Genomic DNA, 56,540 nt, shown 5'->3' with positions numbered 1-56,540 from the left:
TCCAGGAACAGCTGGAACAGGTCAAGCACCAAGTCCTTGATCCATGTCACCACGGCGGTGACCAGGTCAATCAACCAGGTCAGCACCGCATTGATGATCGAGTAGAGCCAATCCATTAACTCTTGCACGTTAACCTCCATTACCTACGGCTATGCGCCATGCGAGAAAGCCGAACACCATCATCACGACGGCTCTGATGTACGGCATCATGTTGAGCACTGCAGGCGAGCAGAACGCCTCCAGCTGAAACGCTGTGGTGGCACCAAACAGCGAGAATGATCCCGAGTAAGTCGGGCAGGTGCTGCCCCCGAAGTTGGCAGTGAAGAAGCTGGACGGGGCCGAGAAGATAGGCAGCGCCTTGAACCGGTTGGCGTTGGACTCAAGGACGGTACCGAAGTTGCGGGTGCCCCAGTCATTGGCCTTGTGAATGTCCTTGGCGCTGGGCTCGATAGACGTCCCGGGCTTAACCGGCGGCTTAGGGTCTTCCTTCTGTTCGTCCAGCTTGTCGGAGATCTCCTGCAGGGTCTTGTTAGTGTCCTTGATGGCGTTGGTGGTCTGCAGCTGGGCAGCAGACGCACCAGCGCCGCTACCGTGGGCAGAGTCCTTGATCGCCCCTTGGATATCCTTGCCCACGTTCTCAATGACCTTGCCCATGGCGGCGTTCTGCTCGCTCATGGCCTTGATCTCTTTGTTGCTGGTCTCGGCAACCTTGTTCACCACATCGTTGAGCGTGGCGGTGCCGGTGGCGCCGGAGGTGGGGTTATTTGTGGCATTGTTGGCCGCGTCCTGCAGGTTGCCCTGGGCGTTGTTGGTAGCGTCAGAGGAGGTAGGCGGGTTGTTGGGCTCAATGGTCTGTCCCTCGCCTTCTGCAGGGAACTTAACGGGGCACTCGGCGCCGGTAAACTGGATAGTCCCGAACTGTTCAAACGTGTTCGGGTTGCCGACAGTTACGCCGGTAGATACGACAGAACAGAGGCCGTAACAGAGCACAGTTGCACTCGGGAGGAATGCCTGGTTGTACGCCATGTTCTCGTGAACCTGACCGGCCACGCTGGCGCAGTTTGGCTTGCAGGTCTCAGCGCCGGTTGTCGAATCCATGAATAGCTGCTCGCCAATCTTGCAGCTAATGGGTTTCTTCTCACAGACTTGCTGACCGTTGACAGTCTTAGGGCCCACAGAGAAATCAGGCTTACCAGCAGGGGGGCAAGTATAGGAATCCTTAGCGGGGACATACGTAAACTTGATTACGTTATTTTCCCAATAAGAGGAGTTTTTTAGCTTAAAGCCGATGTAGATATAGGTAGCAGTGCCACCAGAGGTTGAGTACTCACCGGTGTATTTGGACTGCCCCCAAGGAGACGCCATCATGGCATCAACACACCCCTTAAGCGTGGACGCAGTTCCAAAAGATATACCGACGTTGGACCAACAGGTGCCGCCTTGAACTTTTTCAGCAGAGGTAAACTCGGCCGCGAACGCGGAGATCCCCCACCCCAGCACGAACAGCCAGAACAGGGCAACAAGGCCCCACCGGATGGTTTTCTTGAGGATCAAAAAAGGGTTCCTGACGACGAACCAGAGAACCCTTCCAGATTTACGAGCAAGCCAGCTGGCATGCGGTCTAATGTCCACTATCTAGCCCCCTGATGATGGCGGAGGCTGTAGCGATGCCAAACACGAAAAACAGTGGTATCCACACCATACAGCCCCCGAGGTAGAGGGGGGAGAACTGGCCTCCCCCTGGTTGTCATCAACGGCCAAACATCGCCATGACTTTACGGAAGGCCCACTTGCCCGCAGTCGGGGCAATCTGGATACCGACCACAGCGGCCACACCGGCCAACACTGCTTCACCGGTAACGAAGCCGGTGATGGCGGAGAAATCCAGACCTGCAGCGTTAGCAGAGCCAGAGGACAGGGCCACAGCGACAGCTGCGGGGGCAAACTTAACCAGGTTACGGATTTTCATGATTAGCTTCCTTTCAGTTTCTGAACATCGACAGAACCACTCCAAAGGCCCACCCGATGGCGTACCCGAGAAGCGGAGTTGTAATACCAACCCCGAAGGCCATGGTGATTTCATGCGCCCAGGGAGAAGGATCCAGCAGCAAAGCCGCCCATGCGTTGTCGGCAGCTTGCACGAGGTACAAACCAGTGCTGCAGGTCGTGCCATCGGCTGACGCGATGACCTGGATACTTCCATCTTCCAGAACCTGCACACACTGCATATCAGGAGGCCTTAGCCTGCGGGGCTGACTGACTGACCGGCTTCCAGCCGACCACAACGAGCTTCGTCTGCTTCATGCTGAACTGCGGGGCCATAGTGACTTCGATAAAGCCAGGGAGCACACCACCGGCACGAGCTGCAGCGTGCAGATCCTTGGCAAGCTTGTTGCCGTTCTGGGTATCCAGCGGCAGCTTACCGATGTTCACACCGGCGAAGCCGGAATCAATCTGCAGTTCGTCTTCGACAACGTGCATGTTTGCCCACTCGAAGCCTTCTTGCCCTTGCTCATCCATGCGACCGAAGCGCACCTGCAGGGCGTTAACAACCATGGTCATTCCTGACATATCATTTCCTCGCTTTTGATAGTGCGGCCCCGTGAGTCGGTGGCCTGATGTGCCCAGTACCAGAGCCGGTCAAGCCGTGCCTTGGTGTGGCGAATACGTTCGCGCAGCGCGATAGCCTGCGGGATTTTCTCGTGGTCGAGTTCGGCGTCGGCCAGTTCGGAGCGGAGCGAATCGAGCACAATGGACAACTTGCGATGTTCCACATCGGCATGTGACCGGACATCAAATTCAGTGGACTTTGGAGCCCCCAGGTAGTCGGCAAAATCAGCGGCCAACTGTTCATCGTCATACTCGACAACCTGCTCAGGTTCGGGGAGCTTGTTGTCTGCGCGGTACTCATTGACGTTGCCGCGAACGAGTTCGAACGTGCCATCTTCGAAGACGGCCAGGTGCAGCTGCTCGCCCCCCATGCCGCCGAGTTTCGCCATTGAGGCGGATTGGCCGACCGGCGACCAGATGGGAAACGCAGTAACCGGCAGCATCCAGCGGCAGGCCAGCAACCTTGCTCACCTCTTTGGCTATCAGCTGTTCGCGGGATTCGCCGAGTGCCTGGACAAAGCCCTTGCCGAACATGGAGCCGATACTCGCCATATCGCGGGCGGTATCCATGACCGTACCAACGGGCTCCACGTAACCGGCGGGGCGTTGAGCGGTGAAGTCCATTTTGATCAGGTGCAGGAGCTTGGCAGTCTTCTTGTTGCGAAGGTTCTGCAGCTGCGCCTTAGTGATGCCGACATCCAGCAGAGCCTTCACAGAGTCATAGAACGAGCTGGACGCAGTGAGGCGCTTGGTCTTAGCCCAACCTTCGGTAGCCAAGGAGCGATAGAACATCATGAGCCGGTCGGCTCTGGTGTAGTTCCATTTGTCAGTGAAAGACCCGTCAGGGTTTGAAATCTGTTTACATCTTCCATAAGTTTCGCGCAGAAGCTTCTGCACTTTGACGTCTTGGGTCAGCTGTACCTTGCTATCACCGAGGGCGGTCATCATGTCGCTGAACATGTCACGCCATGCCCACTCACAGAACGTCATGCCCTCTTTCTTCTCGAACTCGGCCACCCAGGCGAGGAACTGCCACACGTTGCGCGGGATCTGCTTTTGCTCAAACCAGCGGGTGAGCCCACGGCCTTCAAAGCGCAGGCGATTGGTAGCGAAGTCCTGCAGTTCTGGCGAGGCCAGCGCGGCGATGACCGAGTTATACCGGCTGGTCTTCTCTTTACGTGCTGCAGCCTGCAGACGCTCAAGCTGATGGATCATCTCGTTGTGCTTGGCGTACACCACCAGAACCTTGCTACGGCCTGCATCCTGCTGGTCTTGGGAGCGGCGGTTGAAGTAGATGGTGCTCTCGTAGTCCGCCTCTTTGGCGGCGCGGAGGTGGCGGTGGGACAGCTGGCCAATGGCGCTCAAGCAGTTGGCCATGGTCTCAGCGTCAGGGAGCTTGATGGAGTAGGTAACGTCTACGCGGCGAATGTGAGCGGAGCCGAAGTCGAGCATATCGGCAACAGCGGGCAGGGCTCGACGAAATGCCGCGAGTAGTTCGAGGATGCCAGTAGCAGCACAGTCTGGCCCGTAGACGTTGTGACCCTGCAGCAGCTTAGCCGGTGATGCTTTGATAGCAATGCAAGGCCAACTGCGCTTGAGGTGAGCTTGGTGGAGCTTACAGGCAACGTCAGTGAAGCTTGAAGGGAGAGACTCCCAGGGATGGTACAGGTCATGGAGCGTTCCCTCTCCGTCTATTGCAAATTCGACTCGTCTAGAGCCCAGCTGTAAGCCTCGGCGCCCGCACTCTTCAAGATCCACCATTCCAACGATATCGGATGCACCAGCGCCAACGCGCTGCACAGTGCAGAACCGGTCGTGAAAAGGAATATGGATTTCCCAGAAGTCGTACATTTTTTGGCGTCCCGTGCCGATTATCGTTTTTGCCTAATTTTCTAAGAAATTAGGATTACACGGAACATTAGGTTCTCAGAGCTTAGATGTCAAGAAACTATGAATCTCAGATTCAAAGACGGTTAGACTGTATGGATACACATGGTTGAAATTGAAAGGGTTGATATGCCTACCAAACACATAGATGACGCGACGTGGAGACGGGTTGAATCTGAGACTGTAAAGGCAGTGATCGCCACAAAGACGAGCCTGAAGGACACAGAGGTGCTGAAGATCCTGATACAGAAGGGGCTCCAGGAGATCAGGGAGGAGGACTACCTGAACTACCTGCGGAAGAAGAAGGAGAAGTAGCTGATGGCCGTGATCTAGGTGTAATGAATCACGAGGCCTGCGGGGCTACGCCCCCCCGCGGGACCCCCGAACCCCCGAGTAACTCCCCTACCCTCATTTTATGCGCTAACCATCTGAAAAGACTAAAGACTTAGCCCCAGTGTGCGTCCGGCTCTCGGAGTCAAAGCCACAGTTAGAGTTCGTGGCTTCCGCCTGACCGGCCGAGGCTGACACCCCGCAAGCGGGGCCCCGTCAGGCTCGGTCGGTCAGGGTTCGGGAGGCTGGAACTCACTAGAGGGCTCGACCACGGAAGCGCGGGCGTACCTGGAGGGCATTCTCAGGGGGTTTTCATGCGGTTGCGCATAATGCGGTTTATATTCAACGCCCCTGCGGGCGTCCTGCTGCTGCGCAGGTTAGCAGGACGGCAGCGCTAAACATAAACACAGGACATTATGCGCAATGACGGGTGCAGGAGGACGGAATGAAGAGAACTGAACAATGGAGCCGCTTTGATGTGGCTGACGTCTTGGCCACTGAGGCCGACATGGTTGCCTATCTGCTGGCAGCTCTTGAAGATGGTGATCCGGCGCTGCTGACTGCGGTGCTTGATGATGTGGAGCGTGCTCGCGCCAAACTGCGCGATGATGGCAAGCCGAGCTACACACTGGAAGAACTGTTGGCTCAGTGTGACCCCAATACCACGTTACCAGGTGAGATAATTTAACCTCCAAGTTTGAGTGAGCCGACACGCTTGACGAACAGCTGTCTAAAGTTGCCGATTATGGCAAGCCATTGAAATGTACACAATTGTTCCGGATCCCTGGTGATGCATAATTGACACCGGTGAAGTATCACCGAGTAACTACAGAGGATCTTCCATGACGATCAGCAACACCTATGCCTATGAGAAGCTGCTTAGCGCGCTGACCTATATTCATAGCTCAGTCGCTCAATGAGACTTATGGGCAGATGTTAGCTCACATCTCAGCAGAGAACGATTCACCAGTAGAGCTGCAACCAAAGTTCGAAAACTTGTGTGCTTTAATTGAAGGCTTGCCGGACTCGCTTTACAAAGAACGAGATTTGGAAGTGATCAGAGATACCATGTCTGCTCGATATGGCCTTCTGTTCCAATTCCCTGGCTATACACCTCATAAGTGATAGGGATAGCATTCAGATAAGCAAATGCCGATAACCCTGTTTATCGGCATCATTGTGAGAGATAACTAGGCTTGTTGAAAGCAGTAGCCCGCAGCCTTTCCTTAGCTTAAAGGTTCGGAAATCGATCAGGATCGAGGCTACACACAGACCTCCAGCGATCTGACTGCCCAAAGCAGAAGGACAATATCTGGTTGATTCCTCCTGCAGATGCTCTTGCAGCGACAACAGAATAACACAGTCAACCGCCCTGCCCCACATCACCGAAATGTCCCATTTTGAGACAAGAGTCAACTATTAAATTAGTACCCCTCACCAATGGAACGTTAAGTTTGATTGGCACCGTTATAACTAACGTCATTACCGTGAATATTCTTGGAAATATCTGTCCCCTACTTGAGAGGTCTCTCTCTGGAAATATTGATACTCCCTGTAGTGGTCTAATCATCCCGGACACCATTTTAGATGGTACAGTCGCCACCATGACCTGAGGTGTTCAATGACAAGATTACGTCGTTCATTTACTGCCGAATTCAAACTCGAAGCCGCATCCCTGGTGCTCGACCAAGGATATTTTGTCCCTGAAGCCAGCCGTTCACTGGATGTCGGTGAAACCGTACTGCGCCGCTGGGTTCAGCAACTGCAATCCGAACGAGGAGCTGGAAGCCCGCATCAATCGGCTCGAGCGCGAAAAGGACATTCTAAAAAAGGCTACGGCTCTCTTGATGACGGACGAGTTCACACGTACGCGCTGATAGACCGATTAATAGCCGCTAACAAAACTAAGTTGATTCGAACGATACCAGTCCCCACATAGCCGGCATGACACGAAAAATCATCAGTAACCAGCTATGGAAGTCCTTGCAGCCACTTCTGCCACCTCACCAGCCTTCGCCACGGGGTGGCCGTCCACGCCTCGATGACTATGCCGTTCTCAACGGTATTCTGTTTGTCCTTACTACCGGGATCCCGTGGGAGGACTTACCCCAGTCTTTGGGTTTTGGCAGCGGAATGACGTGCTGGCGTCGCCTACGTGATTGGCAAGCTCAAGGCATCTGGCAGCGACTTCACGTGGCGCTCCTGAGCCAGCTACATCAAGCTGGCCACATCGACTGGAGTAGAACAAGCCTCGATGGCGCGAGCGTAGCCAGCCCCCGGGGGGCCAGGAAACAGGACGTAACCCGACAGACAGAGGCAAGCTGGGCAGTAAACGACACATAGTGGTGGACCGTCAGGGCATACCGCTCGCAGTGCTTGTATCAGGCGCCAATCGCCATGACTCGATAATGTTTGAGCCCTTGTTGGATGCACTTCCGGCGTTAGCAGGTAAGAGAGGGCGACCACGATGTCGACCTGACAAGCTACACGCAGACAAAGGGTATGATTTTCGCCGTTGTCGAGATTATCTGAGGCGACGGGGTATCAAGGTTCGTATTGCCCGGCGAGGCATCGATAGCAATGAGCGATTGGGTTGTCATCGCTGGGTTGTAGAACGCACTCATGGTTGGCTAGCAGGCTTTGGGAAGCTACGAATACGTTTCGAGCGACGGTTGGATATCCATCTCGCCTTGTTGACGCTGGCTTGCGCCGTTATCTGCCTACGCTTTGTTGAACGGTTTTGTTAGCGGCTCTAAGAGAGCAAGCCCTCATCACCCTGGTCTGGTGCGCTTTCGATGTGCCCACTTCCTGCTGGGATAATGCCCCGATGGAGCGACTGTTCAGAAGCCTGGAGTCAGAGTGGCTCCCGGCTATGGGATATATGAGCGTGCGGGAGGCGACGCGGGATATCAGTTATTACCTGATGGATGACTACAACTGGCGGCGTCCACATGACCACAATGACGGGATACCGTCAGCAAAAGCCGAGGTTCGGCCTAACCAAGTGTCCGGATTTAGTTGACCACTACACCCCCTTGTAATACAGCTATTAAAATGCCGACTATCGCGATAGATTCCCCTCCCCTTAATCCTCACGGCTTATTGTTGTGGCTGGCATGATTGCGACTTTTTTGGAAGTCGGGTCAATTCATATTCAAGACACGTTTGGCGATGGCCAATGTGGGTGGCTGGCAGGTCAAGTAGAGGTTGCTGTTGAACTGCTGCAATATGCGTTTGAGCTCATTCATATCATCGGGATGGAGAGTTAAGGACCAGAGTGCTCGGGGCTGGCCGTAATGGAGGCCATTGGTATAGATAATGGTGCAATCTTCGATACGCAACTCTTTGCAGTGGGCCTCCATCTGCAGGCCCACATCCGGAAACCAGATATGCAGCGTGCCTGAAGAGATAAAGGTGAACTGGGCTATGAGAGACCCTTTGCCAACGATCCTGAAGGTCTTTTCCACCACTGCCACTTGCATACCCGCTCCTTGGTATCTCGTTAATATTGATATCAATATCACCAATGATGACTGGATATGCAAGTGTGATAACAAGGCGCTGTTCAACCGAATATGATTGCTTTCGGCATCGAGTGTTCTCGGTGTTTCAGCAAGCAATTCCGTTTTTTGCTTCTCTGCTACGGGATAAATATGTATGCCGCAGATGGCAAGGGGCCTGTTCTGAATCATCCATGTGAGCCAAAAATATTTCCTGAACCGATTGCCATCCAGAGAAGTACAACATTGCCGCGCCAACTTCTATGACACCCCAAACAAGCCATTCTGTGTTCTAAGAGCAGTCAATACAAATCAGGGGTCATGTCACGTTGTTCGTTAGCTTTTGTGAACGTTATCTCTCACTTGTTGGTTCAATCGGTCCAGCGGCTTTTGCTGGGCGCTCTCATGTCGTTCACTGTTGCTGGTGTGCAGGTATTTCGAAGTGGTATCGATGCTGTCATGTCCTGCATCGGCCTGTACGTGGGAGAGCGGCCGCCCGTGCAGATTGATATCATGGGTGATTCCGGTATGGCGGATCGCATGGGGAGAGAGTTTCCGCATTTCGGCTGCATCCTGGGCAAATCCATCCTGCTCTGCCAATTCTGCGCCTTTACCGATGATCACCATGATCAAATCCCGTAGCTGGCGAATTCCCAGGTTGGCGTTTAGCTCACCCTGCTCGCGGCCGTGGGCTGCCGCTTTATGGCGAACGAACAGTGGCGTCTGTTCATCCGGTGTTGGCAAGGGAGAGAGACCGAGGAAACGGCGGTAGCGTTCGAGTGCCGCCAACAGCGCTTGGGATACCGCTACGGTACGCCGTTTGCCCCCTTTGCTTTGCGGAATAAAGTAGCCCCAGACGCCGGTTTTGCGATCCCGCCTGAACTGCCCCATCACAGGGGTAAAGCCCGGCCGGGCTGCAACCTCAGAGATCCGCAGATAGCAGGCGTACATCAGAATGGTGAGAAAACGGCTGCGCTCGTGCTGCTCCGGATGGTCGTTGGCAAGGGTGTCGGCGGCCTGCATCACGTATGACCACTGCAACTCGCTGAAGGCCTGCACCTGATCATCGGCCTCCAGCTGCTGCGGCCGTTTGACCCGCTGCAGCAGCAGAGCGGGATTCCTTTCCATGTACTCCTCCTGGATCAGAAACTGGAAGAAGGCCGACAAGATGGCCAGCTTGGTCTTCATCGCCTGCTCGCTCAGGCGATAGGGCAAGGTGCGGCCCAGCTCCCGCTTGCCGAGAAACGGTCGCCATTGCGGATTGGGCAACCGCTCTCCCCACTCCTTGTCGAGGACAAATTGCGCCACGTTGCGATAGGCGATCAACTCGTCAGGGGGGGACTGACAGTAGTCGAGATAGCGGATCATGATGCGGCGAGTGAGATCTTTCGGGCTGATGGCCGCCTCGCGAAAGCACCAGTGCAAAAAAGTGGTTAGTTCGCTGCGATAGGTTTTGTAGTTGTTTTCGCTGTTGCGCTGCTCTAGCAGCCAATCGACCGCCAGTTCGTAAACCAGCCCGGCATCGGGCACATCATTGAGGCTGAGGTTGGCAAGGTACTGATTGACCTGCGGATTGCCAGCTTCCAGATAGATAAGGCTGTCAAACAGCGGCATGGCGGGCGGCAAGGATAATGGTTGTTGAGTCATGGTGTTGCTTGTTGATGATGAGATGAGTCGAGTCGATATGAGCCTGTGAGCCGAGTTGCTAGAAAAGGGCTCGTGATAGATGAATGCGGCTTCTCTTGGGATTGGTACTGCCTCTTGTTGCTGATTAAGGTCACCGGGAGCGATCTGGATAACGTTCTCTCCACCGTTTGCTCATTATTTCCTCATAGACCTGGCTGATGTCGCTCAGTGGTGCACGCTATTCAGTTATGCATTGTATATGCACCGTTGTTAGAAAACTCTCGGGGTAAATAGTCGTAAGAATGGTTTTAAATGCAAATAAAGTGAATGCGGTGAGCTGTTTATCCCGAGAAATAGCAGGCTTGGGCAATCAGGCCACCTGTTTGAGTGGCTTCTCCTTGCGCTTGGCTGCTGGAGTCTCTTCCTCTTTCGTGCCAGCCTGAACCTTGCCGCCACGCAGCAGGGTTTGCAGCACATCGCGCTGCTCTGCCAGGTAGAATGCCAGACTCTCTTGCTGCTCTGGCGCCAGCTCGATCGGGGCGCCAGCCAACAGGGTCATCAACTCATCGGCCGTATCCAGCAGCTTGTCATAGGCATCGGCCTCTTTTTTGCTGGCAAAGGTCATTTTTTCCACTCCCCCACGGACAACCACATATTTGATCTCGACAGCCATGATGGCCTCCTCTTGGTGATGATGGATAGAGTATATGTATGGATATACAGTATTGCAAATAACCTCACCGGAAAAGAGTTCGCCGGGGTTTAGCGACAAAAGCCGCGCTGGATCAAGCTGTCTCAAAGTGTCGTTTGACTTCCACGTCAGACTGGTCGGATCATGGCCTTATGACGATCGTACGACACCTGTTTATTCTGCTGATGGTAGAGGTGCTGCTCCTCGGGAGTATCGCCCATTTGGTCGTGGGACTCCCCTGGTTACTGACCCTGCTGTTTGTCGTGTTTGCCCTGCTTGGATTGCGCTGTCTGGTGGTGCTCGGCAGCTGGCTGTTTACCCGTTTCTACCCCTCCCCAGCTATCGGCCCCTGGCGCAGGGTGAAGATGATGGCGCAGGAGATGTTGGCCTACCTTTACACCTTCACCTTGTTGCTACCGTTCGAGCCTTTGCTAATGGCACCCGATCGGCTGCGTCCGTGCCAGCGCCCCGTATTGCTGGTGCATGGTTACGGTTGCAGTCGCGGGATCTGGCGTACCCAGCGCACCCGACTGGAGACCGCAGGCCATGTGGTCGCCACCATTACCTTGATGCCACCATTTGGTCATATCGATGAGATGGTGCCTCTACTGGCCAAGCGAATTGACGATGTGCTCGCGCACACTGGGGCTGACAAGCTGGTGCTGGTCGGTCACAGTATGGGCGGGCTGGTCTGCCGCGACTATCTGGCTCTCCATGGTGGTGACAAGGTAGAGTGCCTGATCACCCTGGCCACCCCTCATCAGGGCAGTCAGCTTGCCGCCCTTGGGCTTGGGGCCAATGCCCGTGAGATGGAGCCCGGTTCCGGCTGGTTGCAGCGTTTTGCTTCGGTGCCGCTTTGCGTACCCGGCATCTCGGTGCGCACCAGTCACGACAATGTGGTGATGCCGCAGGAGCGGCAACGATTGGCGGGAATGGAAGATATCGAGTTGCCTGCCATTGGCCATCTATCTCTGCTCTACTCCCGTCGCACGACTGATCTGCTGCTTGATCTGTTGTCCCGAGTCTGACCCTCCTTATTCGTCCTTCAACTGTTATTCCAAATAAAACAGGGGCCTGATTGCTCAGGCCCCTGTTGATCTCTTTATCCCATCACCCGGTTAGAAGTGTATCCCCTTGATCAGGGTCGAGACGGCAACCTGATCGGCGGTGGCCTTGGACTTGTCGCCATCCTTGGGATCGGCAAAGGTACGAAAGCTGGTGTTCATGATGACCTGTGCCACCCGAGGTGCCAGAGCGTGAACCACCTGACCAAATACCCCGAGGCGAGTGGCCAGACGAACGTGCTTGTTGATGATGGTATCGCATACCAGATCGGCCGCCTCTTCCGGCGTCATCATCGGTACCTGCTCATAGACCTTGGTCGGTGCGACCATCGGCGTTTTCACCAGCGGCATATTGATGATGGAGAAGCTCACCCCTTTATCGGCAAACTCGGAGGCGGCGGTACGCACCCAGGCATCGAGGGCAGATTTGGAGGCAACATAGGCGGAGAAGCGCGGTGCATTGGTCAACACCCCGATGGAGGAAATGTTGATGATGTGGCCTTTCTTCTTCTCGATCATGGTGGGCAGCACCCCCATGATCACCTTGAGCGCGCCGAAGTAGTTGAGCTGCATGGTGCGTTCCAGATCGTGGAAGCGATCGAAGGAGTCCTCGATGGAGCGACGGATGGAGCGGCCGGCATTGTTGACCAGAATATCGACGCCGCCGTGATCGGCCACGATACGAGCGGTGATCTCCTCGGCCTGCGCCAGATTGGAGAGATCCCCCTGATAGATCTCGATGGTCAGCCCCAGCTCGGCGAACTCGGCTTTAGTTTCGGCAATCTTCTGCTCGTCGCGGGCGATGGTAACGACGTTGGCCCCCGCCCCCGCCAGCTTGCGTGCGGTTGCACGGCCAATGCCGGAGGTGGCCCCGGTCACCAGCACCACCTTGCCCTCGACCCGACCACGCAGAGATCGATCGATGAAGAGTTCGGGGTCGAGGTGACGCTCCCAGTAATCCCACAGCCGCCAGGCGTAGCTGTGCAGCGGCGGTACTTCGATGCCTGTCCCTTTCAGTACTCGCTGGGTTTCGCGACTGTCGAAACGGGTGGGATAGCTGATAAGGCGGAACACATCCTTGGGCAGACCCAGATCGGCGATGGCGGCATCGCGAATGCGGCGCACCGGTGCCATGGTCATCAGCATGGCGGTCAGGTGGCGGGGAATGAAGTTAAAGAGAGAGGCGTTGATGCGGATAGCAGGCTCCGGCGCATGGGCGGCGCGAGAGAAGGTGCTCAGCATATCGCCGACCCGCATCGGGTTGGGGTCGGTCAGATGGAAGGTTTTGTTTTCCTCTCCCTCCTGATGGGCGATATGTACCATGGCATCGACCACAAAGTTGACCGGCACTATGTTGATGCGTCCGCCCTCAACCCCGATGGCCGGCATCCATGGCGGCAGCAGACGACGCAGCTTCTGGATGGTCTTGAAGAAGTAGTAAGGGCCGTCGATCTTGTCCATCTCACCGGTATTGGAGTCACCGACAACGATGCCCGGGCGGTAGACCCGCCATGGAATAGTGCACTCGTTTCGCACAATCCCTTCCGCTTCGTGCTTGGTCTGGAAGTAAGGCATGTCGAGGTGTTCGGCCTCATCGAACATGTCCTCGCGAAACAGACCGTCGAACAGACCCGCTGCAGCGATGGAGCTGCAGTGGTGGAACTGTCCAGCCCCCAGCCGCTCGGCAAGTTGAACAGCCTGACGGGTCCCTTCGGTGTTGACCTGCTGCTGGATCCCCGCCTTGGCGTTGAGATCATAGATCGCAGCCAGATGGAAGAAGTGGTCTATCTTGCCGATCAACTGCTCCTGCATCTTGACCGATACCCCCAGCAGCGGTTGTGTCATGTCGCCAAAAACCGGGACTGCGCGCGATTCATCCACATTCCAGAATGAGAACAACTCTGACAATTTCTCCTGATGAGAGGCGCGCATCAGAAAATAGACGGTACAGTCGGGATGCTGTTGGAATAACTTTTTGATCAATCGACGCCCGATAAAACCACTACCGCCAGTAATGAAATAGTTCATAAAGAGAATCCTGCTACTGATTAGGGTGTTACTAGGTTGTTAGATATATCACGATTCATATGGGAATCCGCAATTTGATTGTCGGTTCGTGAGCAAACCCTAATTTCGGTGGTGTGCCTGTTCCGTTATTAGGTAGAACCCTCTATTTTTTGTCCCTAGACTGAAGTTGAAAAATCAGTAATGCCACAACCCGATTGCAGTTTCGTTGTCGCCATTACATTTAACAGTCGTTATTCAAGGAGAAGATCATGGCTAAGAAATTGAAAGCGCTGGCAGGGTCAGTGACCGACAACCAACTCACCTCCACCATCAAGGAGTCCACCCAGCAGATCTGGTTGGCGGGTCTGGGTGCCTATGCCAAAGCACAGGAAGAGGGTGGCAAGATCTTTGAAGCCCTGGTGCAAGAAGGTGAAGCACTGCAAGCAAAAACCCGTCAGAGCGCAGATGAGAAGATTGCCGCTGTGACCGACAAGACCGCCAATACCTGGGGCCGTCTGGAGCAGGTGTTTGAAGATCGCGTGGCCCGCGCTGTGGCCAGCCTCGGCATCCCGACCCGCAAGGATATCGACAAGCTTTCCAAGCGCATGGCCGAGCTGACCGACGTGGTCCAGCAACTGCTGGATGCGCAGGAAGAGGAGGCCCCTGCCGCTGAAGCCAAACCGGCTGCCGCCAAAAAGCCCGCGGCCCGCAAGCCTCCGGTAAAGAAGGTACCGGTAGCCAAGGCCAAAGAGGCCGTGGTTGAGCAGGCCGCCGATCTCCTCTCCGCCGCTGAAGATGCGGTGAAAGAGGTGAAAGCCAAAGCAGAGAGTGTTCTGCCCTGATCCCTCGCGGTGACGGAAGGTGATTGATACCGGCCCATGCCCTGCGCTGGGCCGGTCTTGTCATGGAGAATGTCATGGATAGAGAGGCGACGCTATGAGTACCATCGCAATTGCCCTTGCTGGCGGCGGGCCGCTCGGCGGCATCTACGAGATCGGTGCCTGCGCAGCCCTCTCTGACAGCATCAACGGCTTGCGCCTTGACCATGCCGATATCTATGTTGGCGTCAGTTCGGGGGCCGTGGTGGCGTCGGCGCTGGCCAACGGCATCTCGCCGGCTAAGCTGGTGCGGATCCTGCTCAGCGATGATTCAGGGGAGATGTTTGACCCGGCCACCTTGCTGCGACCCGCTTTTCGTGAATATGCCGACCGCCTGACCTCGATCCCGCCACTGGCGTGGCAGAGCCTGACCTACTATTTGGCGGCGCCCTGGAAGCGCAGCCTGTTTGAATCGCTGCAGGGGCTCTCCAAGGCCATTCCGACCGGACTGTTCGACAACCGCGGGGTGGATCGCACCCTGACCCAGTTTTTCTCTCGTCCCGGCCGCAGCAATGATTTCCGCCAGCTGCGCAGTCGACTGTTTGTGGTCGCTACCGAACTCGATACCGGCCATCCGGTCGCCTTCGGCAGCCCGGGGCTCGATGACGTGCCCATCTCGGCGGCGGTACAGGCGTCAGCCGCCCTGCCCGGCCTCTTTCCCCCTTCATTGATCAACGGTCGTTACTATGTGGACGGGGCGCTGATCAAGACTCTGCACGCTTCGGTAGCGCTGGAAGAGGGGGCGGATCTGGTGTTCTGCATCAATCCGCTGGTGCCCTATGATGCGGACATGGCCGCCGGCACCCCGACCAATCTGGTGGACAGCGGTCTGCCGGTGGTGCTGGCCCAGACTTTTCGCGCCATCATCCACTCCCGCATGCATGTGGGGATGGATCGCTACAAGCACCAATATCCCGACGCCGACGCCCTGCTGTTTGAGCCCTCTTCTGCCGATGGCGAGATGTTCTTCACCAATGTGTTCAGTTACCGGGATCGTCGCCGCCTCTGCGAGCACGCTTACCAGCATACCCGCCGCGATCTCTGGCTGCGTCGTGACGAGCTGGCGCCGGTGCTTGCCAAGCATGGCCTCGAGCTCAATCTGGCCGCGCTGGCCGATGAAGATCGCACCCTGCTGGCCCCCGGCATTGGCTCGGTTGCCGCCCTCGACAAGTCGCTGGAGCAGTTGCAGCACTGGCTTGCCAAACGCTATCGCCACGGCGTGCGCCGTTCATCACCAAAGGAGTAGCATGGATCGCAAACCCAAACGTCGTACCCGGGAGCGGATCCTGACCACTGCCCTCGCCTGCTTCAATCGACAAGGGGAACCCAGCGTCACCACCTCGGCCATTGCGGCCGAAATGGAGATCAGCCAGGGCAATCTCTACTACCACTTCCACAACAAGGAGGAGATCGTCAACGCCCTGTTCTGCGAATTTGAACAGCAGATGGATCGCCTGCTGGAGGCGGTCAGCACCCCGTCCGATGAGCCCGAAGATATCTGGCTCTTTCTCCACCTGATGTTTGAAGCCATCTGGCAGTACCGTTTCCTCTACTACGATATCGCGACCCTGATGAGTGGTTATCATCAGGTGGAACAGCGCTTTTCCGCCCTGCTGCGCCGCAAGGAGCAGACCGCCATCGCCATTTGCAACCATCTGCAAACGGTCGGGCTGATGGAGGGCACAGCGCAACAGATGCGCACGCTGGCGGCCAATGTTGCGCTGGTGGGCACATTCTGGATCTCTTACCAGCGGGCACTGCACCCCAAGGCGGACGCCGATATTGCCCTCGGCGTCTTTCAGGTGATGCAGCTGGTCGCACCCTATTTGCGGGCCGATGCCCGTGCTCATCTGGGCGCCCTCGCCCACCACTACACCGACAAGGTTTGATTCACATGCTACAGGGAGAACAAGCATGACCACTTCACAACTCGAATTTGTCCCCTTCCCCTACGCGGATGCGGCCTATGACTATGCCGGCCAGAAGCTGGCGGACAACTGGGATCGACTCCATCAGGGGGATGCCGAACCCTGGCCCGAGGATGAACAGGTACAGGATGCCTGGCGGGCCTATCATGCCGGGGATTTTGCCCGGGCCGTCGCTCTTGGTGAAGCGGCCGGTGAGGCGGGCCTCAATGTGGCAAACAAGGCGCTGGTGATCCACGCCAGCTATCTGCTGGAGGACAAGTATGCCAAACGAGCCGCCTTCGAGCGGGCGGCCAGTCATGCCGAGAAGCTGCAAAAGCGCCAGCCCAGGAACGCCAACGCCTGGTATTTCCACGCGCTGGCACTCGGTCGCTACAGTCAAGTGATTTCCATCTCCAAGGCCCTCTCGCAAGGAATTGGCGACAAGATCAAGGCAAGCCTTGAGAAGGCGCTGGAGCTGGCGCCAGACCACGCCGAGGCCCATATCGCCTTTGGCGCCTGGCATGCGGAGATCGTCGACAAGTTGGGGGCCATGATCGGCGGCCTCACCTATGGCGCCAAGAAGGAGGAGTCCGAGCGTCACTTCAAGGAGGCGCTGGCGCTGATCCCCGACTCGGCTATCGCCCGCATGGAGTACGCCAACGCTCAGGTGATGCTGCACGGCAAGAGCCGCCTGAAAGCCGCCGAAGCCCTCTATGCCGAAGCGGCCGAGTGCGAACCCATGGATGCCATGGAGCGCCTCGATGTGGAGGCGGCGCGCGAAGAGCTGGAGGATTAACCGTCACTCCTGCCACTAAGAGGTAGCAAAACAAGAGGCCAACCCACGGGTTGGCCTCTTTTATGATGGGAGCTGACCGGTTGGCTACGCCGCCACCGGTCTATCAAATGCACGATCAACCGAGCAGCGCATCCAGTCCGTTGGGGTCAAACAACAGCTCCGGCTCCATCAGCACCAGCAACAACAGTTGCTCGAACTCCACCGCAAACCGCTCGACCACCCGATCCGGATCCGGTACCAGCTTCTTGTCGGTGATAAGGCCCAGCTGCACCTTGTGATCGTAAGAGAGGATGGAGACGCCGACGCCGATATCCCCCGATTGCGGCACCCAGAACAGCGGTTGACGCAATTTTGCTCCAGCCAGATAGAGGGTCTGCTGCGGGCCGGGCACATTGGTGATCACCGCGCTGGCCTTGGCCGTGAGCAGCTCGACTGCCTGTTGCTGCACCGCATTGGGGGCCATGCCAAGGGCATGTAACAGGTTGAGCACCACCACGGGTTGCAGCGAGGTGCGCAGCGCCTGCATCCGGTCACGTACGGTATAGAGCCGCTGCAACGGGTGCTCAACATTCAGTGGCAAGTCCAGGGCCACCAGCCCGAAGCGGTTGCCAAGTGCCCCCTCATCATCCGGTGCTCGCATATTGACCGGCACCAGGGCGCGGATCTTGACCTTGTTGGCATCATCCCCTTTCTCCTGCAGGTAGTGGCGAAACGCCCCTGCGGTGGCTGCGATCAGCAGATCGTTTACCGAGCAGCCCAGTACCTTGCCCACTGCCTTGATATCCGGCAGATCAATTTGCTCCGACCAGGCCACCCGCTTGGTGCTGGTGGTCTTGCCACGCAGGCGGCAGGGTGAATCATCACCGAGGGTGGCGATATTGCACAGCTCGCTCGCCACATCCCGCCCGGTCTTGAGGTAATCCACCGCCTTGGTGGGATGGGTGACCACTTCGACATATTTGGACCAGAGGCTACCGGTCAGCTTGAGACCGGCCCGCACCAGACGGCTGCCCTGGTGGCAATCCTCCTCATCCTCGTCATCGCTGTCATCCAGTGGCTCCGGTGACGGTGGTCGCGGCGCCCCTTCCGGTGTGTTATCCATCATGGTCAGCATGGCTCGCACCAGCGAGAAGCCATCGCCCATGGCGTGGTGAATGCGCACCACCAGCGCTTGCCCACCCAGCGAAGTGTCGGTGAGGTGCATATCCCACAGGGGGCGTTGGTGGTTGAGCGGCGTCGAGGCGAGATCGGCCACCAGCTTCTCCAGCTCCAGCTTGCCTGCTTCACCCGGCAGGATCACTCGCTTGAGGTGCTGATCGAGATCGAAATCGGGATCATGACGCCAGTAGTAGGAGCCCCCCTCCAGCACGGCCCGCTGGTGAAAGCGGGGTTGCACCGAAATGGTGTGGCGCAATCCGGCCCGCAGACGCGTTTCATCAAGTTCTCCTTCAAACATCAGGACACCGATGATCTGCATCAGGTTGTTGGGTCTGTCCATGCGTAACCAGGCGGTATCGACGCAGGAGATAAATTCACTCAGTGGCATGGTTGTTTCCCTACAAAATGAATTTACCGAGACGGCAAATTGCTCCTGTCCTCATATCCGGATGAAGACTTGATGCAATCAGAATGACTTTAATGAGTGCCGACTCGAAATATGAAATAAAGATGAAAGATTACTGACAAATAGAATCAAGACCTCGCTGGATAATAAATCTGACAAACCATATGGCTTGCCAACTTATTTCAAACAGCCATCGTTTACAGCTGGTTTATTTAAAACCAGTGCAACGAAGAGTTTCAAACACGTTTGGGGCAAGGTAACCTATTGTCGACATAATCGAGGATCTCTTGCTCCAGTACGCTGCGTACTGGCAACAGCATCAAACCAAGATGCACTTCCAGTTGCAAAGTTTCATCGTCCAGGGTGAGAGTGCCATGTACCCCTGAGCCGCGAAAGCGTAGCTCGGTCTCCTCTTCATCTACCCATTCGCAATCGAGTTGATAGCTCTCGCCCATGTCCGCAGCGATGGCTGCGGCCGCGATCCGGGCGGCGGCCAATCCCAGCGGATGCTGACGGCTGATCTGGATGGTAGAGAGTGCGCTGCTGCCAGCGAGCGAGTTGAAGAACATGGTCGTTACTCTGGGTCATAAGTTAGTTATTGATATTAAACACATGTTCACAACAAATGAAAGGATGGTTCACATAAATGGGACTCACTTAACAGAGTCGAGAGGGGTGCAGGCCATCAACGGGGCATGGCATTTATTCCCTCCCCCGTGCGCGCTACACTTGTCACGGAACAGTCAGCAAAAGCTGCTTGTTTTTCATTCACTTGTATCTTCGTATCACCCAATCCCCATCAATGGGCCCAAGGCCAGAGAGCTGTAGATGACGCATCAAGAACATGCCCACGACGACGATAGCACCCTGGGTCGGCTCTACCGCCAGCTCAAGCGGGTTGCAGCCTTGCGCGAGCAGATGCGTGCCCATCCAGAAGATCAGCAGGATCGGGATCGGCTACGCCAGTGGCAGGCCGACCGGTTGGGGCGTACCCATCGTGATCTGCTGGAGAGTGACCGCTACGGCCCGGCGGCCGAGTTTTTCCTGACCGATCTCTATGGTCCCGGGGATTGCGCCCGCCGCGATGCGGACGTGATGCGGGTGATGCCGACCGCCGAGCGGCTGTTGCCGGAGTCCGGTCTCAAGGTGCTGGCGCAGGCGATCGAGCTTGATGCCCTCTCCGAAGAGTTGGACTATCTGATGGTGGTGGCGCTGCGGCGCATTGATGGCATTGATCCCATCACGCCGGACCATTACACCATCGCCTATCGTGCCGTGGGTGAACAGGCGCGCCGGGAACATCAGATTGCGTTGGTGAGCGAGCTTGGCATGACGCTGGACAGACTGGCGAGAAAGCCGCTGCTGGGGACGACCCTCAAGCTGGTGTCAGGGCCCGCCCATCTTGCGGGGCTTGGCGAGCTCTTCTCCTTTGTCGAGCGCGGCTATCAGGTGTGTCATCAGATGGGGCGTGCCAACGAGTTTCTCGAGACCATCGCCAGTCGCGAGACGGCCATCATGACGGCGCTCTTTAACGGCGACAGCAGTGCGCTTGAGTAAGGCTTATCGAGGGATAAGCCGCCAGAATAACAAAGCGGGCCGATGGGCCCGCTTTTCGTTTATCACTGTTTGCCGATATGTTGGCCAATGCAAGAGCGATCAGATCACCAGCAGATCCATAAAGGCGTGCACCGGGGTGGCGGCAAGGCGCGGCCCATCCTGACAGAGGGCCAGAATGTCGCTGACCCGTTTGGCCGGGAAGCGGGTGGCCAGATTGTGCTGGAATTTATCCACCAGCAGCGGGATCCCCTCCTCCCGACGGCGACGATGGCCGACCGGATACTCCACCTCCACCTTGGCGGTGTGAGTACCGTCCTTGAAGAAGATCTGGATGGCGTTGGCAATGGAGCGCTTGTCTGCCTCCAGATACTCGCGGCTGTAGCGTTTATCCTCCTGTACCACCATCTTGCCGCGTAGCGCGTCGATGCGGGGATCGGCCGCCACGTCATCCTCGTAATCCTCGGCGATCAGGCGACCGAAGATGAGCGGTACCGCCACCATGTACTGCAGGCAGTGATCCCGATCGGCCGGGTTGTTGAGGGCACCGACCTTGCTGATGATACGAATGGCCGACTCATGGGTGGTGAGCTCGATACGGTCGATCTCCTCCAGCCGTCCCTTCACCTGCCCATGCAGCTTCATGGCGCACTCCACAGCAGTCTGGGCGTGGAACTCGGCGGGATAGGAGATCTTGAACAGCACGTTCTCCATCACATAGCTGCCGTACCCCTGATGCAGGGCGAACTGATTGCCCTTGAACAGCACATCGTAGAAACCCCACTTGGGCGCGCTCAGTACGCCTGGATAGCCCATCTCGCCGCTCATGGTGATAAGGGCGAGGCGCACCGCGCGCGAGGTTGCATCCCCCGCTGCCCAGCTCTTGCGCGACCCCGCATTGGGGGCATGACGGTAGGTACGCAGGCTCTGGCCATCGACCCAGGCCTGGGAGACCGCATCAATCACCTGATCGCGGGTGCCACCCAGCATGTGAGTCACCACGGCGGTGCTGGCGACCTTGACCAACACCACGTGATCGAGACCCACCCGGTTGAAGGAGTTCTCCAGCGCCAGCACACCCTGAATTTCGTGGGCTTTGACCATGGCCACCAGCACATCTGCCATGGTGAGCGGCGCCTTGCCCTCGGCGACGCGAGTACGGGAGAGCCAGTCGGCAGTGGCCAGAATGCCCCCCAGATTATCGGATGGGTGACCCCACTCGGCGGCCAGCCAGGTGTCGTTGTAATCGAGCCAGCGGATGATGGCGCCGATATCCCAGGCCGCCTTGACCGGATCGAGGCAGAGCTGGGTACCGGGCACCCGGGCGCCGTGGGGTACCAGTGTACCGGGGACTATGGGGCCAAGGTGTTTGGTACACTCGGGAAAGCGCAGGGCCAAGAGGCCACAGCCGAGCGTATCCATCAGGCAGTAGCGGGCGGTGTCGAGGGCCGCCTGGCTGTTAATGGGGTGGTTGCAGACATAATCGGCAATATCGATCAGCACCTGATCGGGGTCTGGTCTGTGGTTGACGTCGACGTTGGAGGACATCGTGACTTCCTTATCGTTGTTGTAGAGAGACAAAGTGACGGGGGGCCGGGCCGACATAATCGGCGCTCGGGCGGATGATCCGGTTGTGCTCGCGCTGCTCCATCACGTGGGCGCACCAGCCGGTGACCCGCGAGCAGACGAAGATAGGCGTGAACAGCTTGGTCGGGATCCCCATGTAGTGATAGGCGCTGGCGTGGAAGAAGTCGGCGTTGGGAAAGAGCTCTTTCTCCTCCCACATCACCTTCTCCGCCTCGCAGGAGACGCGATAGAGGCGATCATCGCCCACCGCCTCGGCAAGCTTGGCCGACCACTCCTTGATGATGACGTTGCGTGGATCAGAAGTGCGGTAGATGGCGTGGCCAAAGCCCATGATCTTCTCCTTGGCCGCAAGCTTGGCCAGCAGTTCGCGCCTTGCCTGCGTTTCATCCTGCCAGTGTTCGATCATCGCCATGGCTGCCTCGTTGGCTCCGCCGTGGAGCGGGCCGCGCAAGGTGCCGATGGCCGCTGTGATACAGGAGAACATATCGGAAAGAGTTGAGGCGCAAACTCGCGCCGCAAAGGTGGAGGCATTGAACTCATGCTCGGCGTAGAGGATGAGGGAGACATGCATCACCCGGCGCTCCAGCTCGCTCGGCGCTTTTTGGTGCAGCAGTGCGAGGAAATGGCCACCGATACACTCCTCGTCGCTGTCGAGGGCGATACGAATACCTTCATGGCTGAACTTGTACCAGTAGATCAAAATGCCCGGAAAGGCGGCCAGCAGCCGATCCGCCACTTCATGCTCATGCTCGAAGCCATCTTCCGGTTCCAGATCGCCGAGCATGGAACAGCCGGTGCGCAGTACATCCATGGGATGAGCATCGGCGGGAATGCGCTCCAGTACCTCCAGCAGCGGCTGGGGCAAGGCGCGCAGGCGGCGCAGCTCGCGCTTGTAGGCGTCAAGCTGCTGCTCACCGGGCAACTCCCCCTTGAGCAGCAGATAGGCGACCTCTTCAAACTGGGCACTATCGGCCAGCTCCTTGATGTCGTAGCCGCGATAGGTAAGACCGGTGCCACTTTTGCCCACGGTGCAGATACTGGTCTCCCCCGCACTCTGCCCGCGCAGACCTGCCCCACCCAACGGTTTTTGCTGTCCCATAAGCTGCCTCCTATTCCTTGGCTGTAAACAGACGATCCAGTGTCTGCTCGTAGTGGTGATATCCGAGGAAGTCGTAGAGCGACTCCCGGGTCTGCATGATCTCCACGACGGCGCGTTGATGGCCATCCTGGCGAATATGGTGATAGACGTTGAGGGCGGCCTGATTGGCTGCGCGGTTGGCGCTTAACGGGTAGAGCACCATATCGACCCCGTGGGCGGCCAGTTGCTCTTTGTCAAACAACTCGGTTTTGCCGAACTCGGTCATGTTGGCGAGGATCGGCACTTTGGCCGCCAGCTTGAACTGGTCGTACTGGGCAAGCTCGGTCACCGCCTCGGCGAAGATCATGTCGGCACCGGCGGCCACATAGGCAGCGGTGCGTTCAAGAGCCGACTCCATCCCCTCCACCGCCAGTGCATCGGTGCGGGCCATGATGACGAACTCGCTATTCTCGCGGGCATCCACTGCGGCCTTGATGCGATCACACATCTCTTCCAGCGGCACCACCGCCTTGTTAGGACGGTGGCCGCAGCGCTTCTGGGCAACCTGATCTTCCATGTGCACGGCTGCCACTCCGGCGCGCTCGAACGCGCGAATGGTGCGGGCGATATTAAACGCCCCCCCCCAGCCGGTATCGATATCGACCAACAGCGGCACACGGGTTGCGGCGGTGATCCGCTCGGCATCGATCAGCACGTCGTTGAGGGAGGTCATGCCGAGATCCGGCAAGCCGTAGGAGGCATTGGCTACTCCGGCGCCGGAGAGATAGAGGGCTTGAAAACCGCTGCGCTCGGCCATCAGCGCCATATAGGCATTGATGGTGCCGACGATCTGTAGTGGCTTTTCGTTGGCAAGGGCGGTGCGAAAGCGCAGGCCTGCCGAGGGGGACAAACTGGACATCATGACTCCTTTCACCTGTCTAGTCTGGCTATCTAATATCACGTTTACGTTAACGTCAATTATACTTTCGTAACATTCCGGCCGCAGGCAAGACAGGAAACCGGTTTTAGGGTAAATTTCACCAATTCCTTCAACAGGTTGAATTGTATGATGGAGCCCGGTTCCGTGATTGTCTGTCCGGCGTGCGACTTGCTGATCCAGCGCAAAGCACTGCCGCTGCGTCGCCATGCCCACTGCCCGAGATGTCATCAACATCTCTATGGCCGTTATGCCTTTCGTCCCTCCCAGTTGATGGCCCTGACCATCACCGGATTTCTGCTGCTGCCCTCCGCATTTTTTGAGCCGCTGATCTATCTGCGGCTGGCTGGGGTCAATACCGACGCCGACCTGCTGCGCGGTATTCTGGTGCTGTTTGGCGAGGGCGAATGGTGGGTGGCCAGCCTGGTGCTCTGGTGCGCCGTGTTGGCGCCGGTGGGATTATTGGCGGGGATCTTTGTGCTGGCTTCGGGTCTGGCCAAACGTTGGCACATTCTTCCCGTCACCTTGAAGCTGGTTGAGGTGTTTCGCCACTGGGCCATGCTGGAGGTCTATATCGTCAGCCTGCTGGTTGCCCTGTTCAAACTGATCGACATCGCCGATGTGCGCCTCGGTGGCGGCTTGCTCAGTCTCGGTATTCTGATGCTGCTCAACATGACCCTGCTGATCCTGTTTGACCCCGCCCCCTACTGGGCGCGGATCCCGTTAAAGGAGCCGGAACATGACCAGCGCCCGTGAGATGGGGCTCTGCCGCTGCCATACCTGCGGTCTGCTGGTGCGTTATCAAGCCGGGGCAGTCTGCCCCCGTTGCAGCAGCAAATTACAGGTGCGCATCCCCCGCTCCCTCGCCTGGTCGTGGGGCTTGCTGGCGCTCGCCACCTTTATGTTGTTGCCTGCCAATCTGTTGCCCATAACCCATTTTTACAACAAGGGGTTGCTGCAGTCAGATACCATCTTCAGCGGTATCATGATGCTCTATCGCAGCAAAATGAGCGGGATTGCCACCATAGTCCTCACCGCCAGCATACTGGTACCCGTGGGCAAGATATTGGGGTTGGGCTGGATCTGCTGGCAGTTGCAGCGAGCCAAACCGGTGCGGCGCAAGCGCCAGCTGGTGATGTATCGGGTGATCGATTTTATCGGTCGCTGGTCGATGCTGGACTTGTTCGTGATTTCGCTGATGGTGGCGCTGGTCGATCGGGGTGTGCTGCTGAGTGTTCGCGCAGGCCCGGGGGCCACCGCCTTTGCCGGTGTGGTGGTGCTGACCATGATGTCGGCCCGCATGCTTGATACCCGTTTACTGTGGGACAAGGCGGCCCGTTGATGATTTCTCTGTTTTTGTCTGATGTGCTGTTTAATCCAGCCAATAAGGAGTCACTATGATCGGGGCTGAACCCGTCATCGAAAAGCGTCGCTGGTTATCGCCGGTCTGGCTGTTACCCCTGATAGCCCTGCTGCTGGCAGGTGGCTTTCTCTATCAGCAGGTATTGAGCCGTGGCCAGCTTATCCAGATCAACTTCGCCCAGGGCAACGGCATCTTGCCGGGTAAAACCCAGGTTCGTTATCAGGGGGTGGCCATCGGTGTGGTGCAGGAGCTGGAGCTGGCTGAAGATGGCCGCAAGATTGCGGTGATGGCCAAGATTGACAGCCGTGCCAGACCGCTGATCCGCAAGGGATCCGACTTCTGGCTGGTGAGCCCCAAGGCGTCGCTCACCGAGATCTCCGGCCTCGATACCCTGGTCTCCGGCAACTACATCAACCTGCAACCGGGGCGTGAAAGCAATCCGCTGGAGGAGACCTTCGATGCACTGGAGGGCCCTCCCCCCGGCTATCAGGCTCAGGGGCGGATGCTGCACCTGACCGCCGATTCGCTGGGTTCGGTGGGGATTGGCGCCAAGCTCTATTTCCGCGGTATCGAGGTGGGCAGCGTCATCAATACCCGCCTGGGTCAGGACAACCAGAACGTCATTCTGGATCTGGTGATCGAGCCGCGTTTCGAACATCTGGTCAAAGCCGATACCCGCTTCTGGAACATCAGTGGCATCAAGGGCTCCTTCAGTCTGGCCGGGGTGAGCGTGGAGGCAGGCAGCCTCACCTCCATTCTGAGCGGCGGCATTGCCTTTGACTCGCCCAAAGATTCACCGGAGCCTGAGAAGGGACAGACCTTCGTCCTCTATAAAGGGCTTGCGGAAGCGGCGCGTGGCGAGCGTATCGACATTGCGGCTGGCGATCTTCCGGTCAAGGAGGGGATGCCCATCCTCTATGAGGGGATCGAGATTGGTCGTATCGACCCCATTCGCCTCACCGACAAAGGCCGTGTGGTCACAGCGCTGATCAACCCGGAGCAGGCCTATCGCATTACCGACAAGAGTCAACTGGTGTGGGAGAGCGTCTCCCTCTCCGCGACCGGCGTGCAGCATGCAGATCGCCTGCTCTCCGGCCCGGCCATTCGCCTCGACTATGTAGCGGGCAAACCGGTACAGAAGATGACCCTGACCGATCGCGCCCCCCAGAGCGGTACCAAGGTGACGCTGCAGGCTGACGATCTGGCGGGGCTCAATCAGGATGCACCTGTCTGGTACAAGGGATTGCAGGTGGGCCGCATCAGCCAGCTCACCCTGGATGCGCGCGGCAATGCCAGCGTTGAGCTGGTGATGGCGCCGAACTATGGCCATCTGCTCAATCGTGCCCGCTTCTATCGCGCTGCCCCGCTGCAGATTGATGCCGATCTGAGCGGCATCAAAGTAGAAACCAGTCCGGCCAGTGCCTGGTTGGGGGGCGGGATCAAGCTGGTACAAGCCAGCAGTGGCGAGCGGATTAACCGTCTCTACCCCAGTCAGGAGCTGGCACTGCTCGGTACCCGTGATGCCAAGCCGCAGCGCTGGTTGCTCAAAGCAGGTCAGGCCGATGGCATCGGCATTGGCTCGCCTGTGCTCTATCTGGGGTTGGAAGCGGGCAAGGTCAAACAGCTGCGCGCCGCCAAAGAGGGGGTCGAGATCGAACTCGAGATTGATGGAGTCTATGCTCCCCTCCTCGCCCAGCAACCCCAATTCTGGAAAAAACCGGCCATCGACACCAAGGTGCGGGTCGATGGGGTGCAGGTCAAGGTGGGCAACCTCGGTACCCTGCTGCGCGGTGCCATTGAGTTTGATCGGTTGGCCAATGGCCGCAGCAGCCATCAACTGTTCGATTCCAGGGAGCAAGCCAAGGCCAAGGTGCGCCAGCTGTCACTGGTGGCAGAGAGTAACCCGGGGCTCGGGATTGGCAGCCCGATCCGCTATCGTGGGGTCGATATCGGCAAAATTGAAGAGATCGAGCTGGAGCCGTCTCTGGGTCAGGTGATCTTCAAGGCCGAACTCGATGGCCACTATGCCGAGCGTTTCCTGCAGTCCGGCGCCCGCTTTACTCTGGTGCAGGCCAAGCTGGGGCTGGGCGGTGTCGCTCACCTCGATACCCTGATCAAGGGGGCGTTTGTAGAGGCACAACCCGGTAAAGGCGCTGGCAAAGATCGCTTCCCCTTGAGTCAGGTTGGCCCAGTGGGTCTGGCCCTGACCCTCAAGAGCCCCTCCGTCAATGGCCTGAGCGTCGGCAGTCCGCTACTGTTTCGCAAGATGGTGGTGGGCAGTGTCACCAAGGTGGCGCTGGCTCGGGATGGCAGCGAGGTGGTAATCGACGTTAACGTGGATCAGGAGTATGCCCATCTGGTGCGAGCCAACTCCCGTTTCTGGAATGTCTCCGGGGTCAAGGCGGATATCGGCCTGACTGGCGGCACCATCGAAGTGGAGACGGTGCAGAGCCTGCTGGCCGGCGGCATTGCTTTCAATACGCCGGAGAAAGAGATGGGTCCAACCGTCAAGGCTGGCCACAGCTATCCGCTTTACGGCAAGGCCGAGAAAGAGTGGTTAGAGTGGAGCCCTCGTATCCAGCCCTGATCTCTTCCCTTTGTATCTCATCCAAGCCCGGCACAGTGCCGGGCTTTTTTATATTCCGGTGCCTGTTGATAGGGTTCAGATTCAGAATATTCTTAGCCTTGTGGTAGGATATCGCCCCTCTTTTTCGGTCAACGAGACGGCACAGTGCACGACAACACCTTCCTTCCCGATTACTTTTTACGCCACATTGCGGCCATCATGCCGGCCCATCTCTCGATGGATGACTTTGTGGCCAGTTGTCGACGTCCGCTGCGCCGCAGCATTCGGGTCAATACCTTGAAGATAGCCGTCTCGGATTTCGTCGCCCTGATGGAGCCACAGGGTTGGCAGCTCGACCCTGTGCCCTGGTGTGATACCGGCTTCTGGCTGACCCGCAGCGATGAAACCGTCCCCCTTGGCAACACCGCCGAGCACTTGAGCGGGCTCTTCTACATTCAGGAAGCGAGCTCCATGCTGCCGGTAACGGCGCTCTTTGCCAGTGACAAGATCAAAGCGGATGGTATGTTGCTGGATGCGGCGGCGGCCCCCGGCTCCAAGACCACCCAGATAGCCGCCTTGATGAACAATCAGGGGATGTTGGTTGCCAACGAATTTTCCAGCAGCCGGTTGAAAGTGCTCAGCGCCAATATCCAGCGCTGCGGCGTGACCAATGTGGGCATGACCCATTTTGATGCCAAGGTATTTGGCCAGTGGCTGCCGGAGACCTTCGATGCCATCCTGCTCGATGCCCCCTGCTCCGGTGAAGGTACGGTGCGCAAGGATGAAGATGCATTGCGCAACTGGAGCATCGAGAGCATCGACGAGATTGCGACGGTGCAACAAGGGTTGCTGGAGAGCGCCTTCCATGCCTTGAAACCGGGTGGTGTGCTGGTCTACTCCACCTGTACCTTGAGTGAGCAGGAGAATCAGGCGGTCTGCCAATCCCTGCTGGACAAGTTTGGCGATGCCTTGAGTTTTGATTCGTTGGCAGACCTGTTCCCCCATGCAGAGCAGGCCTGTACATCCGAAGGATACCTGCACGTTTGGCCCCAGATCTTCGACAGTGAAGGCTTTTTCGTCGCCAGACTGCGCAAGCATCACTCGGTGCCCAACACCATGTTCAAGCCGGGCAAGCTCGGTAAATTCCCCTTTGCGCCGCTTCCTGCCAAAGAGGCTGAACCCATATTGCGCGAGATTGAAGCCAACTTCGGGGTGGCACCGCAGGGTCAGCTGTTTGGCCGCAATGACGAGATCTGGCTCTTCCCACAGAGCTTTGATCAGGTGCAGGGCAAGCTGCGCTTCGATCGCATTGGCATCAAGTTGGCAGAAACCTTCAAGAAAGGCTATCGCCTCACTCATGAGTGGGCTCTGGCCTATGGCGATAAAGCGAGCAAGGGGTTAGTCGAACTGGATAGCGCCAATGCGCGGGAATTCATGATGGGGCGGGACGTCTGGCCAGAACAGGATGCTGGCACTGGCGAGGTGATCGTCCGCTATCAGGGGCATACCCTGGGCATGGGGAAATGGGTAGGGAGTCGGGTCAAGAATGCCCTCCCCCGTGAGCTGGTGCGTGACAACAATCTGTTCAATGCGTAGTGGGCCGCTCGGTGCATCAGCACTTGAACGAGTCTGAAATACCCACACTCTGGTTGAACTTTTATTCGGATCTTGAAAAGCCTTGAGCCTTGTCTAAGCTTAAGGCAATCCGAACACCAGTTAGCGCACGGCTCTGCAAGGAGCCAATTCCCCTATGCCAGGTACAAGGAATTCGTACCTGGCTTTTTTTATCTCTTCACGTATCGCTGTTACTTCACTCTTGTGTCTATTCGACGGTCTCTTCGACCAGTGTGGCGACTCTGTTTTCAAAAAGAGGTTCTCGACCCAGCTCATGTTGGTAGAGCAGATCGATCGCCTGCTCGATAAGTGACGCCTGACTGTCTTCGAGATGGATACCCAGAGCAGCCAATCGCTCGGCGTGGCGATTGCTGATCCAGCATTGCAGCCGGGTATGAGTCTCCTGCTTGCGTTTTACATGTTGGCGCTGCCGCTCGGCATTGTTTTGGGCCCCCGCCTCTTGCACTTCACGCCCTGTCATTTCTTGGCTCATATGTCCTTGCGATGTTCCATTTCCGGATTTGTTATCTCTCATCACATGCCATTATCCATAGGATGATGGCCCTTCCCCTTTGGGCTGCTGGCTGTACGACAAATATATCATCAGATCAACAGGATATCATTTAACATAAAAAATGAAGTGACGCAGTTGTGTCAAAGCAAGCCATCAAGGGCATGATCGGAGAATTTGTGGGCGTCATCGAAGTACTCCTGCAGGGTTCGCATATCCTTGTGGCGAGTTACTTCAATGATCTTGTTCATCGGCTTTCCGGCAGTTACAGCAGAGGTGATAAATCCACGGCGCAGGCTATGGCCACTGACATAGAGATCATCGATGGTTTGGCCGGTTCGCCGCTTTATCATCAGATTTATACCCTGGGGACCGAGTGGTTCGGCCATCAGTTGACCCCAGCGGTTCATGCGCCGAAATAGCGGCCCCTCGCTGATCCGACTTTTGTGTAGCCACTTTTGCAGTGCCGAGACGGGACAGTAGTGCTTGCCCGGAATCAAGGCTATCTCGGTTTCATGCAGCTGATGTTTGCTCGGTTTGAGGCGAAGGCGGATCCCCTGCCCCATAAAATCGAGATCGCTAACCTCAATTCGGGCCGCTTCCGAACGGCGCAAGGCGCCACTGAACATCAGCAGTATCAGGGTGTGATCACGCAAACCCGCGAGGTCATTGGTGTCGATGCCATCCAGCACCTGGGTCAAAGGTTGCAGCGTCAGGGCACCGGTTTTGCGCTTGCGGTTATCCCCCAACCTGACAATACCACGCATCATCTCCTTGATTTCGGGATGTTCGGTGGGCATGGGGTGAATGCCTTTCTGCTTGAAGGCATAACGGATCCCAGCAAGCCGTCTCACCAAGGTTGCCGGTTTACGAGGTTCACCATTGCGCAACTCCCCTTTTCCTTCCTCTTTATCCAGCCATATCCAGTCGGCCAATACGCCGTCAGCCTGATCAGCGAGAAAATTCATAATGTCGTGATGAGTGGTTTGTAGTGGATCCAGCCCGTGTAATTGGCACCAGAAGACAAAAATACGGGTATCAGCCTGATAGGCATTGAGGGTGGAATCCGCTTTGGCACTGCGCAAAAAGCGGCGTGCCCGACTATTAAGCTGTGCATCGAAAACAGTCTGCAGTGACTGATGAGCTTGATTGGACAAGGATGGGTATGCCACGGAACACTATGATTCATATGAAGTTTGAGAGGATCTTACAGGATCCTTCCCATACATCAAGTATCGATAATGAATATTATCGATACTTATAGCCTGATGTTTTTATACCGTTTGGCCACATGAGATAAACGAAAGATCGGAATATGATTCGACTCGGGTTTGTATGGATGAGCAGGTTACATTGGCTGGGAAATGTTAGAGATAACACAGTTCGGTATTGATATTCAGGTGGGTAATCAGCTTGGTATGTGAAATATAAAAAGCCCCGAGCAACGGGGCTTTGAGGTTATTTCTTAGCCAGCTTGAAGAGTTCAAAGAAATTCCGGCTGGTGGCTTCTGCCAATTCGTTAAGCGGAATCTGACGCAGGTCAGCAATAAACTGCGCAACGTCTCGCACAAAGGCGGGTTCGTTCTCCCTCCCCCGATGCGGTACGGGGGCAAGATAGGGCGAGTCGGTTTCGACCAGCAATCTGTCGAGGGGAAGTGCCTTGACCACCTCTTGCAGTGCAGACGCATTTTTGAAGGTGACGATCCCGGAGATGGAGATATAGAACCCCATCGCCATCGCAGCTTGCGACATTTCGAGGGATTCGGTGAAGCAGTGCAGCACACCGCCAACCTGATCAGCGCCCTCTTCGCGCATGATCTGCAAGGTATCTTGCTGGGCATCGCGGGTATGGATGATCAGCGGCTTGTTCAACGCGCGCGCAACCCGGATATGTTCGCGGAAAGAGGCTTGCTGAACTTCCTTGTTCTCGGGCGAGTAAAAGTAATCGAGACCGGTCTCACCGATGGCCACCACACGTGGATCGGTAGCTTGCTTGAGCAGCAACTCGGCATCGACACCGGGTTCCTGATTGAGCGGGTGTACCCCGCAAGAGGCAAACACCTGGGGATAGGGCGCGATCGCCTCGAGCATGGTCGGGAACTGTGCCTGAGTCACACTGACACAGAGAAAATATCCCACGTCCAGTTTCGCGGCCTTGGCAAGTACATCAGACATGCTGGTCTGCTTGCTGCCATAGCTGAGGCGATCGAGATGACAGTGGGAATCAACGAGTAACATATAAAACCTTTCTGCTTGTCGGTACTTATAACCAGCGACTGAGCCAGTTCATCAGATGGATGGTGGGATTGGAGAGCTGACCCGGCTGACAGGCCGCTTTCAGGGCAACCAGATCTTGTTCTGCCTCCAGCAGTTTTTCGCTGGAGTGCTGCTCCGCCAACCGCTGGCTCAAGATGGCCAGATCAGGCATGGCCAGCTGATGGTGACCACATCCGGCCTGGGTTTTCAGGGCATCACACAAGAAGAGCTGCAACCAGTGCAACCTGACCTGCGTCTCCTGACCAAGCTGGCTGCACAGTGCCGTCGCCTTGACCGGACTTTGACTCAGGGCGACAAACTGTTCCAGCAGTTCGCGGCGAGTACCGTCCTGTTGCAGCTCGATATAGTCGAGTACCCGCAGCGGTGCCCCCTGACAGATCCGCACCTGAGCCAGAGTGGCCTGATGACCCTGCTCGGCCAACCAGCGTACTGTTTCCCCTTCCGCAGGCAACTGACAGACATGTTTGTGACAGCGACTGAGAATGGTGGGAAGCAACCGGGAAACCTGGGAGGCAATCAGCAACAGCAAGCTGTCGCCGGCCGGCTCTTCCAAGGTTTTCAACAGGGCATTGGCTGCCGATTCGGTCATCCGCTCCGCATCAGGAATGATCACCACCTTGCCACGGCCGAGCTGGGCAGAGCCCTGCAGCCGGGTGCAGATCTCGCGAATGGCCTCGACCCCGATGGTCTTGCTGTCGCGCGTTATGGTGCCGAGATCCGGGTGGTTGCCCTTGTCAAACAGCTGGCAGGAGTGGCACTGACCACACGGTTCTCCACGATCCGGTTGTTGGCAAAGGTGCAAACGCGCCAGCCGCTCAGCCAGTTGCTCCTTACCAAGACCGGGATCGCCCAGCAACAACCAGGCGTGGCCGAGACGACCGGACTGGGCCGTCTGGCTCAGGGCATGCCAGTCAGGGATCAGCCAGGGATACATAGCGGCTCGTTCGACAGATAGTGATCCAATGCACACTCGATGGCCGCTTTGACCTGTTCCGGCGTTTGCGCCGCATCGATCACCACAATGGAATCATCCTGGGCGGCCAGTTCGAGATAACGAGTTCGGGTACGCTCGAAGAAGCTCAGTTGCTCCAGTTCGATGCGATCCAGCTCGCCGCGATGGCGTGCGCGCTGCAAGCCAAGGGCAGGATCGATATCGAGATAGAGGGTGAGATCCGGCTTGAAGTTGCCGAGCACCGCCTGCTTGATGGCTCCGATAAGCTGGGCATCGATACCACGGCCGCCCCCCTGATAGGCCTGGGAGGAGAGATCGTGGCGATCCCCCACCACCCAGATACCATCGGCCAGTGCCGGCTTGATGCGGGTCTCCACCAGTTGTACCCGGGAGGCATACATCAGCAGCAATTCCGCCTCGATGGTGAGGCGCTCGTCGTGCACCTCTTTGACGATAGCCCGCATCCGCTCGGCCAGTGGCGTACCACCCGGCTCGCGGGTGCACTCGATCCGGTTGATGCCGTGGCGCTGCAGATAGTCGGTCACATAACGAACGGCCGAGCTCTTCCCTGCCCCTTCCAATCCTTCGATCACAATAAATTTAGACATTAGGGTTTCTTCAATATGTATTCACGAACCGCCCGATTGTGTTCATCGAGAGTCTTGGAGAAATAGTGGGCACCGCCCCCCTTGGCGACAAAATAGAGATAATCAGTCGACTTGGGGTTAAGCGCAGCTTCGATGGAGGCCTTTCCTGGCATGGCAATAGGCGTGGGCGGCAGACCGTCGATCACATAGGTGTTGTAGGGATTCTTGTCGGTCAGATCGCTGCGGCGAATATTGCCATCGTAGCGATCTTTCACCCCGTAAATGACGGTGGGATCGGTTTGCAACTTCATGCCCAGACGCAGTCGATTGACAAACACCGAGGCGATCTGCGCCCGCTCGTCCGGCTGGCCGGTCTCTTTCTCGATGATGGAGGCCATGATCAACGCCTCATAGGGGGTCTTGTAAGGCAGGTTGGCCTGACGTTTCTCCCAGCTCTGCTGCAGGAAAGTCTCCATATCCTGATGGGCACGACGCAGGATCGAGAGATCGCTGGCATGGGTGGTATAGGCGTAGGTTTCCGGCAGGAACCACCCCTCCAGCTTGCCATTCTCGATGCCGAGCTCCTGCGCCAGGTCGGCTTCTGATTGCTCGACGGTCAACCGCTCAAGATATGGGGCGCTGGAGAGCTGCTTCTGCCAATCCTCGAAACGTGAACCTTCGACGAAGGTGAGGCTGAAGTGAAACTCCTTGCCCGATGCAAACAGAGAGAGGGTCTCCTTGAGAGGGGCCCCTTCCTTGATTTCATAGGTGCCCGATTTGATGGCCACCAGTTCGGGATGGCTGCGCAGCCAGAGCCGCACCGCCCAGGGGCTGGTTTCCCCCTCCCCCAGTTCGGCGATCAGGCGCGCCGCATGGGCGCCCTTCTCCACCGTAAAGAGCCGTGTCGGCCCCTTGTTGGTGAGCGTCTCTACCTGTTGCCATTTGTAATGTACATAGCCCCCGGCAGCGGCTACCGTCAGTGCCGCCCCCGCGAGCATGGTGTAAAGCCGATTAAACTTCAATGACCAAACGCTCCTGTAAACGGCGACTCAATACCGCTGGGGGATAATGGATATCCTCGATGCCATTGACCGGCACGACCCCCATCAGGGTATTGGTGAGCCACACCTCTTCCGCCTGCCATAGTGACTCCAGCGGAGCCTCTACCACACGCAACTCAATACTCATCTGTTTCAGCATCGCCATCACCTGGCGGCGCATGATGCCATCGACACCACCGCGGGCGAGATCGGGCGTAAACACCGTCTTGCCCCGACGCCAAAACAGATTGGCACTGACCCCTTCAATGAGAAAACCGCGACTGTTAAGCACTATCCCTTCGACTGCATTTCGGCTGACAAGTTCGCTTTTCAGCAATACCTGCTCCAGACGATTCAAGGTTTTAAGCCCGGCCAGCATGGGGGCATCACCGATCCGCTGGCGGCACACCACCATCTCGATCCCCTCCTGTTGCCACTGGCCATAGTGAGTGGGAAATGGCGCCAGACTAACTATCCGGGTTGTGTGCTGACATCCGCTGCCGTCATAGCCCCGCCCCCCCTCGCCGCGGGTCAGGATCACCTTGGCCACGCAGTGTGGCTGCTCGGCCACCATCTCTTCAACCTCCCGGGTCAGGAGATCCCAGTCCGGTTCAACCAATCCCAGCCGGTTGTTCGCCTGCTGCAACCGTGCCAAATGGGCAGGCCACTGCAACACGCGACCCTCCCTGACCGCCATGGTGGTGAAATGACCGTCACCATAAGCCAGCCCCCGATCATAGGCCGAGATGGTATCAAGCTTCATGCCATTGATAAGCAAAGGGATCCCTCCGATAAAAAAGGCCCGATACCGGCAGTATCGGGCCTGTGTCTTTGCCCTGCGGCAAATTATACGCGTTTGAAGATCAGTGAGCCATTGGTGCCGCCAAAACCAAACGAGTTGGAAAGGGCGTACTCGAAGCTGCCTGGCTTGGCCACATGGGGTACCAGATCCAGATCGCACTCATCATCCGGGTTGTCCAGGTTGATGGTGGGCGGAGCCACCTGATCACGCAGGGCCAACACAGTGATGATCGCCTCGATGGCACCGGCGGCGCCCAACAGGTGACCGGTCATGGACTTGGTGGAGCTGACCATCAGGGATTTGGCGTGCTCACCAAACACCGACTTCATGCCACGCAGTTCAGCCACATCACCCAGCGGGGTGGAGGTACCGTGCGCGTTGATGTAACCAATCTGCTCGGGGGCAATGCCCGCATCCTTGATGGCATTTTTCATGGCACGAGCGCCACCGTTGCCATCTGCAGGAGGCGCAGTCATGTGGTACGCGTCACCGCTCATGCCAAAACCGACCAGCTCGGCGTAGATCTTGGCGCCACGGGCCTTGGCGTGTTCGTACTCTTCCAGTACCAATACACCGGCACCGTCACCCAGCACGAAACCATCGCGATCTTTATCCCACGGACGGCTCGCTTTTTGCGGCTCGTCGTTGCGGTTGGAGAGTGCCTTGGCGGCAGCAAAACCACCCATCCCCATCGCGGTGGAGGCTTTCTCGGCACCGCCAGCGACCATCACGTCGGCATCACCGTAAGCGATCATCCGACCCGCCATGCCGATGGCATGGGTACCAGTGGTACAGGCGGTAGTCACGGCGATGTTCGGCCCTTGCAGACCTTTCATGATGGAAAGATGACCGGACACCATATTGATGATGGTGGACGGAACGAAGAAGGGACTGATCTTGCGCGGGCCGCCGTTGACCAAGCTTTCGTGGTTCTGTTCAATCAGACCCAGACCGCCGATACCGGAGCCAATCGCCACGCCGACACGTTCGGCATTCTCTTCATTGATGGTCAGGCCGGAATCATCCAGCGCCTGCATACCGGCCGCGATGCCGTATTGAATGAAGAGATCCATCTTGCGAGCGTCTTTACGGTTGATACCGTACTGCTCGGGATCGAAATCCTTGACCAGACCTGCGAAGCGGGTTGCAAACTCGCTGGCATCAAAGTGTTCGATAAGGGAAATGCCGCTCTGCCCGTTGAGCAGTGCTTGCCAGCTGGATTCGGCAGTGTTACCCACCGGGGAAAGCATCCCCAAGCCGGTCACCACGACTCTGCGTTTTGACACTGAGGTAGTCTCCGAGAGGTGTTTTGAAAAGGAACAAATACAAAAGAAGCGGCCCTTGGGCCGCTTCTTTCAGAACAGGAACTTATTCCTGATTAGCGGTGATGTAGTCGATAGCCGCTTGAACAGTGGTGATCTTCTCGGCTTCTTCATCAGGAATTTCGGTATCGAATTCTTCTTCCAGCGCCATTACCAGTTCAACGGTATCCAAAGAGTCAGCGCCCAGGTCGTCGACGAAGGAGGCAGCGTTCTTAACGTCTTCCTCTTTAACACCCAGTTGTTCGATGATGATTTTCTTTACGCGTTCTTCGATGTTGCTCATGACCTGAATTTTCCTTTAAAAATACGCTATTTGCGTCTGGTTGGGGTAGTTTATTCAATTGACGTGAGTTTGCAAGTAGCTTGCCGCTGGTCAAACCACGAAATGTGCCAAACTTCGGCGTACTATCGCAAATTTGAACAGATCTCACGACAAATTGATTACACCATGTACATCCCGCCATTAACATGCAGGGTTTCGCCGGTGATATAGGCTGCTTCATCAGAAGCCAAGAATACCACAGCTGCGGCAATTTCTTTTGGATCACCCAAACGGGCGGCAGGCACCTGACTCATGATGCCGGCACGTTGATCGTCATTCAGGGCACGGGTCATGTCGGTTTCGATGAAACCGGGGGCAACCGCGTTCACTGTGATACCACGGGATGCCACTTCCCGCGCCAACGATTTGGTAAAACCAACCAGACCGGCCTTGGCGGCAGCATAGTTGACCTGACCGGCATTGCCCATGGTTCCCACCACGGAGCCAATGCTGATGATGCGACCGTGACGTTTCTTCATCATGGCACGCAACACCGGTTTGCTCAGACGGTAAAGCGAGGTCAGATTGGTATCGATGATCTCGTTCCACTCGTCATCTTTCATCCGCATCAACAGGTTGTCACGGGTGATCCCCGCGTTGTTGATCAGGATGTCGATGTCGCCAAAGCGCGCCTTGATGGCGGCGAAGACGGCTTCGATGGATTCCTGGCTGGTCACGTTCAGTGCCATGCCGCAACCATTGTCGCCCAGATAGGCGCTGATCGCCTCGGCACCGCTCTCGCTGGTCGCCGTACCGACCACTTTCGCGCCACGGGCCACGAATGTTTCGGCAATCGCACGGCCGATGCCACGACTGGCACCGGTCACCAACACAACCTTATCGGTAAAACTCATCACTTGCTCCTGTTTACTTGATCTGGGCCAGCGCCTGCTCGAAAGAGGCGGCATCGTTGGCGTGAATACCTTCCACCCGCTTGTCGATGCGCTTGGCGAGCCCGGTCAACACTTTGCCCGGTCCCATCTCGATCTCGAGGGTAATCCCCTCATTGGCCATCCGCTCGACAGTCTCGGTCCAACGAACCGGGCTGAACAGTTGACGTACCAGTGCTTGCTTGATGGCGGCCGGATCCTGTTCACAGGATACGTCGACATTATTGATGACCGCGATGGTTGGAACCTTGATCTCGATCCCGTCCAGCGCAGCTGCCAGTTTTTCTGCGGCAGGTTTCATCAGCGCACAGTGAGACGGCACGGAGACCGGCAGCGGCAGCGCACGCTTGGCGCCCGACTCTTTCATCAGCACGTTGGCGCGCTCAACGGCCTCTTTGTGACCGGCGATAACCACTTGGCCTGGGGAGTTGAAGTTGACCGGAGAGACCACCTGCCCTTGTGCCGCTTTTTCGCAGTTGGCGGCGATGGATTCGTTATCCAGACCGATGATGGCCGCCATGGCGCCGGTGCCTTCCGGTACCGCTTCCTGCATGGCCAGACCACGCAGCTCGACCAGTTTGACCGCATCGGCAAAATCGAGTGCGCCGCTGCAAACCAGCGCGGAGTACTCACCCAGGCTGTGACCCGCCATCATGGCAGGCGTTGCCCCACCCTGCTGTTGCCACAGGCGCCACAGGGCGACAGAGGCAGTCAGCAGCGCAGGCTGGGTGCGCCAGGTTTTGTTCAGATCTTCAACCGGACCATCCATCACCAGGGCAAACAGGTCATAACCCAGCACCTGGCTCGCCTCGGCGAAGGTCTCCTTGATCACGGCATGTTGTTCGGCCAGCTCGGCCAGCATGCCAACGGACTGGGAACCTTGTCCCGGGAAGGCAATGGCAAATTGGGTCATCATTGATTCCTTTTAGATAAGACAAAAATGAAATCGGTGACGGAATGATGGAGACACCATCCCGCCGAAGATCAGAGGCGAACCAGCGCCGAGCCCCAGGCGAAACCGCCACCAAAGGCTTCCAGCAGTACCAGCTGACCCGGTTTGATCCGGCCATCCCGCACCCCTTCATCGAAGGCGACAGGGACGGACGCAGCAGAAGTGTTGCCGTGCTTGTCGAGGGTCAGCACCACTTTATCGAGGCTCATACCCAACTTCTTGGCTGTGGCGCTGATGATGCGGAAGTTGGCTTGATGCGGCACCAGCCAGTCCAGCTCGCTCGGCTCGATGCCAGCAGCGGCCAAGGTTTCGGTTACGATCTCGCTCAAACGGGTGACCGCGACCTTGAAGACATCGTTGCCCTTCATATACATGTAGGCTTCGAGCTCGGCACCCGGCATGCCGCGACGGGGATGAGGCAGCTTGAGCAGCTCGCCATAACGGCCATCGGCATGGAGATGGGTAGAGAGAATGCCCGGCGTCTCGCTGGCACCGACAATCACAGCCCCTGCCCCATCGCCAAACAGGATGATGGTGCCGCGATCTTGCGGATCGCACATGCGGGAGAGCACATCGGCCCCGACGACCAGCACATGGCGGGCGGCGCCGGATTTGACGAACTGATCGGCAATGGAGAGCGCATAAGTGAAGCCTGCGCAGGCAGCTGCCACGTCAAAGGCAGGGATGCCCGGTACGCCGAGCAGCCCCTGCAGCTCGCAGGCGGCAGCCGGGAAAGCATTTTCAGCACTGGTAGTGGCCAGCACTATCATATCGAGATCGGCAGCGGTCAAACCGGCTGCATCCAGGGCGCGCAGGGCGGCCTGGTAAGAGAGGGTGGCAACGGTCTCGTCAGCCCCGGCAATACGGCGCTCACGGATACCGGTGCGTTCCACGATCCACTCATCACTGGTCTCAACCATCTGCTCGAGATCGGCGTTGGTACGCACTGAACTCGGCAGGTAGCTGCCAGTACCCAGAATTTTGCTATGCATAGAGTTCTTATAGATCCCTGTCAGAGAAGACAGCTTCAAGGCGATCTGCTATTTGCAGTGGAAGTTGATGTTTGGCCTCTTGTGCGGCCAGCAGGATCGCATTACACAGAGCGCGCCGTTCGGCCCGCCCATGACTTTTTACCACAATGCCGCGCAATCCTAACAGACTTGCTCCGTTATACTGGTCGGGGTTCAGGTAAGAAAAACGCCGTTTGAACATAAATCCGGCGATCCGGCCAAGAAAAGTGCGTTTCTTGCGGGGATATCCGGCCAGCTGGGCCATCATCCGCACCACCCCCTCGGCCGTTTTGAGGGCGACATTGCCGACAAAACCGTCGCAGACGATCACGTCGCTGTCGCCGCTGAAGATGCGATCCCCTTCGACGAACCCGACATAATTGAGCGCGTGGCACTGACGCAACAATTCGGCGCTGTGGCGCACCAGATCGTTGCCCTTGATCTCCTCCTCGCCGATGTTGAGCAAGGCAACACGGGGGGATGCAATGCCTTCTACCTTTTCGGCCACGACGGAGCCCATCACTGCAAACTGCAGCAAGGTATCGGCATCGCAACTGACGTTAGCGCCAAGATCCAGCATCACGGTGCGTTTGCCACTCAATGTCGGCAACGCCTTGATGAGGGCGGGTCTGTCTACCCCTGGCAAGGATTTGAGCACGCACTTGGCCATCGCCATCAACGCACCGGTATTGCCGGCACTGACGCAGGCATCGGCCTCACCGGCTTTCACCAGATTGAGTACCACCCGCATGGAGGAGTCTTTCAGAGTACGCAGCGCCACGATCGGTTTATCGCCCATGCCAACCACCTGGGATGCATGTACGAAACGGACTCGGGGATGATTCAGCAAGCCATGTTGCTGCAGCAGAGAGGAGGTCTGGTGCTGGTCGCCGACCAGGATCAGTTTTAGCTGGGGTAAAAGAGACAGTGCCTGCACGGCGGCAGGCACTGTTTCCGAGGGGCCAATATCTCCCCCCATGATGTCTAGCGCGACAGTTTGCGTAGACAAAGGCAATCCTTAAGCGATTACCTTTTTACCGCGGTAGAAACCATCGGCAGTCACGTGGTGACGACGATGAATTTCGCCACTGGTCTGATCAACAGTCAGGGCAGCGGTGGTCAGCGCATCGTGGGAACGACGCATGCCACGCTTGGCACGGGTTTTACGGTTCTGTTGTACGGCCATTGTAGGCTAACTCCTAAATTCACTTACGTTTAAGCTCTTCAAGAACTGCAAAGGGATTCGGCCGCTCATCAGCAGGTTCGATTTCACCCCAGGTCATCTCCATGTTTCCTCTCGGGCATGCATCCAGAGAATGCATTGCGACTTGAGGCAACGAGAGGATGAGTTCATCCTCCAAGATTTGATGAAGATCTATCTCGCCGTTTTCGTCCAACTCAATGGGCTCATAAGCTTCCGGCAGTTCTTCCTCGTTTGTTCTTTCGAACAGCGGAGTGTAGATAAATTCAGCTTCACAGAGGTGTTCGAATGTCTCTCCGCAACGTTGGCAAACCAGGTCAACCTTGGCATGGGCAGTGCCTTTCATAACGGTCAACTTCTGGACATCTTTGCCAAAGTGCAGTGATACATCGATATCACTCTGCAAGCCAGCGGTTGATTCCTCCAGCCTGGGCATCTGCGACTTTTCCACTATCCCGATGTAATCGAGCAGCTTCAAGGCACTACGGACTGGATCAACCTTAACGGGCAACTTCACCTTTTGCATAGGGCGCGAATAATATAGGTCCAACAACTGATAGTCAAAGGAAAAAGTCCTTACCGCCGATGATTTTAACGTCACAAGTCCCTAGAATGCCGGTACTTGCTTTCATCGGTACCTGATTATGCCACAGAATCTGATCCTCGCCTCAACTTCTCGCTATCGCAAAGCCCTGCTGGAGAAGCTCGGCCTCCCCTTTGAATGTGCCGCGCCCGATGTAGATGAACGCCCGCTGGCTGGCGAATCCGCCGAGGCGCTGGTGGTCAGACTGGCTCGTGCCAAGGCTGATGCTGTCGCCCAGCATCGTGATCACGGCTTGATCATCGGATCTGATCAGGTGTGTGTCTGCAATAATCACATCCTCGGCAAACCGGGCACCATCGACAATGCCATCGCCCAGCTGATGGCGGCTCAAGGTCGCAGCGTCACCTTCTATACCGGCCTGTGCGTGGTGAATGCCGCTACAGGCAAAGCTCATCAGCTAGTGGAACCTTTCACCGTCCATTTTCGCAACCTCGATGAAGCCGCTATTCGCCGCTATGTAGAGGCAGAATTGCCCCTAGATTGTGCGGGCAGCTTCAAATGTGAAGGGATGGGCATCGTGCTGTTCAAGGGGCTGGAGGGGCGCGATCCTAACGCCTTGATCGGTCTACCACTGATCGGCCTGATCGAGCTGCTGGAGCGCCACGGTATTGCCCTGCCCTGATTGCGGACGAAATAGATAAGCTAGATCGAGGATATAAAAAGCCCGGTCAATACACCGGGCTTCTGTTATCAATCAGATCGACGTCTCTTAAAGAGAGGCGTCTATAACAGCCCGCGAAGAGCCGCCATAGAATCCACCACCGCCACTGGCCCGTGACGACTGAGGGCATCGCGGCTATCCACCCCCCAGGTGACACCAATACGCAGCATGGCGATCGCCTCGGCCATCGCCATATCGTGAACAGAGTCGCCGATCATTACCGCCTGCCGGGGTGACAGCCCCAGCTCGTCCAGGATCTGCTCAAGCATCAGCGGATCAGGCTTGGAGCGGGCTTCATCGGCCCCTCGGCTAGCCACAAACAACGGGCGTAGCCCGGTTTCATCCAATACCCGATCCAGCCCGCGGCGTGATTTCCCGGTCGCAACGGCCAGTTGCAGCCCTCGTGACTGCCAGTCATGCAGCAACTCCCCTGCCCCAGCAAACAACGGGCTGGGGGTGGCATCGTGCAGATAGTGATGACGATAGCGATCGATGAGTGCGGCAATCTGGCGCTCACCGCTGGTGGCGCCACTGCCACTGCATAAGGGGAACAGACGGGACATGGCGACATCGAGGCTCAATCCGATGATCTGCCGGATCTGGGCTGGTGCAGGTACCGCCAGCTCACAATCTCTGGCGGCCCCTTGCACACAGGCCACAATCCGGCCTACCGAATCCATCAGGGTACCGTCCCAATCGAAAATGGCGAGCCGGATATCCTGCATCAGCGTGGCAAGCCGTTGAGGAAGTTGTCGAGCTCAGGTGCAAGCGGCGCTTCTACCTGCATTTCGCGACCATCGGCCGGATGGGTGAAGCTGAGCTTCCAGGCATGCAAAAAGAGCCGTTTCAGACCTTGGCTGCGCATTTTCTCGTCAAACGCCGCTTCACCGTACTTATCGTCACAGGCGATCGGATGACCGGCATGCAGGGTATGCACCCGGATCTGGTGGGTACGACCGGTGATGGGGCTGCACTCGACCAGGGTCGCTTCGGCAAATTGACGCACAATGCGGAACCGGGTTTCGGAAGGCTTGCCATCGGCGCTGACCCGCACAACCCGTTCACCGGATTGCAGATCGTTCTTGCGTAGCGGCGCATTGACCACCTTGACGTGAGCCTGCCACTTGCCACGCACCAGCGCCAGATACTGCTTGCGCATGGTCTTGACGCGCAACTGCTCATGCAAGCTGCGCAGGGCGCTGCGTTTTTTGGCAACCAGCAATACACCTGAGGTGTCGCGATCCAGTCGATGAACCAATTCGAGGAAACGGGCTTCAGGACGCAGGGCGCGCAACCCCTCGATAACGCCAAAACTCAGGCCGCTGCCACCGTGTACTGCCATGCCGGAGGGCTTGTTCAGCACGATCATGGCATCGTCTTCGAACAGGATCTGGCTCTCCAGACGCTGGATAACCCCGAGGTTTGCCGAAGGCAGCTCATTCTTCTCGGCAACGCGCACGGGGGGCACCCGTACCTCATCACCTGCGCAGAGTTTGTACTCCGGTTTGATGCGCTTTTTGTTTACTCGCACTTCGCCTTTACGAAGGATGCGATAGATCAGGCTCTTGGGGACGCCCTTTAGCTGAGTCTTTAGAAAATTGTCGATGCGCTGCCCGTCATGCTCAGCTTCGATGGTGAGCAGCTGCACTTGTTGATGTATCTGTGTCATGGCGCAGATTTTAACACTGCCAGCGCCCCTTGGCTGCATGGTTTGTTGAAAAATGGCGCCTTGCTATAAAAGAGGTTTAAATGGGATAATAAACAAGGTTTTGTCATTGTGTTCAAGCCTTGTACTAAGTGGCCAAAAAGTATGCCACCCAATCCCGAAACACCGTGTATACAAGAACATGACGGTTCCCGGGTGCGAGGTACAACGCATGGAGAACACAAACATCACCGTTTATTTGTCTCCATTTCGGCATCCTTATTCATTCCTTCTCGAGAAGTGATGACCAGAACGCCCTTAGTTTGCGCCTCATGCATACCCCAACCGGGAGGTTGCCCCAGTATGCTGAAGACCCGAGGCCGGCGCTGGCAGGACCCTGATGGAGGAAATCAAAATGACACAATAATGAGAACTCAATGAAAAGAATGCTTATCAACGCAACTCAAGAAGAGGAGTTGCGCGTAGCGCTGGTTGACGGACAACAGCTCTACGATTTGGATATTGAAAGTCCGGGACACGAGCAGAAGAAAGCGAATATTTACAAGGGTAAGATCACCCGCGTAGAACCCAGCCTTGAAGCTGCTTTTGTTGACTACGGCGCCGAGCGCCACGGTTTCCTGCCGTTGAAGGAGATCGCCCGCAATTACTTCCCCTCCGGTTACTCCTATCAGGGTCGTCCCAACATCAAAGAAGTGGTCCGCGAAGGTCAGGAAGTTATCGTCCAGATCGACAAGGAAGAGCGTGGCACCAAGGGTGCAGCCCTCACCACCTTTATCAGCCTGGCAGGTAGCTACCTGGTACTGATGCCCAACAACCCCCGTGCCGGTGGTATCTCCCGCCGTATCGAGGGTGATGAGCGGACTGAACTGAAAGAAGCCCTGAGCGGATTGACCGTGCCGGAAGGCATGGGCCTGATCGTGCGCACCGCCGGTGTGGGCAAGTCGCCAGAAGAGCTGGAATGGGATCTGAACGTTCTGCTCAACCACTGGGACTCCATCCACAAAGCCTCCCAGGAGCGCGCCGCGCCGGTGCTGATCCATCAGGAAAGCAACGTCATCGTGCGTGCCATCCGTGACTATCTGCGTCGCGATGTGGGCGAGATCCTGATCGACAATCCGGTGATTTTCGAACGCGCCAAGGCCCATATCGAGCTGGTACGTCCCGATTTCCTCAATCGTGTGAAGCTGTACAAGGGTGAAGTTGCCCTGTTCAACCACTTCCAGATTGAGAGCCAGATTGAATCAGCCTTCCAGCGTGAAGTGCGCCTCCCTTCCGGTGGCAGCATCGTTATCGATCCGACCGAAGCACTGACCTCCATCGATATCAACTCCTCCCGCGCCACCAAGGGCGGCGATATCGAAGAGACTGCGCTGCAAACCAACCTGGAAGCGGCCGACGAAATTGCCCGCCAATTGCGTCTGCGCGATCTGGGTGGCCTGATCGTAATCGACTTCATCGACATGACGCCGGTTCGCCATCAGCGCGAAGTAGAAAACCGTCTGCGTGAAGCGGTTCATCAGGATCGCGCCCGCATCCAGCTGGGCCGTATCTCCCGTTTCGGTCTGCTGGAGATGTCTCGCCAGCGTCTGCGTCCTTCCCTCAACGAGTCCAGCAGCCACATCTGCCCCCGTTGCCAGGGTCAAGGCGTGATCCGTGACAACGAATCCCTCGCCCTTTCCATCCTGCGTCTCATCGAAGAAGAGGCCATGAAGGACAACACCGAGCAGGTTCACGGCCAAGTGCCGGTGGATGTTGCAGCCTATCTGCTTAACGAGAAGCGTGCCGCCATCGCCAGTCTGGAACAGCGCAATGATGTGCGTGTTTACATCATTCCGAACCAGCATCTGGAAACCCCGCACTACGAAGTGACCCGCATTCGTCAGAACGAGATCCCGGAAGCGGCCAGCTATGAGCTGAAAACCGAGATTGCCAAGCCGGTCTACCAGCCGAAGCAAGCTCAGGTGATCGAGCGTGAGCAACCGCTGCTGCAAGGCTTTGCCCAACCGGCACAACCGGCCCCTGTTGCACCGCAACAGCCGGCGGCTCCCGTTGCTGCGGCCCCTGCCGAAGCAGGTTTCTTCAGCAAGCTGATCAAAGGCATTACCGGCCTGTTCAGCAGCGATGCAGCACCTGCCGACGTGAAAGCGCCCGCCGAGAAACCTGCTGCTCGTGAAGCACGCAAGGATGAAGGTCAACGTCACCAGCGCGAAGAAGGTCGTGGCCGTGGTCAGCGTCCTCGTCGTGACGACAATCGTGGCAACCGCAACAATGCGGAAGCTGGCGAGAAGCGTGAAGGTGGCAACCGCGAAGCCGGTGAAAACCGCAATCGCCGTCCCCGCAAAGAGCGCGAGCCTCGTCAGGAGCGTGAAGCCCGTGGTGAGGTGCGTAGCGAACAGCGCATGGAACGTGAACCCCGTCAGGAGCGCGAACCTCGCGAACCGCGTCAGGAACGTGCGCCACGTCCTGCCCGTGAACCTCGTGCTCCCCGTGAGCCGCGCACCGAAGTCGTTGTTGAAGCGGTAGACGCCGTTGATGCAACTGCCGTCCAGCCACGTCAGGAGAAAGAGCTGAAAGTGGCCGAGCGCCGCGAACGTCGTCAACTGCGCAAGCAGATCCGTGTCGATGTCGCCGCTGCTGACACCTCTGCCCTGCCGGTTGACGAAGTAGCAGCGCAAGCTGAAGTGATCGATGCCACAGTGGGTAACGAGCAGGAAGAGCAGAGTGAAGGCCAGCGCCGCTCACGCCGCACTCCGCGCAGCCAGCGTATCGAAGGTCAGCGCCGCAAGCGCATCAACGAAGATGCCCGCAGCCAACGTGACGAAGAACAGCAAGATACCACCACTCTGACCACCGCAGCCCAGGCAGATATTGCCAAAGCGCAGGTTGAAGAGCCGGTAGTGCCTGTTGTTACCATCCCGAGCGCTGAAGCTGTCGCTGCTGCCCTGCAAGCCTCTGCTGCACTGACCGAGCATGTGGTTGTCGAAGCCATTGCTGAAGAAGCTGCCGAGCAGGCTACCGAGCAGGCTGCTGTTCAGGTTGAAGCAACTCAAGCCGATGTGGCTGCAAGCCCGGTTGTTGCAGCTGTCGAAGAGGTCGTGGTTGCAGCAGAGCAGGAAGTTGCCGTTGTCGCCGCTCCGGCTGTCGACGTGGCTGCCGCTACCATGGTTGAAACCGCTCCGGTTGTTGAAGAAACACCTGCCGTAACAGCCCCTGTTGTGGAAGCCGCACCTGTCGCAGCTGTTGTTGAACCACAAACTCCTGCTGCTGTCATCGAAACCCCGGCTACCGTGGCTGCGGTTGTAGTGGAAGAGACTCCGGTCGTTACCAAACAGGTAGCTCACGGTGCTGGCCTGCTGGCTCGTGCTCGCAAGGCATCCGCACCGATGGCAACCCCTGCCGAAGCCCCTGCCCTGCCTGCTCGTGAGCCGGTTAACTACCCGCCGCTGGTACGCAACGAAGTGAACACATCAGGTCGCCATGGTGGCAGCACTGCCGCCGTCAACGTGGCCACCTGTCCGGCCGGTCGCCCCTAAGCAATCTGGGTTGACCCCCTAAACAAAAGCCACACCAACCGGTGTGGCTTTTTTATTTCTCTTTTCCCCTGTGCACTCACAGACACATTAATACCCATGCTCTGCAAAGCAGCTTTGTCTGTTATCTCTCTATCATTGAACACTGCGTTAACTCATGTTTACTTTTTCACGTAACAGAGAAAGCCAGTTTTTCAGCGTTTATGTTCAGCATGAGGCCAACTGATTTTGTCTGTTTAAAATCTTGTTTGTTGGCATACAAAAAGTTGTATAGATGACGGTCTGCAATGGGCTGGTGTGGGGTTCAAGATTCATTTGATATGGAACCCTCTGGTTCAATGCATACTTGCCAACCAGGGCATTCGGTTGTACCGAAACCTGAATCCTCCTTTCGCAGAAATGAGGAGGTTCGACATAAAGCAAACCTGCCTCTGGTCTTGTTTAACTGATGATCAACTCAGGTCGCATCTACACAGATGCACATATAGGTAACAGTCGGTTGATATAGATTTGCTTTCCGGGAACTAGCCAGCTCCCCTATCTTGGCGGCAACACAATCAATGCACGAGATATTGGTTACGGCCCTTTCCCACACAATTAAGTGTTGAAACTGAGCCTGACGCTGGCCCTGATACGTGAGACTTCAGTAACCGCTGCTCAACGATTCTGTTTAAAAGGTATATAAAAATGCCGCCCGGCTTTGCAACCGGGCGGCATTGAACTGCTTGCTTTGAAAGTGGAATGACTATCAGGCTGTTGCCAGCTTGGCCTGCTCTTCACCGCGTTTGAGCATGGCGTAGGAGACACCGGTCAGCAGCGAGCCTGCCGCAATCGCCACGATATACATCATGACGTTGCTGATGGCGTGCGGGATAAAGAGCACGAACAGACCGCCGTGGGGTGCCATCAGCTCACAGCCGAACAGCATGGAGAGCGCACCGGTCAGGGCGCCACCGACCATGCAGGCCGGGATAACGCGCATCGGATCCTTGGCGGCAAACGGAATGGCCCCCTCGGAGATAAAACACAGACCCAGCACGAAGGAGGCTTTTCCCGCTTCCTGCTCCGCCTTGATGAACTTGGTGCGAGCCAGGAAGGTCGCGATCCCCATCCCCAGTGCCGGCACCATACCTGCGGCCATCACCGCAGCCATCGGGGCATAGGTTTTGGAGGCCAGCAGGCCGACACCGAAGGCGTAGGCCGCCTTGTTGACCGGGCCGCCCATGTCAAAGCACATCATGGCACCGATGATGACACCCAGCAGCACGGCGTTGGCAGAGCCCATGTTGTTGAGGAACTCGGTCATGGCATTCATGATGCCGGCCACCGGGCCACCCACCACGTAGATCATCACCAGGCCGGTAAAGAGGCTGGCAAACAGCGGAATGATCAGGATCGGCTTGAGCGCTTCCAAGGTAGTCGGCAGGCGCACCTTGTCGCTCAGATACTTGGCGCTGTAACCGGCCAGGAAACCGGCCACGATACCGCCAAGGAAACCGGCGCCCAGCGAGCTTGCTAGCATACCGCCGATCATGCCGGGGGCGAGACCCGGACGGTCAGCGATGGAGTAGGCAATGTAGCCGGCCAGCACCGGGATCATCAGGGCGAAGGCGGAGCCGCCACCGATCTTCATCAGAGCCGCGGCCAGGGTGCCTTCCACCTTGAACGCCTCGATCCCGAACACGAACGAGAGCGCGATAATAAGACCGCCCGCCACCACCATGGGCAGCATAAAGGAGACACCGGTCAGCAGGTGCTTGTAGGGGCCGGCTTTTTCCTCTTTCTTGGGCTGGCTGGCACCGCTGTGGCGATAGAGTGTCGCCTCGTTCCACGCCTTGTCCAGCTCGGCGCGGGTTTTCTTCAATGCCGCGCCGGTGCTGGTGCGATATACCGGCTTACCGTCAAAGCGCGCCATGTCCACTTCGATATCGGTGGCGAGGAACACCAGATCGGCAGCGGCAATCTCCTCGGCAGTCAGGGCATTCTGGGCACCGACCGAGCCTTGGGTCTCGACGCGGATCTGATAACCCAGCTGTTTGGCCATGGCTTCCAGCGCTTCTGCCGACATAAAGGTGTGGGCCACGCCGGTCGGGCAGGCAGTCACTGCCACGATGCGCTTGCCAGCGGCGGCCGGTTTGGCGGCAGCATTGGCAACGGCGGGTGCAGCTTGATGGCGATAGACGCTGGCACCGCTGGTTGCGGCCTCCAGCAAGGCAGCCGGATCCTGCAGGGCAAGATCCATGCTGCCCTGATAGACCCGCTTGCCATCATAGGCGGCGAGATCCACCGGAGCACTGGCAACAACCAGCACCAGATCGGCGGCGGCAATCTGCTCTTTTGAGGGGAGCTGGCGCGGTTGCACACTGGAGCCAACGTCGAGGGTGAGTTCCCAGCCAGCCAGTTTGGCCTGCTGTTCTATCCGTTTTGCAGCGAGAAAGCTGGTGGCAATGCCCGCCGGGCAAGCCGTAACCAAGATTGCTTTCATTGGGCATCTCCTGAGTTTTCCATTGAGGGGGTATTGCATTGAACCGGTGCCAGCTCATCCAGAGGCTGTACGCGCACCTGTTCAAGCAAGGGGTTGAGCACATCGATATCGTCAAAGCCGACCGCCACCTGACTGACCGCCAAGGCCGAGACGGCGGTGGCCAGCCGCAGGGTCTGTTCCGGCGCCCAGCCAAGGCTCAGACCATGGGCGAGACCGGCCACTAGGGAGTCGCCAGCACCAACCGTGCTGACCACCTGCATCCGCGGTGGAATGGCCTGCCAGACGGCATCCGGGGCAAACCAGATAAGGCCATCGGCGCCGTTGGAGATCACCACGTTGGGGATCCCGCTTGCTTGAAGCGCGCGGGCACACTCGGCCTGCTCGCTCAGGGTCTTGATGGGGCGGCCCGCCCACTGGCTCAGCTCCTCCAGATTGGGTTTGACCAGAGTCGGCGCCGCCTTGATCCCTTCGCTTAAGGCCGCGCCGCTGCAATCGAAGATCACCTGCTTACCCTTGGCCTTGAGCAGGCGGATCAGATGGGCGCAGTAATCGGGGGCCACCCCTTTGGGCAGGCTGCCCGCCAGTACGAACCACTCTGCATGCGCAGCCAATTGGTCGATGGCCTGCTCCAGCGCGCTCACCTCCCCTTGCTCGATGGTGAGCCCCGGCAGGTTGAGATCGGTGACCCGACCAGACTGCTCGGAAATCTTGACGTTGATGCGGGTGCTGCCCATGACACGGACAAAGTGATCATCAAGCGCACGCTCTGCAAACAGGGAGACAAAACTCTGTTCATTGTCAGCGCCCAGCCAACCGGTGACGCCCACCTCACGGCCCAAGTCCTTGAGCACCATGGCGACGTTGATCCCCTTGCCTGCGGCACGCAGGTTGGCCTCGCTCACCAGATTGACCTCGCCAAGGCTCATCGCCTCGAGACGGGTGGTGAGATCAAGGGCGGGGTTGAGGGTAATAGTGACAATCTTCATCAATGCGCCCCTTCGCCCAGACCAGCGGCGATGGCCTCACCGATCCCCTTGAGAGCCGCTTCGGCATCCGCCCCTTCGGCGCGAAATACCAGACGGTGACCGCACTTGACCCCAAGGCCGATCACCTTCATCAGGCTCTTGGCGGAGACTGCCTCGCCGCTGCCATCCAGATTGGCAACCCGGATGTCTGATTCAAACTCTTTGGCCACCTTGACCAGCATGGCGCCCGGGCGGGCGTGCAGACCGTGGGGGTTGATGATGGTGAAGGTTTCGGAAAGACCGCTCGCGGGGCCCGCTTGCAGCATGGCCAGCCCCTCGCCGCCCGCCAGCGTTGCCAGCTGACCAGCAGCCGCCAGTTTGGCCAGATTCTCCAGTTGCGGCAGATGGCTGCTATCTGCGGCGCACAGAAGCAGCATGGCGCTGACCGGCAGCTCCCCTGCCGTGAGGGCGCTACTCGGGGTGACCAGCACCCAGCCAGTCTGGGCCGCTTGCGCCCGGGCCAGCCAGATGCCCTCGCCCAGATAGGCAGGGTCGCTAGCCAGCAGTGCGCTTACCATGGCGGCATCGCCCCAACCGGCGGATTTGGCGCGGGCAGCGGCGCCCAGCAACAGCTGGTCGCGATCATCGGCCGGAAAGTCGGCCAGGGTCAGGTATTGCACCTCTTTGGCGGCAGTTGCGCCGGTCAGGATATTGATGATGGTGTCGGCGTCGGTGGCCTCTTTCAATTGCGCTGCCGCCTGTTCGTCACCCAGCACATGGGTGAGCTGGCGCAAGATGCCCAGATGCTCGTCCGACTTGGCGGCGATACCGATGGCGGCATAGGCAATCTGCCCCTCGTCCCACTCGATGCCGTTGGGGAACTGGGCCACCATGACGCCGGTGCGCTTCACCAGATGACGGGTGTCGGTGGTACCGTGGGGAATGGCGATGCCGCTGCCAAGGTAGGTGGCATGCTGCGCTTCACGGGCTAGCATGCCATCGACATAGCCCGCCTCCACCAGACCGGCCTCGGTCAGTTTGCCTGCCAACAGGGCAATCGCCTCGGCCTTGGTCGCCACCGACTGCCCCAGCAAGATCTGCTCTCGCACCAACTTCAACATAGCCACTCTCCATCAGGTCCCGGCATCGCCGGGTCAACACAATTGAACATTCGGTTTGCCTGCCAGCTGACGATAGTCGGGATACCTCGAAATGTGATCCTGACCGGGTTTTATCACCCTGCTCTGCATCTCTGCGAAGCGGCGCTGCTGACAAGCTGAATCGTTTCACTTACACTCAGACTGAATCGTTTCAGCGAATTGATCAAGTACCCACAAAGAGCGGTTTTCAATGATATGATCCCGCGCACACTTTTCGGTGCCCTTACCAGGCAGTGACCGTGGGTCTTGCAACTCAAACAGAGCCAATATGATGAAACTGGATGAAATCGCCGCCCTCGCCGGTGTCTCGCGCACCACGGCAAGCTATGTGATCAATGGCAAGGCCGACCAATACCGCATCAGTCAGGCCACCCGCGACAAGGTGATGGCCGTCGTCACCGCCCACAACTACCAACCGGACAGCCGCGCCGCCTCCCTGCGCGGCGGCCAGACCAAAACCCTCGGCTTTATCCTGCCCGACCTTGAGAACGCCAGTTACGCCAAGCTGGCCAAACGGCTGGAACAGGGGGCGCGGGCGCAGGGCTATCAGCTGCTCATCGTCTGCTCGGAAGATGATCCTGCCACCGAAAAAGAGCTGGCCCAGATGCTGGTGAGCCGCCATGTGGATGCCCTGCTGGTGGCCAGCTGCCTGCCGCCGGACGATCCCTTCTATGGCAACCAGCAGGCGCATGGGGTGCAGATCCTCGCCATCGACCGGAGCATGGCGGCCGATCGCTTCGTCACCGTCGCCAGTGAAAATGAGAAGGCGAGCCATGACCTCACCGCCTCCCTGCTCACCCCGGCCATTCGCCATATCGCCTTGATCACCGCACTGCCGGCACTCACGATCAGTCAGGAGCGAAAAGCAGGCTTCGAGCAGGCCATCGCGAGCCACAGTGCGACCTGCCACCTCTGTGAAGGGGCCCACTTCTCGCGCACCGAGGGGTATCGCCTGATCAAACATCTGCACCAGCAGCTGGGCCAGCTGCCCGAGGCGCTAATCACTACCTCCTATATCCTGATGGAGGGGGTACTGGACTATCTGCTGGAACAAGAGACCGATATGAGCCAGCTTGCCATGGCCACCTTCGGCGACGATCGGCTGCTCGACTTCCTCCCCTTTGGCATCAACTCCCTGCCCCAGCAGCACGATGCGCTGGCCAACCAGGCGCTGGAGCTGGCACTCAAGGCGGTGAACGGCGACTACCAGAGCGGGCTGCACTATGTGAGCCGCACCCTCAAGCGCCGTCGCTAACCTGACCGCAGCAGACCCGATTTGCTGTCAATGGGTGGGTAAAGCGAACAGATGACAATAAGGCTGCCAGCATCGGCAACCTTATTGTTTTCCCCCACAACCCTACCCGCCCGCTTTGCTTTCTCTCCCGTCTGGCCGACTAAACAACCGGCCTCAACACTCCTTTCACCCCGCAACTAAACGCCAACGCCACGACAAGGCACTCCCCCATCCGTGCAGCAACCACTTGGCTGACCTGTATCAATGAGCCCCTGCCAGTCATTTTTTCGGTGCTTTTTTCTGCAATCAGCCATCACTGTCATCATTTATTTCCACTTATTGCCACAAGCCAGCACAAGATCCGTATAAAAGGGGTTGTTTCCGCTATTTTGATCCGCTAACGTGGCAACCATATTTTACAACTGACAGGTTTTAGGTACAGATGTTCCCGTTCCGATATTGCTAGCCTCCGGCCCTATCACCGGAGGCACCTTCTGATAACGCCAATCGGCCCCCTTTTGTTGACGTCAATGCTGACATCGCCTGTTTGCACTGACACCGCTACGTTCGGATGGATAACATGAATACCAAAACTCTGGGTTGTACCCTGTTGATTGCCGGCACAACCATAGGCGCCGGTATGCTGGCCCTGCCGCTGGCCTCCTCGTCCCTCGGCGGCCCCGCCACCCTGCTGCTGATGATTGGCCTGTGGGCCCTGATGGCCTTTACCGCCATGCTGCAGGTGGAGGCCAGCCTCAATACCGGCAAGTGGTACCTGCACCAGCTGGCGGATCACCTGCTCGGCCCCTGGGGCAAGCGCATCGCCTCCTTCTGCATCCTGATGCTGTTCTACGCCCTCGCCTCCGCCTACATCAGCGGTGGCAGCAGCCTGCTGGCACAGGCGCTGGCCGATGCCGGCATCACCCTGAGCCAGGAGCAGGCCGCCTGGGCCTTTACCCTGCTGTTTGGCGGTATGGTCTGTGTCGGCACCCGCTCGGTGGATTACCTCAACCGGCTGATGTTCACCGTCAAGCTGGTGATCATGGTGGGCGTGCTGGCGTTGCTGCTGCCACGCGCCCAAGGCGAACACCTGCTCGCCATGCCGCTCGGCGAAGGGCTGCTGCTGGCAGGCCTGCCGGTGATCTTCACCTCGTTCGGCTTTCACGGCTCAATCCCGAGCGTGATGCTCTACCTCGGCGATTGCCCCAAGCAATTGCGCCGGGTCTTTGTCTGGGGCTCCGCCCTGCCGCTGATCCTCTACGTGCTGTGGCAGGTGGCCATTCTGGGGCTGCTCGGCCAATCCTCCCTGCTGGCCAATGGCGGCGCGCTCGACAGCCTGCTCGCCAGCGTCGGCAAGCTGGTGAGCTGGCCCGCGTTTAATCAGGCGATGCACCTGTTTGCCGATCTGGCGCTCGCCACCTCCTTCCTCGGGGTGACGCTGGGACTGTTCGACTTTATGGCCAAGGTGACCCGCCGCAAGGACAACTGGCAGGGCCGCAGCCAGACCGGCCTCATCACCTTTGTGCCGCCGCTGCTGTTTGCCCTCTACTTCCCGCAGGGCTTTATCATGGCCCTCGGCTACGCCGCCATTGCGCTGGCCATCCTCGCGGTACTGCTGCCGGTAGCGCTGGTGTGGCAGAGCCGCAAACAGGCCCCCGCCCACCACTACCGCGCCCCGGGTGGCGTAGTAGCGCTGGGAGTGGCCGGTGCCATGGGCTTACTGATTGTCGGCGTACAGGTCAGCGTCAGTATGGGGCTGCTGCCCGCTCTATAGCCCTCGCCGATAGGTAATTCCCAAACAACAAAGCCCCGCCAATCTGATTGGCGGGGCTTTGTGTTGGTGAGATCGTTAAAAAGTGCATGTTAATCTTCAAAGGGTTAAGATACCTAAAAATAATCGCTAGTAATATCTCCCACCAAGTTGATTTACTAGCTGCTCCTTCGATATCGCTTTGACCATACCTTTTTTACTCTCTGGATCAAATTGTAATAGCAGCCAAACTAAATCCGTTCCAAAATCAAAATAAACTGGTTTCGTTGCTTGAGACCACTTAGCAAATATCTTACTGCGACCATGCCATCTCAACATACGTAGAGAAGTATCTTCTGTATGAGCTGCACCAACACTTAAACCAAAATTTATTCTATCGAAATCATTTTTGCAACCATCTACTATCCAAATCATTTTATTATAAAACGTCTCTCTTAAACGAGCTTCCTCGTCTTTTATCGAATAGCTCTGCATTTCAATAACCACACCATTAGTAAACACATCTGCGATATGTTTCTCATTAGTGATCGGTTGGCTAAATACTATTTCCTGTGACTCTACTGGAAAATAACTTTTCCATTTTCGATGCCATTCTCCCTCATTTTCCCACCAAGGGTCACAGTTTACTTTTGATTTATGAGCCCAATGATGCACTTTGAAACGACCACATTTTGCAATTGTTTCACTTCCACAACAGATGCATATACCTAACCCACCTTTAAATGCCTCTTTTTTAACATGGTCTACAATTGCAAATTTCATAGTGCCTCTTATTTATTCAGACCAAAATAGATGGCCAAAAAAAACATATTTACCCATCCCATTTAAATAAAATCCCACCTACTTATCTCACCATGAAAAACTGACCTCCATTAATATCAGGATAAAAGCAACCACATAGAATCGCTTCATGTAAGCAATATTAAGTTATATTAATATTGATACAACCATCCGATACAACTCACTTGTTTTTCATGACTCTGGATAGGAGTCGTGTGTACATACAGGGTATCAAACGCAAACCAATTTAGTGAGCATA

At 57.2% G+C, this 56,540-nt stretch carries 53 protein-coding genes and 3 pseudogenes (1 of these 56 cut by a window edge); 19 read left to right on the top strand and 37 right to left on the bottom strand.

Annotated elements, in window-relative coordinates; genetic code table 11:
* The 7 genes from I6L49_RS05245 to I6L49_RS05215 all read right to left on the bottom strand — a co-directional run.
* A protein-coding gene (locus tag I6L49_RS05245; RefSeq protein WP_139473300.1) for a hypothetical protein crosses the window boundary here: on the bottom strand, window positions 1-128 show its beginning. It extends 196 nt beyond the left edge of the window; the window shows 128 of its 324 coding nt (coding positions 1-128); the start codon lies at window positions 126-128; its stop codon lies beyond the left edge, outside the window.
* Between the two features lies 1 nt (window position 129).
* The gene (locus I6L49_RS05240; protein WP_216950783.1) at window positions 130-1,098 is read right to left on the bottom strand and encodes a hypothetical protein; all 969 of its coding nucleotides are present in this window, start codon (window positions 1,096-1,098) and stop codon (window positions 130-132) included.
* 652 nt (window positions 1,099-1,750) lie between these two features.
* Window positions 1,751-1,969: a hypothetical protein gene (locus I6L49_RS05235; RefSeq protein ID WP_139473298.1), complete on the bottom strand. Its 219-nt coding sequence runs from the start codon at window positions 1,967-1,969 to the stop codon at window positions 1,751-1,753.
* A 13-nt stretch (window positions 1,970-1,982) separates the two neighbouring features.
* A complete protein-coding gene (locus I6L49_RS05230; protein WP_199416873.1) occupies window positions 1,983-2,228 on the bottom strand; it encodes a hypothetical protein in 246 nt (81 codons plus the stop codon).
* Between the two features lies 1 nt (window position 2,229).
* Complete coding sequence (locus tag I6L49_RS05225; RefSeq protein WP_139473297.1) at window positions 2,230-2,571, bottom strand: hypothetical protein; 342 nt, start codon at window positions 2,569-2,571, stop codon at window positions 2,230-2,232.
* A complete protein-coding gene (locus I6L49_RS05220) occupies window positions 2,559-2,999 on the bottom strand; it encodes a hypothetical protein (RefSeq protein ID WP_216950782.1) in 441 nt (146 codons plus the stop codon). The genes I6L49_RS05225 and I6L49_RS05220 overlap by 13 nt, the downstream gene beginning before the upstream one ends.
* Window positions 2,908-4,461, bottom strand: a complete 1,554-nt coding sequence (locus I6L49_RS05215) for a phage/plasmid replication protein, II/X family (protein WP_216950781.1) — start codon at window positions 4,459-4,461, stop codon at window positions 2,908-2,910. The genes I6L49_RS05220 and I6L49_RS05215 overlap by 92 nt, the downstream gene beginning before the upstream one ends.
* A 141-nt stretch (window positions 4,462-4,602) precedes the next feature.
* On the opposite strand from I6L49_RS05215, the gene I6L49_RS05210 reads away from it, so the two are divergent.
* From I6L49_RS05210 to I6L49_RS05190, 5 genes and pseudogenes are all read left to right on the top strand, one after another.
* Window positions 4,603-4,812 (top strand): hypothetical protein, encoded by a 210-nt coding sequence (locus tag I6L49_RS05210; RefSeq protein WP_234915500.1) that lies wholly within the window; start codon window positions 4,603-4,605, stop codon window positions 4,810-4,812.
* Between the two features lie 460 nt (window positions 4,813-5,272).
* Window positions 5,273-5,515 (top strand): DNA-binding protein, encoded by a 243-nt coding sequence (locus I6L49_RS05205; protein WP_216950780.1) that lies wholly within the window; start codon window positions 5,273-5,275, stop codon window positions 5,513-5,515.
* A gap of 933 nt (window positions 5,516-6,448) precedes the next feature.
* A pseudogene (locus tag I6L49_RS05200) lies at window positions 6,449-6,715 on the top strand (transposase); the annotation flags it as partial.
* 56 nt (window positions 6,716-6,771) lie between these two features.
* Window positions 6,772-7,493: pseudogene (locus I6L49_RS05195) on the top strand (IS5 family transposase); the annotation flags it as partial.
* A gap of 140 nt (window positions 7,494-7,633) precedes the next feature.
* A pseudogene (locus I6L49_RS05190) lies at window positions 7,634-7,849 on the top strand (integrase core domain-containing protein); the annotation flags it as partial.
* Between the two features lie 121 nt (window positions 7,850-7,970).
* On the opposite strand, the gene I6L49_RS05185 reads toward I6L49_RS05190, so the two are convergent.
* The 3 genes from I6L49_RS05185 to I6L49_RS05175 form a co-directional block, all read right to left on the bottom strand.
* Window positions 7,971-8,309 (bottom strand): hypothetical protein, encoded by a 339-nt coding sequence (locus I6L49_RS05185; RefSeq protein WP_201905386.1) that lies wholly within the window; start codon window positions 8,307-8,309, stop codon window positions 7,971-7,973.
* A 354-nt stretch (window positions 8,310-8,663) separates the two neighbouring features.
* On the bottom strand, window positions 8,664-9,941 hold the full coding sequence (locus tag I6L49_RS05180; protein ID WP_216951596.1) for a tyrosine-type recombinase/integrase: 1,278 nt from the start codon (window positions 9,939-9,941) through the stop codon (window positions 8,664-8,666).
* 382 nt (window positions 9,942-10,323) lie between these two features.
* Window positions 10,324-10,626, bottom strand: coding sequence for a YebG family protein (locus tag I6L49_RS05175; protein ID WP_042055032.1), 303 nt, complete (start codon window positions 10,624-10,626; stop codon window positions 10,324-10,326).
* Between the two features lie 170 nt (window positions 10,627-10,796).
* Here I6L49_RS05175 and I6L49_RS05170 point away from each other — a divergent pair, with 170 nt between their 5' ends.
* Window positions 10,797-11,672 carry a triacylglycerol lipase gene (locus tag I6L49_RS05170; RefSeq protein ID WP_216950779.1) on the top strand — a complete coding sequence of 292 codons (876 nt, stop codon included), beginning with the start codon at window positions 10,797-10,799 and terminating at the stop codon, window positions 11,670-11,672.
* A 90-nt stretch (window positions 11,673-11,762) separates the two neighbouring features.
* Here I6L49_RS05170 and I6L49_RS05165 read toward each other — a convergent pair whose 3' ends face one another.
* Window positions 11,763-13,736: an SDR family oxidoreductase gene (locus I6L49_RS05165; protein ID WP_216950778.1), complete on the bottom strand. Its 1,974-nt coding sequence runs from the start codon at window positions 13,734-13,736 to the stop codon at window positions 11,763-11,765.
* Between the two features lie 248 nt (window positions 13,737-13,984).
* On the opposite strand from I6L49_RS05165, the gene I6L49_RS05160 reads away from it, so the two are divergent.
* From I6L49_RS05160 to I6L49_RS05145, 4 genes are all read left to right on the top strand, one after another.
* Window positions 13,985-14,557, top strand: a complete 573-nt coding sequence (locus I6L49_RS05160) for a phasin family protein (RefSeq protein ID WP_201992208.1) — start codon at window positions 13,985-13,987, stop codon at window positions 14,555-14,557.
* A gap of 94 nt (window positions 14,558-14,651) precedes the next feature.
* A complete protein-coding gene (locus I6L49_RS05155) occupies window positions 14,652-15,839 on the top strand; it encodes a patatin-like phospholipase family protein (RefSeq protein ID WP_202004554.1) in 1,188 nt (395 codons plus the stop codon).
* 1 nt (window position 15,840) lies between these two features.
* Entirely contained in the window at window positions 15,841-16,482 is a 642-nt protein-coding gene (locus tag I6L49_RS05150; protein WP_005345492.1) for a TetR/AcrR family transcriptional regulator, read from the top strand.
* A gap of 25 nt (window positions 16,483-16,507) precedes the next feature.
* Window positions 16,508-17,296 carry a hypothetical protein gene (locus I6L49_RS05145; protein WP_204383176.1) on the top strand — a complete coding sequence of 263 codons (789 nt, stop codon included), beginning with the start codon at window positions 16,508-16,510 and terminating at the stop codon, window positions 17,294-17,296.
* Between the two features lie 115 nt (window positions 17,297-17,411).
* On the opposite strand, the gene I6L49_RS05140 is transcribed toward I6L49_RS05145, so the two are convergent.
* Window positions 17,412-18,842, bottom strand: a complete 1,431-nt coding sequence (locus I6L49_RS05140) for a wax ester/triacylglycerol synthase family O-acyltransferase (protein ID WP_216950777.1) — start codon at window positions 18,840-18,842, stop codon at window positions 17,412-17,414.
* Window positions 18,843-19,096: 254 nt separating this feature from the next.
* Window positions 19,097-19,429 (bottom strand): polyhydroxyalkanoic acid system family protein, encoded by a 333-nt coding sequence (locus tag I6L49_RS05135; protein ID WP_216950776.1) that lies wholly within the window; start codon window positions 19,427-19,429, stop codon window positions 19,097-19,099.
* A gap of 259 nt (window positions 19,430-19,688) precedes the next feature.
* Between I6L49_RS05135 and I6L49_RS05130 the strand changes: the two genes are divergently transcribed.
* A complete protein-coding gene (locus I6L49_RS05130) occupies window positions 19,689-20,417 on the top strand; it encodes a hypothetical protein (protein WP_047439357.1) in 729 nt (242 codons plus the stop codon).
* A 99-nt stretch (window positions 20,418-20,516) separates the two neighbouring features.
* On the opposite strand, the gene I6L49_RS05125 is transcribed toward I6L49_RS05130, so the two are convergent.
* From I6L49_RS05125 to prpB, 3 genes are read right to left on the bottom strand one after another with little or no spacing between them, the layout of a single operon-like run.
* Window positions 20,517-21,962, bottom strand: coding sequence for a bifunctional 2-methylcitrate dehydratase/aconitate hydratase (locus tag I6L49_RS05125; RefSeq protein WP_216950775.1), 1,446 nt, complete (start codon window positions 21,960-21,962; stop codon window positions 20,517-20,519).
* 10 nt (window positions 21,963-21,972) lie between these two features.
* The gene (prpC, locus tag I6L49_RS05120; RefSeq protein ID WP_216950774.1) at window positions 21,973-23,100 is read right to left on the bottom strand and encodes a 2-methylcitrate synthase; all 1,128 of its coding nucleotides are present in this window, start codon (window positions 23,098-23,100) and stop codon (window positions 21,973-21,975) included.
* A 10-nt stretch (window positions 23,101-23,110) separates the two neighbouring features.
* Complete coding sequence (prpB, locus tag I6L49_RS05115) at window positions 23,111-23,998, bottom strand: methylisocitrate lyase (RefSeq protein WP_216951594.1); 888 nt, start codon at window positions 23,996-23,998, stop codon at window positions 23,111-23,113.
* Window positions 23,999-24,145: 147 nt separating this feature from the next.
* Here prpB and I6L49_RS05110 point away from each other — a divergent pair, with 147 nt between their 5' ends.
* From I6L49_RS05110 to rsmF, 4 genes are all read left to right on the top strand, one after another.
* Window positions 24,146-24,772: a paraquat-inducible protein A gene (locus I6L49_RS05110; RefSeq protein ID WP_005345516.1), complete on the top strand. Its 627-nt coding sequence runs from the start codon at window positions 24,146-24,148 to the stop codon at window positions 24,770-24,772.
* On the top strand, window positions 24,756-25,358 hold the full coding sequence (locus tag I6L49_RS05105) for a paraquat-inducible protein A (RefSeq protein WP_005333132.1): 603 nt from the start codon (window positions 24,756-24,758) through the stop codon (window positions 25,356-25,358). Before I6L49_RS05110 ends, I6L49_RS05105 begins: the two co-directional genes overlap by 17 nt.
* A 55-nt stretch (window positions 25,359-25,413) precedes the next feature.
* Window positions 25,414-27,966, top strand: a complete 2,553-nt coding sequence (locus I6L49_RS05100; RefSeq protein WP_216950773.1) for an MlaD family protein — start codon at window positions 25,414-25,416, stop codon at window positions 27,964-27,966.
* 144 nt (window positions 27,967-28,110) lie between these two features.
* The gene (rsmF, locus tag I6L49_RS05095) at window positions 28,111-29,541 is read left to right on the top strand and encodes a 16S rRNA (cytosine(1407)-C(5))-methyltransferase RsmF (RefSeq protein ID WP_216950772.1); all 1,431 of its coding nucleotides are present in this window, start codon (window positions 28,111-28,113) and stop codon (window positions 29,539-29,541) included.
* Window positions 29,542-29,767: 226 nt separating this feature from the next.
* On the opposite strand, the gene I6L49_RS05090 is transcribed toward rsmF, so the two are convergent.
* From I6L49_RS05090 to yceD, 15 genes are all read right to left on the bottom strand, one after another.
* Window positions 29,768-30,040, bottom strand: coding sequence for a RepB family protein (locus I6L49_RS05090; RefSeq protein ID WP_216951592.1), 273 nt, complete (start codon window positions 30,038-30,040; stop codon window positions 29,768-29,770).
* 173 nt (window positions 30,041-30,213) lie between these two features.
* Window positions 30,214-31,155: a site-specific integrase gene (locus I6L49_RS05085; protein ID WP_254127589.1), complete on the bottom strand. Its 942-nt coding sequence runs from the start codon at window positions 31,153-31,155 to the stop codon at window positions 30,214-30,216.
* 373 nt (window positions 31,156-31,528) lie between these two features.
* Complete coding sequence (locus tag I6L49_RS05080; RefSeq protein WP_216950771.1) at window positions 31,529-32,308, bottom strand: TatD family hydrolase; 780 nt, start codon at window positions 32,306-32,308, stop codon at window positions 31,529-31,531.
* A gap of 25 nt (window positions 32,309-32,333) precedes the next feature.
* Complete coding sequence (holB, locus tag I6L49_RS05075) at window positions 32,334-33,281, bottom strand: DNA polymerase III subunit delta' (RefSeq protein ID WP_111901115.1); 948 nt, start codon at window positions 33,279-33,281, stop codon at window positions 32,334-32,336.
* The gene (gene tmk / locus I6L49_RS05070; protein WP_111901116.1) at window positions 33,266-33,907 is read right to left on the bottom strand and encodes a dTMP kinase; all 642 of its coding nucleotides are present in this window, start codon (window positions 33,905-33,907) and stop codon (window positions 33,266-33,268) included. Before tmk ends, holB begins: the two co-directional genes overlap by 16 nt.
* Entirely contained in the window at window positions 33,907-34,908 is a 1,002-nt protein-coding gene (gene mltG / locus I6L49_RS05065) for an endolytic transglycosylase MltG (RefSeq protein WP_216950770.1), read from the bottom strand. The genes tmk and mltG overlap by 1 nt, the downstream gene beginning before the upstream one ends.
* Window positions 34,898-35,704 carry an aminodeoxychorismate lyase gene (pabC, locus tag I6L49_RS05060; protein WP_216950769.1) on the bottom strand — a complete coding sequence of 269 codons (807 nt, stop codon included), beginning with the start codon at window positions 35,702-35,704 and terminating at the stop codon, window positions 34,898-34,900. The genes mltG and pabC overlap by 11 nt, the downstream gene beginning before the upstream one ends.
* Window positions 35,705-35,772: 68 nt before the next feature.
* Window positions 35,773-37,014, bottom strand: coding sequence for a beta-ketoacyl-ACP synthase II (fabF, locus tag I6L49_RS05055; RefSeq protein ID WP_005360452.1), 1,242 nt, complete (start codon window positions 37,012-37,014; stop codon window positions 35,773-35,775).
* Between the two features lie 82 nt (window positions 37,015-37,096).
* Complete coding sequence (gene acpP / locus I6L49_RS05050) at window positions 37,097-37,333, bottom strand: acyl carrier protein (protein WP_005300909.1); 237 nt, start codon at window positions 37,331-37,333, stop codon at window positions 37,097-37,099.
* A 158-nt stretch (window positions 37,334-37,491) separates the two neighbouring features.
* Window positions 37,492-38,226 (bottom strand): 3-oxoacyl-ACP reductase FabG, encoded by a 735-nt coding sequence (gene fabG, locus I6L49_RS05045; RefSeq protein WP_005351850.1) that lies wholly within the window; start codon window positions 38,224-38,226, stop codon window positions 37,492-37,494.
* A gap of 13 nt (window positions 38,227-38,239) precedes the next feature.
* Window positions 38,240-39,175, bottom strand: a complete 936-nt coding sequence (gene fabD / locus I6L49_RS05040) for an ACP S-malonyltransferase (RefSeq protein WP_160881740.1) — start codon at window positions 39,173-39,175, stop codon at window positions 38,240-38,242.
* A 71-nt stretch (window positions 39,176-39,246) separates the two neighbouring features.
* Entirely contained in the window at window positions 39,247-40,206 is a 960-nt protein-coding gene (locus tag I6L49_RS05035) for a beta-ketoacyl-ACP synthase III (protein WP_040065495.1), read from the bottom strand.
* Between the two features lie 7 nt (window positions 40,207-40,213).
* Window positions 40,214-41,233, bottom strand: a complete 1,020-nt coding sequence (plsX, locus tag I6L49_RS05030; RefSeq protein WP_005351844.1) for a phosphate acyltransferase PlsX — start codon at window positions 41,231-41,233, stop codon at window positions 40,214-40,216.
* A 9-nt stretch (window positions 41,234-41,242) separates the two neighbouring features.
* A complete protein-coding gene (gene rpmF / locus I6L49_RS05025; protein WP_005300935.1) occupies window positions 41,243-41,410 on the bottom strand; it encodes a 50S ribosomal protein L32 in 168 nt (55 codons plus the stop codon).
* 19 nt (window positions 41,411-41,429) lie between these two features.
* Window positions 41,430-41,951, bottom strand: coding sequence for a 23S rRNA accumulation protein YceD (gene yceD / locus I6L49_RS05020; RefSeq protein ID WP_013723766.1), 522 nt, complete (start codon window positions 41,949-41,951; stop codon window positions 41,430-41,432).
* A gap of 118 nt (window positions 41,952-42,069) precedes the next feature.
* On the opposite strand from yceD, the gene I6L49_RS05015 reads away from it, so the two are divergent.
* Window positions 42,070-42,651 (top strand): nucleoside triphosphate pyrophosphatase, encoded by a 582-nt coding sequence (locus I6L49_RS05015; RefSeq protein WP_216950768.1) that lies wholly within the window; start codon window positions 42,070-42,072, stop codon window positions 42,649-42,651.
* Window positions 42,652-42,752: 101 nt separating this feature from the next.
* On the opposite strand, the gene I6L49_RS05010 is transcribed toward I6L49_RS05015, so the two are convergent.
* Together I6L49_RS05010 and rluC are read right to left on the bottom strand one after the other, a co-directional pair.
* Window positions 42,753-43,415, bottom strand: a complete 663-nt coding sequence (locus I6L49_RS05010) for an HAD-IA family hydrolase (RefSeq protein WP_204418983.1) — start codon at window positions 43,413-43,415, stop codon at window positions 42,753-42,755.
* Complete coding sequence (gene rluC / locus I6L49_RS05005; protein WP_042030945.1) at window positions 43,415-44,359, bottom strand: 23S rRNA pseudouridine(955/2504/2580) synthase RluC; 945 nt, start codon at window positions 44,357-44,359, stop codon at window positions 43,415-43,417. Before rluC ends, I6L49_RS05010 begins: the two co-directional genes overlap by 1 nt.
* Window positions 44,360-44,772: 413 nt before the next feature.
* On the opposite strand from rluC, the gene rne reads away from it, so the two are divergent.
* Window positions 44,773-47,889 (top strand): ribonuclease E, encoded by a 3,117-nt coding sequence (gene rne, locus I6L49_RS05000; RefSeq protein ID WP_216950767.1) that lies wholly within the window; start codon window positions 44,773-44,775, stop codon window positions 47,887-47,889.
* A 745-nt stretch (window positions 47,890-48,634) separates the two neighbouring features.
* Here the strand turns inward: rne and fruA are convergent.
* Genes fruA through fruB form a run of 3 tightly spaced genes read right to left on the bottom strand, consistent with a single transcriptional unit; the run spans window position 48,635 to window position 52,457 of the window.
* Window positions 48,635-50,371, bottom strand: a complete 1,737-nt coding sequence (fruA, locus tag I6L49_RS04995; protein ID WP_216950766.1) for a PTS fructose transporter subunit IIBC — start codon at window positions 50,369-50,371, stop codon at window positions 48,635-48,637.
* Window positions 50,368-51,357: a 1-phosphofructokinase gene (gene pfkB / locus I6L49_RS04990; protein ID WP_216950765.1), complete on the bottom strand. Its 990-nt coding sequence runs from the start codon at window positions 51,355-51,357 to the stop codon at window positions 50,368-50,370. The genes fruA and pfkB overlap by 4 nt, the downstream gene beginning before the upstream one ends.
* Window positions 51,357-52,457, bottom strand: coding sequence for a fused PTS fructose transporter subunit IIA/HPr protein (fruB, locus tag I6L49_RS04985; protein WP_216950764.1), 1,101 nt, complete (start codon window positions 52,455-52,457; stop codon window positions 51,357-51,359). Before fruB ends, pfkB begins: the two co-directional genes overlap by 1 nt.
* A 307-nt stretch (window positions 52,458-52,764) precedes the next feature.
* Here fruB and cra point away from each other — a divergent pair, with 307 nt between their 5' ends.
* Window positions 52,765-53,751: a catabolite repressor/activator gene (cra, locus tag I6L49_RS04980; RefSeq protein ID WP_216950763.1), complete on the top strand. Its 987-nt coding sequence runs from the start codon at window positions 52,765-52,767 to the stop codon at window positions 53,749-53,751.
* A 559-nt stretch (window positions 53,752-54,310) separates the two neighbouring features.
* Window positions 54,311-55,504: an aromatic amino acid transport family protein gene (locus I6L49_RS04975; RefSeq protein WP_216950762.1), complete on the top strand. Its 1,194-nt coding sequence runs from the start codon at window positions 54,311-54,313 to the stop codon at window positions 55,502-55,504.
* A gap of 126 nt (window positions 55,505-55,630) precedes the next feature.
* Here I6L49_RS04975 and I6L49_RS04970 read toward each other — a convergent pair whose 3' ends face one another.
* Window positions 55,631-56,263 carry a competence protein CoiA gene (locus tag I6L49_RS04970; protein ID WP_201956927.1) on the bottom strand — a complete coding sequence of 211 codons (633 nt, stop codon included), beginning with the start codon at window positions 56,261-56,263 and terminating at the stop codon, window positions 55,631-55,633.
* Window positions 56,264-56,540: the final 277 nt, after the last annotated feature.

The organism is Aeromonas sp. FDAARGOS 1419 (assembly GCF_019047045.1).
GTDB lineage: Bacteria > Pseudomonadota > Gammaproteobacteria > Enterobacterales > Aeromonadaceae > Aeromonas > Aeromonas veronii.
Note: the sequence above shows the minus strand (reverse complement) of the source record. Positions and strands in the feature narration are given on the sequence as shown.

What these genes read in the sequence shown, in the direction of transcription:
- I6L49_RS05240 (WP_216950783.1), bottom strand. Translation starts at nt 1,098, where the DNA reads ATGGATTCGACAACCGGCGCTGAGACCTGCAAGCCAAACTGCGCCAGC.
- I6L49_RS05235 (WP_139473298.1), bottom strand. Translation starts at nt 1,969, where the DNA reads ATGAAAATCCGTAACCTGGTTAAGTTTGCCCCCGCAGCTGTCGCTGTG.
- I6L49_RS05230 (WP_199416873.1), bottom strand. Translation starts at nt 2,228, where the DNA reads ATGCAGTGTGTGCAGGTTCTGGAAGATGGAAGTATCCAGGTCATCGCG.
- I6L49_RS05225 (WP_139473297.1), bottom strand. Translation starts at nt 2,571, where the DNA reads ATGTCAGGAATGACCATGGTTGTTAACGCCCTGCAGGTGCGCTTCGGT.
- I6L49_RS05220 (WP_216950782.1), bottom strand. Translation starts at nt 2,999, where the DNA reads ATGGCGAAACTCGGCGGCATGGGGGGCGAGCAGCTGCACCTGGCCGTC.
- I6L49_RS05215 (WP_216950781.1), bottom strand. Translation starts at nt 4,461, where the DNA reads ATGTACGACTTCTGGGAAATCCATATTCCTTTTCACGACCGGTTCTGC.
- I6L49_RS05210 (WP_234915500.1), top strand. Translation starts at nt 4,603, where the DNA reads ATGGTTGAAATTGAAAGGGTTGATATGCCTACCAAACACATAGATGAC.
- I6L49_RS05205 (WP_216950780.1), top strand. Translation starts at nt 5,273, where the DNA reads ATGAAGAGAACTGAACAATGGAGCCGCTTTGATGTGGCTGACGTCTTG.
- I6L49_RS05185 (WP_201905386.1), bottom strand. Translation starts at nt 8,309, where the DNA reads ATGCAAGTGGCAGTGGTGGAAAAGACCTTCAGGATCGTTGGCAAAGGG.
- I6L49_RS05180 (WP_216951596.1), bottom strand. Translation starts at nt 9,941, where the DNA reads ATGCCGCTGTTTGACAGCCTTATCTATCTGGAAGCTGGCAATCCGCAG.
- I6L49_RS05175 (WP_042055032.1), bottom strand. Translation starts at nt 10,626, where the DNA reads ATGGCTGTCGAGATCAAATATGTGGTTGTCCGTGGGGGAGTGGAAAAA.
- I6L49_RS05170 (WP_216950779.1), top strand. Translation starts at nt 10,797, where the DNA reads ATGACGATCGTACGACACCTGTTTATTCTGCTGATGGTAGAGGTGCTG.
- I6L49_RS05165 (WP_216950778.1), bottom strand. Translation starts at nt 13,736, where the DNA reads ATGAACTATTTCATTACTGGCGGTAGTGGTTTTATCGGGCGTCGATTG.
- I6L49_RS05160 (WP_201992208.1), top strand. Translation starts at nt 13,985, where the DNA reads ATGGCTAAGAAATTGAAAGCGCTGGCAGGGTCAGTGACCGACAACCAA.
- I6L49_RS05155 (WP_202004554.1), top strand. Translation starts at nt 14,652, where the DNA reads ATGAGTACCATCGCAATTGCCCTTGCTGGCGGCGGGCCGCTCGGCGGC.
- I6L49_RS05150 (WP_005345492.1), top strand. Translation starts at nt 15,841, where the DNA reads ATGGATCGCAAACCCAAACGTCGTACCCGGGAGCGGATCCTGACCACT.
- I6L49_RS05145 (WP_204383176.1), top strand. Translation starts at nt 16,508, where the DNA reads ATGACCACTTCACAACTCGAATTTGTCCCCTTCCCCTACGCGGATGCG.
- I6L49_RS05140 (WP_216950777.1), bottom strand. Translation starts at nt 18,842, where the DNA reads ATGCCACTGAGTGAATTTATCTCCTGCGTCGATACCGCCTGGTTACGC.
- I6L49_RS05135 (WP_216950776.1), bottom strand. Translation starts at nt 19,429, where the DNA reads ATGTTCTTCAACTCGCTCGCTGGCAGCAGCGCACTCTCTACCATCCAG.
- I6L49_RS05130 (WP_047439357.1), top strand. Translation starts at nt 19,689, where the DNA reads ATGACGCATCAAGAACATGCCCACGACGACGATAGCACCCTGGGTCGG.
- I6L49_RS05125 (WP_216950775.1), bottom strand. Translation starts at nt 21,962, where the DNA reads ATGTCCTCCAACGTCGACGTCAACCACAGACCAGACCCCGATCAGGTG.
- prpC (WP_216950774.1), bottom strand. Translation starts at nt 23,100, where the DNA reads ATGGGACAGCAAAAACCGTTGGGTGGGGCAGGTCTGCGCGGGCAGAGT.
- prpB (WP_216951594.1), bottom strand. Translation starts at nt 23,998, where the DNA reads ATGTCCAGTTTGTCCCCCTCGGCAGGCCTGCGCTTTCGCACCGCCCTT.
- I6L49_RS05110 (WP_005345516.1), top strand. Translation starts at nt 24,146, where the DNA reads ATGATGGAGCCCGGTTCCGTGATTGTCTGTCCGGCGTGCGACTTGCTG.
- I6L49_RS05105 (WP_005333132.1), top strand. Translation starts at nt 24,756, where the DNA reads ATGACCAGCGCCCGTGAGATGGGGCTCTGCCGCTGCCATACCTGCGGT.
- I6L49_RS05100 (WP_216950773.1), top strand. Translation starts at nt 25,414, where the DNA reads ATGATCGGGGCTGAACCCGTCATCGAAAAGCGTCGCTGGTTATCGCCG.
- I6L49_RS05090 (WP_216951592.1), bottom strand. Translation starts at nt 30,040, where the DNA reads ATGACAGGGCGTGAAGTGCAAGAGGCGGGGGCCCAAAACAATGCCGAG.
- I6L49_RS05080 (WP_216950771.1), bottom strand. Translation starts at nt 32,308, where the DNA reads ATGTTACTCGTTGATTCCCACTGTCATCTCGATCGCCTCAGCTATGGC.
- holB (WP_111901115.1), bottom strand. Translation starts at nt 33,281, where the DNA reads ATGTATCCCTGGCTGATCCCTGACTGGCATGCCCTGAGCCAGACGGCC.
- tmk (WP_111901116.1), bottom strand. Translation starts at nt 33,907, where the DNA reads ATGTCTAAATTTATTGTGATCGAAGGATTGGAAGGGGCAGGGAAGAGC.
- acpP (WP_005300909.1), bottom strand. Translation starts at nt 37,333, where the DNA reads ATGAGCAACATCGAAGAACGCGTAAAGAAAATCATCATCGAACAACTG.
- fabG (WP_005351850.1), bottom strand. Translation starts at nt 38,226, where the DNA reads ATGAGTTTTACCGATAAGGTTGTGTTGGTGACCGGTGCCAGTCGTGGC.
- fabD (WP_160881740.1), bottom strand. Translation starts at nt 39,175, where the DNA reads ATGACCCAATTTGCCATTGCCTTCCCGGGACAAGGTTCCCAGTCCGTT.
- I6L49_RS05035 (WP_040065495.1), bottom strand. Translation starts at nt 40,206, where the DNA reads ATGCATAGCAAAATTCTGGGTACTGGCAGCTACCTGCCGAGTTCAGTG.
- rpmF (WP_005300935.1), bottom strand. Translation starts at nt 41,410, where the DNA reads ATGGCCGTACAACAGAACCGTAAAACCCGTGCCAAGCGTGGCATGCGT.
- yceD (WP_013723766.1), bottom strand. Translation starts at nt 41,951, where the DNA reads ATGCAAAAGGTGAAGTTGCCCGTTAAGGTTGATCCAGTCCGTAGTGCC.
- I6L49_RS05015 (WP_216950768.1), top strand. Translation starts at nt 42,070, where the DNA reads ATGCCACAGAATCTGATCCTCGCCTCAACTTCTCGCTATCGCAAAGCC.
- I6L49_RS05010 (WP_204418983.1), bottom strand. Translation starts at nt 43,415, where the DNA reads ATGCAGGATATCCGGCTCGCCATTTTCGATTGGGACGGTACCCTGATG.
- rluC (WP_042030945.1), bottom strand. Translation starts at nt 44,359, where the DNA reads ATGACACAGATACATCAACAAGTGCAGCTGCTCACCATCGAAGCTGAG.
- rne (WP_216950767.1), top strand. Translation starts at nt 44,773, where the DNA reads ATGAAAAGAATGCTTATCAACGCAACTCAAGAAGAGGAGTTGCGCGTA.
- fruA (WP_216950766.1), bottom strand. Translation starts at nt 50,371, where the DNA reads ATGAAAGCAATCTTGGTTACGGCTTGCCCGGCGGGCATTGCCACCAGC.
- pfkB (WP_216950765.1), bottom strand. Translation starts at nt 51,357, where the DNA reads ATGAAGATTGTCACTATTACCCTCAACCCCGCCCTTGATCTCACCACC.
- fruB (WP_216950764.1), bottom strand. Translation starts at nt 52,457, where the DNA reads ATGTTGAAGTTGGTGCGAGAGCAGATCTTGCTGGGGCAGTCGGTGGCG.
- cra (WP_216950763.1), top strand. Translation starts at nt 52,765, where the DNA reads ATGATGAAACTGGATGAAATCGCCGCCCTCGCCGGTGTCTCGCGCACC.
- I6L49_RS04975 (WP_216950762.1), top strand. Translation starts at nt 54,311, where the DNA reads ATGAATACCAAAACTCTGGGTTGTACCCTGTTGATTGCCGGCACAACC.
- I6L49_RS04970 (WP_201956927.1), bottom strand. Translation starts at nt 56,263, where the DNA reads ATGAAATTTGCAATTGTAGACCATGTTAAAAAAGAGGCATTTAAAGGT.